The following is a 47517-nucleotide window of genomic DNA, read 5'->3' on the forward strand; positions in this document are numbered from 1 at the left end:
CACCGACCTGCTCAGCACCCGCGTACCCGAGTGCCGCGGCAGCCCGGGTGCGCACCTCTGTGAGGAGTTCACGCCGGCGGGCTTCGGGGGCGAGATCGCGCAACCGGGCCTGTAGCCCGGTCGTGACGGCCTCGACGGTGATCTCGGACCCGGCCGGGGCACGGTACACCTCGCTGAGGAGCGGGCTGGGCCGGACCGCGGTGAAGGCGGGGCCGAAGCGACTCCAGTCGACGTCGGCCACGAAGGCGACAGCGGATGCGTCCGCGACGCAGGCCGCGAGGGCGTCCAGGGCCCGGTCGGGGTCGAGCAGGCCGACGCCGCCGCGCAGCTGTCGGCCCTCCGCGTCGGCGTCGGCGGCCATGCCGCCGCCGGCCCAGGGCCCCCACGCGATCGACGTGGCGGGCAGCCCCTCGCTCCTGCGGCGCTCCGCGAGGGCGTCCAACAGGGCGTTGGCAGCAGCGTAGTTGGCCTGTCCGGCGGAGCCGACCGTGCCGGCGAAGGACGAGAAGAGGATGAAGGCGGAGAGGTCGCGGTCCCGGGTCAGCTCGTCCAGGTGGCGCGCACCGGTGACCTTGGCGGCGAAGACCTTCCTGAACGCGCCCGGCGTGAGGCCGTCGACAACGCCGTCCTCCAGCACTCCGGCGGTGTGGACGACCGCGTCCACGGGGTGGGCGTCGAGCAGCGCCCGCAGTGCCTCACGGTCCGTCAGATCGAGAGCGGCCAGGGTCACTTCGGCGCCGAGGTCGCACAGTTCGCGCCGTAGCTCCTCGGCACCCGGCGCCTGGGCTCCGCTGCGGCTGACCAGGACGAGGTGCGCGGCACCCTGCCGGGCGGCCCACCGGGCCACCCTGGCGCCCAGTGCGCCCGTGCCACCGGTCACCAGGATCGTGCCGGACGGCTGCCAGACCGATTCCGGTACGCGGGAGGTCGGGACAAGACGACGGCTCAGGACACCACCGGTACGGATCGCGGCCTGGTCCTCCTGCGGGCTCGCGGCCTTCGCGCCCTCGGCGAGCAGGGTGACGAGCCGTGCCGCCGAGCGTCCGTCCAGCGTCGGGGGAAGGTCCACGAGACCGCCCCAGCGATCGGGGTGCTCCAGGGCCACGACGCGGCCGAGACCCCAGACGGCGGCCTGGTCCGGTTCCAGGACGGGATCGCCGGCCGTCGTGGTGACGGCTCCCCGGGTCAGAGTCCACAGCGGTGCCACGACAGCGGCGTCACCGAGCGCCTGGACGAGCACCGTGGTCGCGAGTACACCGCCGGGCACGTCGCCGCTCTCGCCGCGCTCCAGAGCGAGCGCGGAGACGACACCGGTGACCGGAGATTCCTCGACGGCCACGGCGATCCGGCGGGCCAACTCGGCCCGGGTGTCGCTGTGGTGGTGCTCGACGAAGACCAGTTCCGCCCCTGCGTCGAGCAGGGCACCGGTCACCGCGCCGTCCCAGCCGTCGGAGCCGTCCGGGGAAACCGGCCTGAGGAACAGCCAGCGCCCCGACAGTCGGGAACCTTCGGGCAGACCGGCGACCGTACGCCACACGACAGTGTGGTGCGGGCCGGTGACGTCGACGGCCGATCCGTCCTCGCCGTAGGAACGCTCCAGCCAGTAGCGGTCCCGGCGGAAGGCGTACGTGGGCAACTCGACCGTGCCGGCGCCCTGGAGCAGCGCGCTCCACGCCACCGGGGCCCCGTTCACGTGCAGTCGCGCGAGGGCCGTCACAAGGTGCTGGGTCTCCTGGCCGTCCTTGCGGAGGACCGGCACGTACAGCGCATCGTCCGCTGCGCAGCTCTGCGCGAGGGCGGTGAGGGTGCCGTCAGGTCCGATCTCCAGGAAACGCGTCACACCCTCAGCCACGAGCGCAGCCACCCCATCGGCGAAGCGAACCGCCTCACGGACGTGCCGCACCCAGTACTCGGCCGACGCCAACTCCCCATCCGCAGCAAGCTGTCCCGTCACGTTCGAGACGACCGGGATCGACGGTGCACCGTAACTGATGCCCTCCGCGACCCGGCGGAACGCATCGAGCATCGGCTCCATCAACGGGGAGTGGAAGGCGTGCGAGACCCGCAGCCGCGACGCGCGCCGACCCTGCGCCTTCAGCTCCTCCGCGACGTCGACGACCGCCGACTCCACACCCGCGATCACCACCGCCCGAGGACCATTGACCGCCGCGATCGACACCTCGCCCGCACGGCCTTCGACCAGCGGGGCCACTTCCTCCTCGGTGGCCTCCACCGCCACCATCACACCACCGACCGGCAGCCCCTGCATCAACCGGCCACGGGCCACGACCAGAGCACAGGCGTCCTCCAGCGACAACACACCCGCCACATGCGCAGCAGCGACCTCACCGATCGAATGCCCGATCAGGACGTCAGGACGCACCCCGAACGACTCCACCAGACGGAACAACGCCACCTCGACCGCGAACAACGCGGGCTGCGTCCACTCCGTACGACCCAGCCGCTCCGCATCCCCGCCGAAGACCACATCACGCAACTCGCCTCCCGCGTGAGCGCACACCGCGTCGAACGCCTCCGCGAACACCGGGAAAGCCTCGTACAACTCACGGCCCATCCCCAACCGCTGCGCACCCTGACCCGAGAACAGGAAGGCGGTGCGGCCGTCCCGGGTGGTGCCTGTCAGGGTGTGGGAGTCGGGGTCGCCGGACGCCAACGCGTCGAGGGCGGTGAGGAGTTCGGCGTGGTCGTTGCCCTGGATGACGGCTCGGGTCTCGAAGGTGGTGCGGGTGGTGGCGAGGGAGGCGGCCAGGTCGTAGGGGTCGGTGTCGGGCCGCGTGGTCAGGTGGGCGGCGAGGCGGCCGGCCTGGGCGCGCAGGGTGGCCTCGTCGCGGGCGGACAGCAGCCAGGGCAGGACCGGCAGGGCGGTGCGGGGGGCCGGCTGCGCGGGGGGCTCTTCGGTGGTGGGCTCGGGGGCCTGCTCGATGACGGCGTGCGCGTTGGTGCCGGAGACGCCGAAGGCCGAGACGCCGACGCGGTGCGGGTGGTCGACGTGGGGCCAGTCGACGGGCTCGGTGAGCAGGCGGACGTGGCCGGCGTTCCAGTCGACGTGTCGCGAGGGGCGTTCCGCGTGCAGGGTGGGCGGCAGGACGCCGTGGCGCAGGGCGAGTACGGACTTGATGACGCCGACGACGCCCGCGGCGGCCTGGGTGTGGCCGATGTTCGACTTCGCCGAGCCGAGCAACAGCGGGCGGTCGGCGGGCCGGCCCTGGCCGTAGGTGGCGAGCAGCGCCTGGGCCTCGATGGGGTCGCCGAGCGAGGTGCCGGTGCCGTGGGCCTCGACGGCGTCGATCTCGGCGGCGGGCAGGCCGGCGTTGGCGAGGGCCGCGAGGATGACGCGCTGCTGGGCGGAGCCGTTGGGGGCGGTGAGGCCGTTGGAGGCGCCGTCCTGGTTGACCGCGCTGCCGCGCAGTACCGCGAGGACCTGGTGGCCGTTGCGGCGGGCGTCCGAGAGGCGTTCGACGACGATCGTTCCGGCGCCCTCGGCCCAGCCGGTGCCGTCGGCGTCGTCGGAGAAGGCCTTGCAGCGGCCGTCGCCGGCCAGGCCGCCCTGCTGGTCGAACTCGATGAAGGCGCCGGGGCCGGACATGACGGTGACGCCGCCGACGACGGCGAGGGAGCACTCGCCGGAGCGCAGCGACTGGGCGGCCAGGTGCAGGGCGACGAGGGAGGAGGAGCAGGCGGTGTCGACCGTGACGGCAGGACCCTCCAGGCCCAGGGTGTAGGCGATCCGGCCGGAGAGGACCGACATGGAGTTGCCGGTGAGCAGATGGCCCCGGACGTCGTCGGGGACCTCGCGCAGCCCGGAGGTGTAGCCCTGGTCGCTGCATCCGACGAACACGCCCGAGCGGCTGCCCCGCAGGCCGGCGGGGTCGATGCCGGCGCGCTCGAAGGCTTCCCAGACGACTTCGAGCAGCAGGCGCTGCTGCGGGTCCATGGCGAGCGCTTCGCGCGGGGAGATGCCGAAGAAGGCGGGGTCGAACCGGTCCGCGTCGTGCACGAAGCCGCCGCGGCGGCGGCCGTCGGCGCCGTCGGTCCCGGCGGCCGTGGGCCAGCCGCGGTCGGCGGGCCAGTCCGTCACCGCGTCGGTGCCGGAGACGAGCAGGTCCCAGAAGTCGTCGGGTGTGCGGACGCCGCCGGGCAGGCGGCAGCTCATGCCGACGATGGCGACGGGCTCCTGCTCGCGGGCCTCCAACTGCCGCAGTTGGCGACGGGTGTTGTGGAGATCGACGGTGACCCGCTTGAGGTAGTCCCGAAGCTGCGCTTCATTCGTCATGGACTGCCCCCATGCTGTTCGGTTCGGTGATGGAACGTGTCGTCGCGCACGCTGGTGGGGCCCTGCGGCATCCGGCCGCTGGGGGTGTTCCTCGTGCGGTGGGGACAGCATGACCCGGCGCGGGAGCCTTTCTCGGCCCCGACCGGGGTTGTCTGGGGAAACCCTTGGAAATCATGAACGGCCCGCGATTCACGCAGGCCGGAGCGACGGCCGGGACCGGGGCGGGGGGACCGGCGCGGGTGTGCCGGGGCCCCGGACGGCGCTGTGCAGGCGCGTGTCCGGGGCCCGGATCTCTCAGGTGTACGGCGGTGGGGCGCCCCTGGCGAGCACGTTGTGCAGGACGCCGAAGGCGTCCCGGAGCGCCGCGAGGGCGTCGGGGATGCGCCAGGCGGCGCGGTCGCGGGGGCCGACGGCGTTGGAGATGGTGCGCAGTTCCAGCAGCGGGACGCCGTGGACGGCGGCGGCCTCGGCGACTCCGAAGCCCTCCATCGCCTCGGCGGCGGCTCCGTGGCGTTGCCGTAGGTCCTGGGCACGGTCCGCCGTGCCGGTGACGGTGGAGACGGTCAGGACGGGGGCGTGGACGGCGCCGAGGACGCGGGCGACGGCAGCCGAGAGGTGGGGTGCGCAGGCGTGTTCGGAGGTGCCGAAGCCCAGGCTGTCCACGGAGAGGAATCCGTCGGCGGTCTGGCAGCCGAGGTCGGCGGCGATGACGCGGTCGGCGACGACGACGGATCCGACGTCGGCGATGGGCGCGAAGCCTCCGGCGATGCCCGTGGAGATGACCAGGTGATACGGGTTTCCGTGGAGGTGCGCGACGGTGAGTGCGGCGTCGGTCGCGGCGGCCGCGGCCGCGGGGCCCACTCCGCCGGCCACCAGGTCGGTGCTGAGCGGCTGGCGCGGGGCGGTGCACGGCCCGGCCGCGGTGCGCGGGGCGGGCGCGGTGGAGGTGTCCTTGGCGCAGCCGATGCGGAGCATCTCCCGGCCCGGCAGGTCGCCGCAGCCGACCGCCGCGGTGGGGCCGAGGCCCCGCGCGACGGCGTCGCGCTCGGCCTCGACCGCGGTGACCACGAGGACGCGTACGGGGTTCATGAGGACAGCTGGACGTGCCCGTGGTCGCCTATGACGAGGCGGTGGGTGGCAGGCAGTCCGGGGGCGAGGGTGACTTTGACGTTGCGGCCGACGAGGGAGGCGGCCACGCGCCGGATGTGGTCGAAGGACGACTCGCGCAGCACGATCGAGTACTCGATCTCGCTGTGGGTGATGCGGCAGTTCTCCGCGACCGAGGTGGACGGGCCGACGTACGAGTCGCTGACGACACTGCCGGCGCCGATGATGACGGGGCCGACGATGCGGGAGCGGCGGACCTCGGCGCCCGGCTCGATGCGGACGCGCCCGATGATCTCGCTCTCGTCGTCGACGTAGCCGTCGACGCTGGGCTGGAGGCGTTCGAGCAGGGTGCGGTTGACCTCCAGCATGTCGGTGACGTTGCCGGTGTCCTTCCAGTAGCCGGTGATGACGGTGGAGCGGATCGCCATGCCCTGGTCGATCATCCACTGCAGGGCGTCGGTGATCTCCAGCTCGCCGCGGGCGGAGGGCCGGATGGCCCGCACCGCTTCGTGGACGGCCGTCGTGAAGAGGTACACGCCGGCGATGGCCAGGTCGCTGCGCGGTGTGCGGGGCTTCTCCTCCAGGTCGAGGATGTTGCCCTTGTCGTCGGTGACCGCCACGCCGAAGGCCGTGGGGTTGTCCACCCGGGTGAGCAGCACCTGGGCGTCGCGCGGGTCCTTGCGGAACTCCTCGACGACGTCGGTGATGCCGTCGAGCACGAAGTTGTCGCCGAGGTACATGACGAAGTCGTCGTCGCCCAGGAAGGGTTGGGCGATGAGGACGGCGTGGGCGAGCCCCAGGGGTTCGCTCTGCGGGATGTAGGTGACGTTCAGCCCGAAGGCGGAGCCGTCGCCGACGGCGGCCTCGATCTCCGGGGCGGTGCTGCCGACGATGACGCCGACGTCGGTGATGCCCGCGGCGGCGATGGATTCGAGGCCGTAGAAGAGGATCGGTTTGTTGGCGACCGGGACCAGTTGCTTGCTGGACGTGTGGGTGATCGGTCGCAGTCGCGTACCTGATCCCCCCGCGAGCACGAGAGCCTTCACTGTTCCATCCAGGTGACGGGTGGGCGGTGGTGGGTGGGAGGGGGCGGCCGGCCGGGCCCGGACGGTGGGTCCGGGCCCGGACCGGGCCGGTCGGTTCAGGTCTCGTCGAGGTCGCCGGCCAGGAAGGCGCGCAGTTCGTCGTCGGAGACCTCGTCGGCGGCCGCTCCCGGAGCCGACGGCGTGGGCGTGAGGGCGGTGTCGGCCGTCGTGCCCGCGGCGTCCAGCCGGGCCAGCAGTCCGCTGAGCCGGCTGCGCAGCCGCTCCTGGACGGCGCTGTCCAGTGCGGTCGCGGTGAACTGGGCCTCCAGGGCGTCGAGTTGATCGAGGACCGGGGAGGCGGGCGGCTGTGCCTCGGGGGCGATGCGCGTCAGGAGATGCGCGGCGAGCCGCTGCGGTGTGGGGTAGTCGAACATGAGCGTCGCGGGGAGTCGTACCCCGGCGAGGGCACCGATGCGGTTGCGCAGTTCGACGGCGGTCAGCGAGTTGAATCCGCTGTCCAGGAACCCTCCTTCGGGGTCGAGGGAGTCGGGGCTGTCGTGCCCGATGACCAGGGCCGCCTGGGTGAGTACGGCGTCCAGGGCGGCGGCGCGGCGGGCGTCGGGGGCGAGTGCGGCGAGGCGGGCGCGCAGCTCGCCCTCGGCGGGCGCCGTCGACGCGGTGGCCGTGGCGGTCGCGGGGCGCCGGGTGCGGGCCGGGACGAGGTCGCCGAGCAGGTCGGGCACCGATCCGTCGGAGGCGCGCAGCGCCGCCGGGTCGAGGTCGGCGGGCGCGTGGTACGGCTCCGGGGAGCGCAGCGCCGCGTCGAGCAGGGCGAGCGCGTCGTCGGTGGCCATGGGCCGCAGACCGCTGCGCGCGATGCGGCGCAGGTCCGCCTCGGCGAGCTTGCCGGTCATGCCGCTGCGTTCGGCCCACAGGCCCCAGGCGAGGGACTGGACGCGGCGTCCGCCGGCGGCGCGGCGGGCGGCGAAGGCGTCGAGGAAGGCGTTCGCGGCCGAGTAGTTGGCCTGGCCGACACCGCCGAGGGTGCCGGCGATCGAGGAGAACAGGACGAGCGCGGCGTCGCTGTCGCGGGTGAGTTCCTCCAGCAGGACGGTGGCGTCGGCCTTGGCGCGCAGCACCGTGTCGACGCGCTCGGGGGTGAGGGACTGCACGATGCCGTCGTCGAGGACGCCCGCGGTGTGGACGACCGCGGACAGCGGGCGGTCGGCGGGGACGTCGGCGAGCAGGGCGCTCAGGGCGTCGCGGTCACTGACGTCGCAGGCCGCGACGGTGACGTGGGCTCCGTGACCGCTGAGCTCCGCGCAGAGTTCGGTCATGCCCTCGGCTGCCGTGCCGCGCCGGCCGGCGAGCACCAGGGAGCGCGCGCCGTGGGCGGTGACGAGGTGTCGGGCGATCTCCCGGCCCAGGACGCCGCCGGCTCCGGTGACGAGCACGGTGCCGTCCGCGGGTATGCCGTCCGTCGCGTGGGCGGGTGTGGCCGTCCGGGCGAGCCGGGGGGTGAGCGCGTTGCCCGCGCGCAGGGCGATCTCGCTCTGCTCCGACGCCAGTACGGCCGGCAGCTGTGCCAGGGAGGCGGCGCTGCCGTCGTGGTCGACCAGGGCGAACCGGCCCGGGTTCTCGGCGCGTGCCGCGCGGACCAGACCCCAGACCGCGGCCTGCGCCGGGTCGGTGCGGGGCGCGTCCTCGAGCCCGGTGGTGACGGCGTGCCGGGTCAGCACGACGAGCCGGGAGTCGGCCAGGCCGGCCACGGCCAGCCAGTCGGTGATCAGGTGCAGCGCGTGGTGGGTGGAGTGCCGGGTGGCCGCGGTGAGGTCGCCGTCCGCGTCGGTGTCGGGCACGGCGGCCAGGACCGTCGCGGGGACGGTCGTACCGGCCGTGGCCGCGTACAGCGCGGCGGGGTCCGCGTGGTGCTCGGCGGCGCCGAGCGCGGATGTGGCGGGCGGGAGCGCGCCGCCGACGAGGTGCGGCGTGCCGGCGGGCGGCGTGCCGAGGGCGAGCGGCGTCCAGCGGATCGTGTGCAGCGCGCCGCGCCCCGGTGCGGCCGGAAGGGCGCTGGTGTCCACGGGCCGCAGGGCGAGTGAGTCGATGTCGGTGACGGGGCGTCCCGTGCCGTCGAGCAGGCTCACCCGGTAGGTGTGCTCGCCGGCCGGGGTGAGGCGTGCGCGCAGCGCGGTGGCACCGGCGCGGTGCGGTGTGACGTCGGAGAAGGTGAACGGCAGGACGGTGCCGGTGTCTTCGGCCGTGGCGAGTGCCACGGTGTGCAGGGCGGCGTCCAGAAGGGCCGGGTGCACGCGGAACCGGTCGGTGCCCTGCAGGTGTTCGCCGTCCTCCGGGGCGATCTCCGCGTACACGGTGTCGCCGTCGCGCCAGGCGGCGCGCAGTCCGCGGAAGGCGGGGCCGTAGGCGAAGCCGGCGGCGGCGATGCCCTCGTACAGGCCGCTCACGTCGACCTCGGTGGCGGCCGGCGGCGGCCAGGCGCCCGGGAAGGGTGCCGGAGCGGTGGCCGCCGGTGCGCCGCCGAGGGTGCCGTCGGCGTGCCGGGTCCAGTCGCCGCCGGTGGCGGGCCGGGAGTGCACCGCGAGGGCGCGGTCACCGTTGCCGTCGGGTGCGGCGACGGTGACCTGGAGCTGGACGCCGCCGTGCTCGGGCAGCACGAGCGGTGCCTGCAGGGTCAGGTCGCCGATCCGCGCGGCTCCGACGTGGGCGCAGGCCTCCATGGCGAGGTCGAGGAACGCGGTGCCGGGGAAGAGGGTCCGTCCGTCGAGCGCGTGGTCGGCGAGCCAGGGCCGGTCCTGCACGCGGACGGTGCCGGTGAGGACGACTCCGGCGCTGTCGGCGAGCGGGACGGCCGCGGTGAGGAGCTGGTGGTGTACGGCGTCCAGGTCCGTGCGGTCGCCGGTGGAGCCGGTCGTCTCCAGCCAGTAGCTGCGCCGCTGGAAGGGGTAGGTGGGCAGGTCGGTGCGGCGGGCGCCGGTGGGGGCGAACCAGGTGGCCCAGTCCACCGCGTGGCCGTGTGTGTGCAGCCGGGCGAGGGCGGAGGTCAGGGACACCTCTTCCGCCGTGTCGCGCCGCAGGGTGGGTACGAGGGTGGCGTCGCCGTCGGCGCAGTCACCGGCGAGCGCGGTGAGGACGCCGCCCGGACCGATCTCGACGTAGGTGGTGACGCCCTGTTCCTCCAGGGTGCGGATGCCGTCGCGGAAGCGGACGGGCTCGCGGACCTGGCGCACCCAGTAGGCGCCGTCGAAGGGCTCGTCGGCGCTGACGGGGCGCCCGGTGACCGTGGACACCAGCGGCAGCGCCGGGGCGGCGTGGCCGAGGTCAGCGGTGCGCGCGGCGAACGTGTCGAGCATGCCGTCCATGTGGTGCGAGTGGAAGGCGTGGCTGACGTTGAGGCGGTGCGTCTTGCGGCCCTGTGCGGCCAGTTCGGCCGCGACCGTGGTGACGGCGTCCTCGTCGCCGGACAGGACCGTGGCGAGCGGGCCGTTGAAGGCCGCGACGGCCACCCGGCCCTCATGGGCGGCGAGCAGCGGCAGCACGTCGTCCGCGCCGGCCTGGACGGAGATCATGACGCCGCCCGCGGGCAGGTCCCCCATGAGCCCGCCGCGCACGGCGACGAGCCGGCAGGCGTCCTCCAGGGTGAGGATCCCCGCGACATGGGCCGCGGCGATCTCGCCGACGGAGTGCCCGAGCAGTGCGTCGGGCCGCACGCCCAGGCTCTGCAGCAGCCGGTACAGGGCGACCTGGCCGGCGAAGAGCCCGGCCTGGGTGTACGCCGTGCGGTCCAGGTACGCGGCCTCGGTGCTGCCCTCCTCGGCGAACAGGACGTCGCGCAGGGGCAGTTCGAGGTGGGCGTCGAGGTGGGCGCAGGCCTCGTCGAGTGCGTCGGCGTACGCGTCGTAGCGCTCGTACAGGGCCCGGCCGAGGGCGGCCTGCTGGCTGCCCTGGCCGGAGAACAGGAAGGCCACCTTGCCGCCGCGGGCCCGGTCGGTGGTCAGCAGCGGGTGCTCGCGGCCCTCGGCGAGGGCGGTGAGTGCGTCGGTGAGGGAGGCGGTGTCGTCGGTGACGACGGCCGCGCGGTCGAAGTGCCGGGCGCGGGTGGTGGCCAGGGAGAACGCCAGGTCGGCCGGAGCGGTGTCCGGGCGGGCGGCGAGCTCGTCGAGCAGCCGCCGGGCCTGGGCGCGCAGCGCGGCGTCGCCGCGGGCCGACAGCAGCCACGGCAGGGTGCGCACGGTGTCGTCGGCCGGCCGGGGCTGCGCCGGGGCGGCGCGGTCCGGCTCCTGCAGGATCACGTGCGCGTTGGTGCCGGAGACACCGAAGGCCGAGACGCCCGCCCGCCGCGGTGTGTCACCGGGTGCCCAGTCGCGCTCTTCGTGCAGCAGGCGCACGGCGCCGGACGACCAGTCGATGTGCGGGGACGGACGGTCGGCGTGCAGGGTGCGCGGCAGGACGTCGTGGCGCATCGCCATGACCATCTTGATGACGCCGGCGACACCGGAAGCGGCCTGTGTGTGACCGATGTTGGACTTCAGCGCCCCGAGCCACAGCGGCCGCTCGGCGGGCCGGTCCTGACCGTAGACGGCCAGCAGCGCCTGCGCCTCGATGGGGTCGCCGAGCGTGGTGCCGGTGCCGTGCGCCTCCACGGCGTCGACGTCCGCCGGGGCGAGCCCGGCGGAGGCCAGCGCCTGGCGGATGACGCGCTGCTGGGCGGGTCCGCTGGGCGCGGTGAGCCCGTTGGAGGCGCCGTCCTGGTTGACGGCGGTCCCCGCGACGGTGGCGAGCACCGTGTGGCCGTTGCGGCGCGCGTCGGACAGCCGCTCCAGCAGGAGGAGGCCGACGCCTTCGGCCCAGCCCGCGCCGTCGGCCTCGGCGGCGAACGGCTTGCAGCGGCCGTCCGGCGACAGGGCCCGCTGCCGGCTGAACTCGACGAAGGTGTCCGGCGTGGAGATCACGGTGACACCGCCGGCCAGGGCGAGTTCGCACTCCCCGGACCGCAGGGCCTGGACCGCGAGGTGCAGGGCGACCAGGGAGGAGGAGCAGGCGGTGTCGACGGTGACGGCCGGTCCCTCCAGGCCGAAGGTGTAGGCGATGCGGCCCGAGGCGACGCTGCTCGCGCTGCCGGTGGCGAGGTAGCCCTCCAGTTCCTCGGGCGCCGTTCGGGCCCTGCTGCGGTAGTCGTTGTAGTTGGATCCGACGAACACGCCCGCGCGGAGGCCGCGGACCGCGTCCGGATCGATCCCGGCGCGTTCGAACGCCTCCCAGGACGTCTCCAGCAGCAGCCGGTGCTGCGGGTCGATCGCCACGGCCTCGCGGGGTGCGATGCCGAAGAACGCGGGGTCGAACCGGTCGGCGTCGTGCAGGAAGCCGCCGTGCCGGGCGTACGAGTGGCCGATGCGGTCGGGGTCGGGGTCGTAGAGGTTCTCGACGTCCCAGCCGCGGTCGGCCGGGAACGGCGTGATGGCGTCGGTGCCGTCGGCGACCAGCCGCCACAGCTCCTCCGGCGAGCTGACGCCGCCGGGGAAGCGGCAGCTCATGCCGACGATGGCGACCGGGTCGTCGTCCACGGCGGCCGTGGGCAGTTCGGCCACCGGTTCGGCGGTGGCGCCCGTCCCGTACAGCTCCCCGTCCAGGTAGGCGGCGAGGGCGCCGGCGGAGGGGTGGTCGAAGGCGAGGGTGACCGGCAGGCGCAGCCCGGTGGCCTCAGCCAACCGGTTGCGCAGTTCGACGGCGGTCAGCGAGTCGAATCCGACGTCCCGGAAGGCGCGCCCGTCGGGTACGGCGTCCGGATCCGCGTGGCCGAGCACGGCGGACGCCTGGGCGCGGACCTCGGCGACCAGCGCGGCCCGGCGCTCCGCCGGGGCCAGACCCGCCAGTCGCTCGACGAGCGGCGGCCCGTCGGCGGACTCGGGCTTCTTGTGCGCCTGCTCCGTGGCCAGGGCCGCCCGGGCCTCGGGGAACTCGCGCAGCGCGGCGAACGCGCGCGCGGTGATCAGCTTCCAGTCGACATCGGCGACGATCAGGAACTCCTCGTCCTGTTCGAGCGCCTTGTGCAGCGAGGCGACGGCCAGTTCGGGATCCATCGGCGGTACACCGTCCCGGCGCAGCCGCTCGGCGACCTCCTCCCCGACCATGCCGCCGCCCGCCCAGGTGCCCCAGCCGATCGAGGTGGCGGGCAGCCCCTGCGCCCTGCGGCTGGCGGCCAGGGCGTCCAGGAAGGCGTTGGCCGCGGCGTAACTGCCCTGTCCGGGTCCGCCGAGGGTGCCTGCCATGGAGGAGAACAGGACGAACGCGTCGAGGTCGAGGTGACGGGTGGCGGCGTCGAGGGCGAGCGCGGCGTCGGCCTTGGGGCGCACGACGCCATGGGCGCGCTGCGGTGTGAGCGCGTCGATGAGCCCGTCGTCGATGACGCCGGCGGTGTGCACCACCGCGGTGAGCGTGCCGCCGCCGGGCAGGTCGTCGACGAGCCGCCGCACCGCGTCGGCGTCGGCGACATCGCAGGCGACGACGCTCGCGGTCGCACCCGACTCTGCCAGTTCGGCGACGAGTTCGCCGACGCCCGGCGCGTCGGGGCCGCGTCGGGAGGCGAGCACCAGGTGCTCGGCGCCGCTGCGGGCGAGCCAGCGGGCGACGTGCCGGGCGAGCCCGCCGGTGCCACCGGTCACCAGGACGGTGCCGGAGGGCTGCCAGCTGCCGTCGGGCCGCGGCCCGTCGCCGGCGCGCACCAGGCGGCGCGCGAAGAGTCCGGAGGCACGCACCGCCAGGTGGTCCTCTTCGAGCGTCCCGGACAGTGCGCCGGTCAGCCGGCGCGCGGCACGGTCGTCGAGCGTGCCGGGCAGGTCGACGAGTCCGCCCCAGCGCTGCGGGTACTCCAGGGCCGCGATACGGCCGAGGCCCCACGTCATCGCCTGGAGCGGGCTGTTGAGCGGGTCGTTGCGGTGTACGGAGACCGCGCCGCGCGTGGCGCACCACACCGGTCCGTCGATGCGGACGTCACCGAGTGCCTGGAGCAGAGCCGTGGTCAGGACCATTCCGGTGGGCAGCACGCCCTCGTCCGACCAGGGGGACTCGTCCAGCGCGAGCAGCGACAGCACACCGCCGATCCCGGCGCCGGCGATCCGGTCGCGGAGCAGCTCGGCCATGTGGTCGCGTTCGGCGGCGGGTTCGCCGACGACGAGGAGGCGGGCCTCGGCCGACCGCTCGCCGATCGTGGCGAACACCTCCTGGACCAGCGGGTCGTCCTCGTGTCCGGCCGGCGCGACGACCAGCCAGGTACCGGCGAGTTCGTGGGCCTGCGCGGGCTGTTCGTTGAGGGGCCGCCAGGCGACCCGGTAGCGCCAGCCGTCGAGCGTCGAGTGGTTGAGCCGGTCACGCCGCCACGACGACAGCGCGGGCACCACCTCGGCGAGTGAACGCACGTCCGCGAGTCCGAGGCTCTCGGCCAGCGAATCGAGGTCCTGGCTCTCGACACTGGCCCAGAACCCGTCCTCCAGGGGGCCGGCGCCGCCGGACGTCCCACCGTCGACGGCGGTCTGTCGGGTGACAGGCTCCAGCCAGTAGTGGCTGCGCTGGAAGGCGTACGTCGGCAGGTCCACCCGGCGCGGGGACAGCCCCTCGAACACCGGGGCCCAGTCGACGGTGACGCCGCGCGTCCACGCCTCCCCGAGGGAGAGGTAGAACCGCTCCAGACCCCCCTCACCGCGACGCAGAGACCCGACGACCACGGCATCCGAACCAGCCGCCTCCACGGTCTCCGCGACCGGCACCGTCAGCACCGGATGCGGACTCATCTCCAGGAACGCACCGTGCCCGGACTCCACCAGACGCCGAACCGCAGACTCCAAACGAACCGTCTGACGCAGATTGCGGTACCAGTACCCCGCATCCGTCTCCGCCGACCCGACCCACTCCCCCGACACCGTCGAGAAGAACGGCACCGAAGGCACCAACGCCACAACCGGCGCCAACACCTCCGCCAACTCGGCCTCGATCGCCTCCACATGGGCCGAGTGCGACGCGTAATCCACATCGATCCGCCGCACCCGAACGCCGGACTCCTCGGCATGCGCAACAAGCTCGTCCAGCGCGTCCGCGTCACCGGACACGACCGTGGACGTCGGCCCGTTCACCGCGGCCACCGACACCCGACCCGCCCAACGCCCCGCCAACTCCCCAGCACCCACGGCATCCAACGCCACCGACACCATCCCGCCACGCCCCGCCAACGCCACGATCGCCCGCGACCGCAACGCCACCACCCGAGCACCATCCGACAACGACAACGCACCCGCCACCACCGCGGCAGCGATCTCACCCTGCGAATGACCCACCACCGCAGCAGGCTTGACCCCGAACGACTCCCACAACGCGGCAAGCGACACCATCACCGCCCACAACACCGGCTGGACGACATCCACCCGGTCAAACCCCGGCGCGCCCTCCACCCCGCGCACCACATCCACCAACGACCACTCGACGAACTCGTCCAACGTCACTGCACACTGCGCGAACCGAGCCGCGAACACCGGTGAAGAGTCCAGGAGTTCGACCGCCATCCCCACCCACTGCGCACCCTGACCCGGGAACACGAAGACGGGGTCGACGGTGTCGCCGATCCGCTGGGCGGTGCCGCGCGTGAGTGCGGTGTTCGAGGTCGCGGTGGCCAGGTCGCGCAGTGCGGCGACAAGGCTGTCGCGGTCGGCGCCGACGACGACGGCGCGTTCCTCCAGCACGGCACGGCCGGTCAGGAGGGAGTGCGCGATGTCGACGGGATCGCCGGTCGAGTTCTCCAGCTGGTTCAGCAGCCGCTCGGCCTGGGCGCGCAGTGCCTTGTCGGAGCGGGCGGACACCAGCCACGGCACCACGGTGCCGGGCCGCTCCTCGGCGAGCGGTGCCGGCTCCCGCGAGGGGTGCGGCTCGGGCTCTTCGAGGATGATGTGGGCGTTCGTACCGCTGACGCCGAAGGAGGAGACGCCGGCCCGGCGGGGTCGGTCGTGGCGTTCCCACGGGCGGGTCTGCGCGAGGACCTCGACCTGTCCCGCCGACCAGTCGACGATCGGGGAGACCTCATCGGCGTGCAGGGACTTCGGCAGGGTGCCGTGCCGCATGGCCTGCACCATCTTGATGATCCCGGCCATGCCCGAAGCGGCCTGCGCGTGACCGATGTTGGACTTCACCGATCCGAGCCACAGCGGCCGGTCGCCGTCCCGCTCCTGCCCGTACGTGGCCAGGAGTGCCTGGGCCTCGATCGGGTCACCCAGCTTCGTACCCGTACCGTGCGCCTCGACCACGTCCACCTCGGCCGCCGACAGACCGGCGTCGGCCAACGCCGCACGGATCACCCGCTGCTGGGACAGGCCGTTGGGAGCGGTCAGACCGTTCGACGCACCGTCCTGGTTCAGCGCCGAACCCCGCACCACCGCCAGCACCTGATGGCCCTGGGCCTCGGCGTCCGACAGCCGCTCCAGCAGCAGCACGCCCACACCCTCGGCCATGCCCATGCCGTCGGCCCCGGCCCCGAAGGCCTTGCAGCGGCCGTCCACGGCGAGGCCGCGCTGCCGGCTGAAGCCGACCAGGCCGATGGGCTCGCCCATGACGGCGGCGCCGCCGGTCAGCGCGAGGGAGCATTCGCCCGACCGCAGGGAGCGCATGGCCTGGTGCATGGCGACGAGCGCGGAGGAGCAGCCGGTGTCCATCGTCACGGCCGGGCCTTCGAGGCCGAGCGTGTACGAGATGCGGCCGGAGGCGATGCTGGTGACGGTGCCGGTGATGAGGTGGCCTTCGAGGCCCTCCGGCATCTCCCCGCTCGCTCCGTAGCCCTGGTGGGACACACCGAGGAAGACGCCGGTGTCGCTGCCGCGCAGGCTGTCGGGGGCGATGCCGGCCCGTTCCAGGGTCTCCCAGGTGGTTTCGAGGAGCAGTCGCTGCTGCGGGTCCATCGCGGTCGCCTCACGCGGCGAGATACCGAAGAACCCGGCGTCGAACTCGGCCGCGTCGTGCAGGAATCCGCCCTCGCGGACGTAGATGGTGCCGGCGCGGTCCGGATCGGGGTCGTACAGGGTGTCCATGTCCCAGCCGCGATCGGCGGGCAGGGACGATATGGCGTCGGTCTCGTCCAGGACGAGTCGCCAGAAGTCTTCCGGAGAGTGCACTCCGCCGGGGAAGCGGCAGCCCATGGAGACGATCGCGATCGGCTCGTCCTCGTGGGCCGGGCGGGCCGGTGCGACGGCCGGGAGTGTGGCGGACGGCTCCTCGGTGGTGTCGTCGACGAGGTGTCCGCGCAGGTGGCGTACCAGGTCACGGACGTTGGGGTGGTCGAAGACGATGGTGGCGGGCAGCGCGAGGCCGGTCGCCTCGTTGAGGCGGTTGCGCAGTTCGACCGCGGTGAGGGAGTCGAAGCCGAGTTCGCGGAACGCGCGCGTGGCGGCGACGTCGTTGCCGTCGGCGTAGCCGAGTACGGCGGCGACCTGGGTTCGGACCACGTCGGTCAGGGTCCGCTCGCGTTCGGGGGCGCTCAGGGCGGCGAGTTCCGCGCGCAGTCCGCCGCGCCGTTCGACGGCCCGGTCGAGCACCGCTTCGTCAGCCTGCATCGCGGCCGCCACCTCGGGGACCTCGTGCAGCAGCGGCCGGGGGTGAGCGGCGGTGAAGACGGGGACGAAGCGCTCCCAGTCGATGTCGGCGACGGCGAGGAAGGTCTCGTCGTGGTCGAGTGCCTGCTCAAGTCCCGCGACGGCCAGTTCGGCGTCCATGAACGGGATACCGCGCCAACGCAGTTGCTCCCGGACGACGTTGACGGCCATGCCGCCGCCCTCCGGGCTCCAGATGCCCCAGGCGAGGGACATGCCGGTCAGCCCGCGGGCCCTGCGGTGGTCGGCGAGGGCGTCGACGTAGGCGTTCGAGGCGGAGTAGGCGCCGTGGTCGCCGCTGCCCCAGGTGCCGGCGACGGACGAGTACAGGACGAAGGCGTCCAGCCGGTCGTGGTCGAAGAGCGCGTCGAGGTTGGCGGCGCCGAGCAGCTTGGCGCGGGCGCCCTCGGCGAAGAAGTCGAGGGTGGTGTCGGCGAGGGGGGCGAGCATGCCGACGCCCGCGGCGTGCACGACGGTGCGGATCGCGGGGCCGTCGGACTCGACCTGCTCGACGAGGCGGCGCAGCGCCTCCCGGTCGGCGACGTCACAGGCGGCGATGGTCACCCGGCAGCCCAGCTCGGTCAGTTCCTGCCGCAGTTCCTCCGCACCGGGCGCCTCGGCGCCGTGGCGGCTGGTCAGCACCAGATGCTCGGCGCCCTTGCGGGCGAGGAGTCTGGCGGTGTGCGCGCCGAGCCCGCCGGTGCCTCCGGTGATCAGCGCGGCGCCGCTGGTGCTCCAGGGGCGTGCCGCGCTCCGGCCCGCCAGGGGCGTGCGGACCAGCCGTCGGACGTGGGCGCTGCGCCCGCGCAGGGCGACCTGGTCCTCGCCACCCCCCGCGGCGAGCACGGCGACGAGACCTCGTACGGCGTCGGGGTCGGGCTCGGAGGGCAGGTCGACGAGTCCGCCCCAGCGTCGCGGCTGCTCCAGGGCGACGACGCGGCCGAGTCCCCAAAGGGCGCCCTGCATCGGGTGGTTCACCGTGTCGTCGGCGCCCGTGGTGACGGCCCCGCCGGTCAGGAACCACATCTTCGCCTCGGCACCTGCGTCCAGCAGGCCCTGGACCAGCAGCAGCGAGGAGAGCATGCCCATCGTGGCGCCGGCGTGGTCCGGGGCGTACCGCTCGTCGAGCGCGAGCAGCGACACGATGCCCCGCACGGAGTCGGGACCGGTGTCCGCCACGGCGTCGGCGAGCCGTGCGGCGATCCGCTCACGGTCCAGTTCGTCCTCGGCCATCACGAAGGTGACGGGATTCGCGCCCGCCTCGCTCAGGCCGTTGGCCACGGCTCCGGCGAGCGGCGACAGCGTGTGCTCCTCGGGTACGACGAGCAGCCAGGTGCCGTCGAGCGCGCCGCCCTCCGGGAGTTGGTACGGCCGCCACACGACGCGGTAGCGCCAACTGTCCAGCCGGGCACGGCCCTGCCGCCCGCGATGCCAGGAGGACAGGGCGGGAAGCACGCCGTCGAGGCCGTCGATGCCGTCGAGCCCGAGGGTGCGGGCGAGTTCATCCGCATCGCCCTCCTCGACGGTCCGCCAGAACCGCTCCTCGGCGGGGTCGGCAGCGGCCCGCGCCTTGGGCAGGTCGAGCCAGTAGTGGCTGCGCTGGAAGGCGTACGTCGGCAGGTCCACCCGGCGCGGGGACAGCCCCTCGAACGCCGGGGCCCAGTCGACGGTGACGCCGCGCGTCCAGGCCTCGCCGAGGGAGAGGTAGAACCGCTCCAGCCCCCCCTCACCGCGACGCAGAGACCCGACGACCACGGCATCCGAACCAGCTGCCTCCACGGTCTCCGCGACCGGCACCGTCAGCACCGGATGCGGACTCATCTCCAGGAACGCGCCGTGCCCCTCCTCGATCAGCGCGTCCACAGCGGGCTTGAGCCGAACCGTCTGACGCAGGTTGCGGTACCAGTACCCCGCATCCGTCTCCGCCGACCCGACCCACTCCCCCGACACCGTCGAGAAGAACGGCACCGAAGGCACCAACGCCACAACCGGCGCCAACACCTCCGCCAACTCGACCTCGATCGCCTCCACATGGGCCGAGTGCGACGCGTAATCCACATCGATCCGCCGCACCCGAACGCCGGACTCCTCGGCATGCGCAACAAGCTCGTCCAGCGCGTCCGCGTCACCGGACACGACCGTGGACGTCGGCCCGTTCACCGCGGCCACCGACACCCGACCCGCCCAACGCCCCGCCAACTCCGCGGCACCCACGGCATCCAACGCGACCGACACCATCCCGCCACGCCCCGCCAGCGCCACGATCGCCCGCGACCGCAACGCCGCCACCCGCGCACCATCCGACAACGACAACGCACCCGCAACGACGGCAGCAGCGATCTCACCCTGCGAATGACCCACCACCGCAGCAGGCCGCACCCCGAACGACTCCCACAGAGCGGCCAGCGACACCATCACCGCCCACAACACCGGCTGGACCACATCCACCCGGTCAAACCCCGGCGCACCCTCCACCCCCCGCACCACATCCACCAACGACCACTCGACGAACTCGTCCAACGCCACTGCACACTGCGCGAACCGAGCCGCGAACACCGGTGAAGAGTCCAGGAGTTCGACCGCCATCCCCACCCACTGCGCACCCTGACCCGGAAACACGAAGACGGGGTCAAGGCTCGCGCCGGGGTTTTCGCAGACGCCGCGGGCGGCGTTCGCCGGCCGTTCGCCGCGGGCGAGGGCGCGCAGGCCGTTCAGCAGCTCCGTGCGGTCGGCGCCGACGACAGCGGTGCGCTCCTCAAGGGCGGCGCGGCCGGTGGCGAGTGCGTGGGCGATGTCGACCGCGCGCAGGTCGGCGGAGTCCGCGCGGTCGAGCAGCCGCTGGGCCTGTTCCTTCAGGGCGGCTTCCGAGCGGGCCGACAGCAGCCAGGGCAGGACGGTGTCGGCCGGCTCCGCCTCGACGGCGTCTTCCTCGGCCGGTTCGGCGACCGGAGCCTGCTCCAGGATGACGTGGGCGTTCGTACCGCTGCCGCCGAAGGAGGAGACGCCTGCGCGGCGCGGCCGGCCGGTCTCGGGCCAGTCGACGGCCTCGGTGAGCACACGCAGGGTGCCGTCGGACCAGTCGACGTGCGGGGTGAGCTCCTCCCCGTGGAGCGACTTGGGGGCGACTCCGTGCCGGAGCGACTCGACCATCTTGATGATGCCCGCGACACCGGAAGCGGCCTGGGTGTGGGCGATGTTCGACTTCAGGGAACCGATCCACAGCGGGGTGTCGGCGTCCCGCTCGCGGCCGTACGTGGCCTGCAGTGCCTGCGCCTCGATCGGGTCGCCCAGCTTCGTGCCCGTGCCGTGCGCCTCGACCACGTCCACATCGGCCGCCGACAGACCGGCATCGGCCAGCGCCGCACGGATCACCCGCTGCTGCGAGGGCCCGTTGGGAGCCGTGAGGCCGTTGGACGCGCCGTCCTGGTTGATCGCCGAACCACGGATCACCGCCAGCACCTGATGACCGTGGGCCTCGGCGTCCGACAGCCGCTCCAGCAGCACCACTCCGACGCCTTCGCCCCAGCCCGTGCCGTCGGCGTCGGCTGCGAAGGGCCTGCAGCGGCCGTCGGCGGACAGGCCGCGCTGCCGGCTGAACTCGACGAAGTTGCGCATGCTGCCCATGACGGTGGCACCGGCCGCGACGGCCATGGAGCACTCTCCGGACCGCAGCGCCCGCACCGCGAGGTGGAGGGCGACCAGCGAGGAGGAGCACATGGTGTCGAGGCTGACGGCAGGTCCCTCGAAGCCGAAGCTGTAGGAGATGCGCCCCGACAGCACCGCGGCGGATCCGCCGGTCAGCAGGTGTCCTTCGATGCCCTCCGGCGCGCTGGTGCCGTCGGGGACGTAGGCCTGGTTGCTGGAGCCGACGAACACGCCGGTGGCGCTGCCCCGCAGGGTCGTGGGGTCGATGCCGGCCCGTTCGAACGCCTCCCAGGTGGTCTCCAGGAGCAGCCGCTGCTGCGGGTCCATCGCGGTCGCCTCACGCGGCGAGATCTCGAAGAACCCGGCGTCGAACTCGGCCGCGTCGTGCAGGAAGGCTCCCTGGCGGACGTAGCTGGTGCCGATGCGTTCGGGGTCGGGGTCGTACAGCGCCTCGATGTCCCAGCCGCGGTCGGTCGGCAGGTCCGAGACGGTGTCGACGCCGTCGGCGACGAGCTGCCACAGGTCCTCGGGGCTGCGCACTCCACCGGGCATGTGGCAGGCGGTGGCCACGATGGCGATGGGCTCGTGCGCCCGCGTCTCCAGGTCGGTGAGCCTGTGGCGGGTCTGTCGCAGGTCCGTGGTGACGCGCTTGAGGTAGTCCCGCAGCTTGTCCTCGGTACTACCCGCGTTGCCGGCGTTGCCGGCGTTGCCTGTGTTGTCCGTGTTGGCCATGCCAGTCAGCCCTTCGAGAATCGGGAAGTCGTGTCGGGGGTCCGTCAGGAGATCCCGAGTTCCTTGTCGATCAGGTCGAACATGTCCTGGTCGGATGCGTCGACCAGTTCCTCGTCCACGGCCGCGGGGGCGGGCTCGTCGACGGGTGCCGCCCAGGAGTCGAGCAGGCCCCGCAGCGCGTCGGCGAGTTCCGTCCGGCCGGTCGCATCCGGGGTGGCGCGGTAGGCCGCCTCGATCTCCTTGAGCCGGGGATCGAGCTGGTCGAGCCGGGAGCCGCGCTCCGTGTGCCCTGGGGCGAGGGCGGTGTCCGCGTCGTCCGTAGACCAGAGTTCCGCGTCCAGGTGGTCGGCGAGCGCCTTCGGTGTCGGGTAGTCGAACACGAGCGTCGCGGAGAGTTTGGTGCCCAGTGCGGCGCCTAGCCGGTTGCGCAGTTCGACGCCGGTCAGGGAGTCGAAGCCCATGTCGCGGAAGGCCCGGCCGGGCTTGACCGCGTCACCGGCTCCGGCACCGAGTACCGCTCCGACGTGCGTGCGGACCAACTCGGTCAGCCTCCGCCTGCGCTTGGCCGACGGCAGCGCGGCCAGCTCGCCGCGCAGCCTGTCGGCAGCCCCCGCGGTGGCGTCCGCCGCGTGTCCGGCCGCGCCTTGCGCGTCCTGGGCGGCCAGCAGGGCCTGTACGTCCCGGATCTCCTCGATCAGCGGGCGGTGCCCGTGGGCGCAGTACGCGGGGACGAACCGGTCCCAGCGGATGTCCGCCACGACGACCGCGGTCTCCCGCGCCGCCACCGACTCGCGCAGGGCGCGCACGGCGAGCGCCGGCTCCATCGCGGGCACCCCGCGCCGCGACAACTGCTCGCCCACCTCGGCATCGACCATTCCGCCGCCGGCCCAGGCGCCCCAGGCGATCGAGGTGGCGGGCAGGCCGGCGGCACGGCGCCGTTCGGCGAGCGCGTCGAGGTGGGCGTTGGCCGCCGCGTACGGCCCCTGCCCGCCGTTGCCCCACACGCCGGCTCCGGACGAGAACAGCACGAAGGCGTCCAACGGGCATGTGCCCAGCAGGTCATGGAGATTCTCGGCGCCCACGACCTTGGCGTGCATGAGCTCGACGGCCTCGTCGGCGTCCATCTGCGTGAGCGGTCGCGCCTGGTCCACCGCACCGGCGGTGTGGACGACCGCCGTCAGGGGGGATTCGGCGGGAATGCCGTCGAGTACCGCGGCAAGTGCCTCGCGGTCGGCGACGTCACATGCGGCGACGGTCACGCGGCAGCCGAGCCCGGTCAGTTCGGCTTCCAGCTCCCCCGCGCCAGGTGCCTCGGGGCCGCGTCGGCTGGTCAGCACCAGATGCTCCGCGCCCGCACGGGCGAGGTCCCTGGCCACATGGGCGCCGAGTGCGCCGGTACCTCCGGTGACGAGCACGGTGCCGCGCGGCGTCCACACCGGGGCGTCGGCCGCGCTCGCGAGCGGCGAGCGCACCATGCGCCGCACCCGCACGCCCACGGCTCCGGGCCGGAGCGCGAACTCGCTCTCCCCACCGGGCGCGTCGCCCGCCGCGAGAAGCGCGGGCAGGTGCGCCAGCAGCTCGATGTCACCGTCCGCGGGAAGGTCCACCAGCCCGCCGGACCGCTCGGGGTCGTCCAGCGCGGCCACCCGGAGCAGACCCCATGCGGCTGCCTGACCGTCGCTCGGCGCCTCCTCGTCGTCGACGGCGACGGCTCCGCGCGTCAGCGACCACAGTCCGGCGTGGATCGCGTTGTCGGCGAGGGCCTGGCTCAGCGCCATGGACCCGAGGACTCCCGTGGTGACACCCGGGCTGCGCTTGTCCGGTTCCGCGTCCAGGGCCAGCAGGGACAGCACACCGGCCGGCGCGTCCCCGGTTCGCACGGCGGCATCCAGGAGCTCGGCGACGACCGCCCGGTCCGCATGCTCCGGTACGACGACGGGTACGACGCTCGCCCCCGCATCCTCCAGGACGCGGCGCGTCCGGACCGTGACGTCGTCCCCCGTCCGGCCCTCGGGCACGACGAGCAGCCAGGTACCGCCGGGCACCCCGTTCGCGGAAGCCTCGTAGGGCCGCCACACGACGCGATACCGCCAGTTGTCGAGCGTGCTCCGTTCGCGGCGTGCGGTGCGCCAGGCGGCGAGAGCCGGAACCACACTCTCCAGCCCCTCCACAGCCCCGAGCGTCCCCGCCAACTCCGCCACGTCACCCGCCTCGACACTCCGCCAGAACCACTCCTGCACCGGATCCACAACGGCCTCCGCCTTGGGCACGTCCAGCCAGTAGTGGCTGCGCTGGAAGGCATACGTCGGCAGATCCACCCGCCGCGGCGACAACCCCTCGAACACCGGCGCCCAGTCCACGGCGACACCACGCGCCCACGCCTCCCCGAGGGAGAGATAGAACCGCTCCAGACCCCCCTCACCGCGACGCAGAGACCCGACGACCACCGCCTCCGAACCAACAGCCTCGACGGTCTCCGCGACCGGCACCGTCAGCACCGGATGCGGACTCATCTCCAGGAACGCACCGTGCCCGGACTCCACCAGACGCCGAACCGCAGACTCCAAACGAACCGTCTGACGCAGATTGCGGTACCAGTACCCCGCATCCGTCCCCGCCGACCCGACCCACTCCCCCGACACCGTCGAGAAGAACGGAACCAAAGGCACCAACGCCACAACCGGCGCCAACACCTCCGCCAACTCGGCCTCGATCGCCTCCACATGGGCCGAGTGCGACGCGTAATCCACATCGATCCGCCGCACCCGAACGCCGGACTCCTCGGCATGCGCAACAAGCTCGTCCAGCGCGTCCGCGTCACCGGACACGACCGTGGACGTCGGCCCGTTCACCGCGGCCACCGACACCCGACCCGCCCAACGCCCCGCCAACTCCCCAGCACCCACGGCATCCAACGCCACCGACACCATCCCACCACGCCCCGCCAACGCCACGATCGCCCGCGACCGCAACGCCACCACCCGCGCACCATCCAACAACGACAACGCACCCGCCACCACCGCAGCAGCAATCTCACCCTGCGAATGACCCACCACCGCAGCAGGCCGCACCCCGAACGACTCCCACAACGCGGCAAGCGACACCATCACCGCCCACAACACCGGCTGCACCACATCCACCCGCTCAAACCCAGGCGCACCCTCCACCCCCCGCACCACATCCACCAACGACCACTCCACAAACTCACCCAACGCCGCCCCACACTCAGCGAACCGAGCCGCGAACACCGGTGAAGAGTCCAGGAGTTCGACCGCCATCCCCACCCACTGCGCACCCTGACCCGGAAACACGAACACCGGCGAAACAGCCCCGCCCACCACCGAACCGGACGACACCACCTCACCCGCCACCAACACCGACCGGCACTCGAACACCGACCGCGACCGCCACAACGACCACGCCACATCCACCGCGTCGGCCGTGGTGGACTCCAGGCGGGTGGTGAGTTGCCGGACCTGGGCGTCCAGTGCCGCTTCCGTGCGGGCGGAGGTGAGGAGAGGTACGACCGCCGTGTCGTGCGCGGGGTTTCGCTCAGGGGACAGGGAGTCCTCGGTGTCGTGCTGCGGTGCTTCGATGATGATGTGGGCATTCGTACCGCTGATACCGAACGACGACACCGCCGCCCGACGCGGCCGGCCCTCGCTCTCCTCCCACTCCCGATTCTCCGCCAGCAGCTCCACCGCGCCCTCGGACCAGTCGACCAGCGGCGACGGCTGGTCGCCGCGCAGGGACTTCGGCAGGGTGCCGTGCCGCATGGCCTGCACCATCTTGATGATCCCGGCCATGCCCGAAGCGGCCTGCGAATGACCGATGTTGGACTTCACCGACCCGAGCCACAGCGGCCGGTCGGCCTCGTGCTCCTGCCCGTACGTGGCCAGGAGTGCCTGCGCCTCGATCGGGTCACCCAGCTTCGTACCCGTACCGTGCGCCTCGACCACGTCCACATCGGCCGCCGACAGACCGGCATCGGCCAACGCCGCACGGATCACCCGCTGCTGGGACAGGCCGTTGGGAGCCGTCAGACCGTTCGACGCACCGTCCTGGTTCAGCGCCGAACCCCGCACCACCGCCAGCACCTCATGCCCCTGCGCCACAGCATCCGACAGCCGCTCCAGCAGCAGCACGCCCACACCCTCCGACAGGGCGAATCCGTCCGCGCCCGCGGCGAAGGGCTTGCAGCGGCCGTCGGGGGCGAGGGCGCGCTGGCGGCTGAAGGCGACGAACGCCCCCGGTCCCGACATCACGGTGGCGCCGCCGGCCACCGCCAGACTGCACTCACCGGAGCGCAGGGCGCGCACGGCCAGGTGCAGGGCGACCAGGGACGAGGAGCAGGCCGTGTCGACCGTGACCGCCGGACCCTCCAGGCCCAGGGCGTACGCGATGCGACCGGACGCCACACTGGCTGCCGCTCCGGTCGCGAGGTACCCCTCGTTCTCGCCGGACGCGGCTCGCAGTTGGGTGGCGTACTCCTGGTCGGTCAGGCCGATGTAGACGCCGGTCGAGCTGCCGCGCAGCGACTTGGGGCCGATACCCGCGCGCTCCAGGGTCTCCCAGGTGGTTTCCAGGAGCAGTCGCTGCTGCGGGTCCATCGCGGTCGCCTCACGCGGCGAGATACCGAAGAACCCGGCGTCGAACTCGGCCGCGTCGTGCAGGAATCCGCTCTCCCGTACGTAGCTGGTGCCGAGGTGGTCGGGGTCGGGGTCGTACAGGCCGTCGAGGTCCCAGCCGCGGTCGGTGGGCAGCGGGGTGATGGCGTCCACGCCGTCGGCGACCAGGCGCCACAGGTCCTCCGGGGTGCGGACGCCGCCCGGGAAGCGGCAGCTCATCGACACGATGGCGATGTCGTCGTCCGTGGGAGCACCGGCCGCGCGCACGACGGCCGGGGCAGGGTGTGCGTCGTCGCGCCGGTCGCCGAAGGCGAGCTCGTCGACGTAGTCGGCGAGGGCGGAGATGCTGGGGTGGTCGAAGACGACGGTGGTGGGCAGCTTCAGGCCGGTCGCACGGTGCAGACGGTCGCGCAGTGCCACCGCGGTGAGGGAGTCGAAGCCCAGTTCCTTGAACGCCGCCTCGACACTGACCGCTTCCGCGTCGGTGTGGCCCAGCGTCGCGGCCACGTGGGTGCCGACCAGCGTACGCAGTGCGGTGGTGCGCCGGGCGGGTTCGAGGCCGGCCAGCTCGCGGAGCGTGGCGGAGGTCGCGTCGTCCGAGGAGCTGTCGGCTGCCGTGTCCTTCGGCTCGGAGCGGGCGCCGGACAGTTCCGACAGCAGGGCGCTTCCTCGTACGGAGGTGAACACCTCGGCGAACCGGCGCCAGTCGACGTCGGCGACCGCGACGACCGTGTCGTCGTGGTCGAGGGCCTGCTGCAGCCCGGTGATCGCGGTGGCCGGCTCGATGACGGGGAGGCCCCGGCGGCGCAGGCCGTCCTGGACGGACTCGGCGATCATGCCGCCCCCGGCCCAGGGACCCCAGGCCACGGAGAGCACCGGCGCACCGGCGGCGCGGCGTTGTTCGGCGCCCGCGTCCAGGATCGCGTTGGCGGCGCCGTACGCGGCGTGGTCGGCGACGCCCCAAGTGCCCGAGATCGACGAGAAGTAGACCACGGCGTCGAGTTCGGCCGCGTCCAGCACCTCGTCCAGGCGGGCGGCGCCGAGAACCTTGCCGGACAGGGTGGCGGCGAGGTCGTCGACATCGGTCTCCGTGATCGGACCGAGGACACTCACGCCTGCCGCGTGGATCACGGACCGGACCGGAGTTCCGGCTGCGGCAAGGCCGTTGACCAGGTCGGCGAGGGCCTCGCGGTCCGCGGTGTCACAGGCGGCGACGGTGATTCGGGTGCCGTGGTGCGCGAGTTCCTGCCGCAGTTCGGCGAGGTGGGAGTCGTCACCACGGCGACTGGTGAGGACGAGGTGTTCGGCCCCGCGCATGGCCAGCCAGCGAGAGACGTGGGCGCCGAGCGCCCCGGCCCCTCCGGTGACGAGGACGGTGCCACGCGGCCGCCAGTCACGCGGCGCCGGCTTGCCGCCGGTACGAGCGTGGACGAGCCGGCGACCGTACGTCGTGCCGTCCCGGAGCGCCACCTGGTCCTCCGCCGTGCCCGCCGTGACGGCGTCCAGCAGCTGGCCGACGACGCCGGACACCCCGGACACCGGGAGGTCGACCAGTCCGCCCCAGCGCTTGGGGTGCTCCAGTGCCGCGGTCCGGCCCATGCCCCAGACGCCGGCCTGCGCGGGCGCCGTCGGCCCGTCGTCCTTCCCAGCGGCCACGGCACCCTGGGTCACGCACCAGAGGGGCGCGTCGATTCCCGTGTCACCGAGGGCCTGTACGAGCGTGAGGGTCCCGGCGAGACCGAGCGGTACGGCCGGCTGTCGCGGATGCGGTCGCTCATCGAGCGCCAGGAGCGACAGCACGCCGGCGAACCCGTCGGCGAGTGTCTCAGTGGGTGTGTCGGCGGAGGTGAGGAGAGCGCCGAAAGCCGCACGGTCCAGGCCGGCTGCGTCGACGGCAACGACGACGGACCGAGCACCGCGGGCCTCGAATTCAGCCTGGAGCTCGGCAACCAGCCCGCCGCCGTCCATCGGCTCAGGGACGACGATCAGCCAGGTTCCCTCGACAGCGGCGGAGACGGTGCCGGGCAACGGCCGCCATTCCACACGGTGCCGCCATCCGTCGACCACTCCCCGTTCGCGGCGTGCGGTGCGCCAGGCGGCGAGAGCCGGAACCACACTCTCCAGCCCCTCCACAGCCCCGAGCGTCCCCGCCAACTCCGCCACGTCACCCGCCTCGACACTCCGCCAGAACCACTCCTGCACCGGATCCACAACGGCCTCGGCCTTGGGCACGTCCAGCCAGTAGTGGCTGCGCTGGAAGGCATACGTCGGCAGATCCACCCGACGCGGCGACAACCCCTCGAACACCGGCGCCCAGTCGACAGCGACACCACGCGTCCAGGCCTCACCCATAGACACGTAGAACCGCTCCAGACCCCCCTCACCGCGGCGCAGAGACCCGACGACCACCGCATCCGAACCAACAGCCTCGACCGTCTCGGCGACCGGCACGGTGAGTACGGGGTGCGGACTCATCTCCAGGAACGCACCGTGCCCGGACTCCACCAGACGCCGAACCGCCGGCTCCAAACGAACCGTCTGACGCAGATTGCGGTACCAGTACCCCGCATCCGTCCCCGCCGACCCGACCCACTCCCCCGACACCGTCGAGAAGAACGGAACCAAAGGCACCGACGCCACAACCGGCGCCAACACCTCCGCCAACTCGGCCTCGATCGCCTCCACATGAGCCGAATGCGACGCATAATCCACATCAATACGCCGCACACGAACACCAGACCCCTCGGCGAAGGCGACGAGCTCGTCCAGCGCATCCGCATCACCGGACACCACGGTCGACGTCGGCCCGTTCACCGCAGCGACGGACACGCGATCCGCCCAACGCCCCGCCAGCTCCCCAGCACCCACGGCATCCAACGCCACCGACACCATCCCGCCACGCCCCGCCAACGCCACGATCGCCCGCGACCGCAACGCCGCCACCCGCGCACCATCCGACAACGACAACGCACCCGCCACCACCGCAGCAGCAATCTCACCCTGCGAATGACCCACCACCGCAGCAGGCCGCACCCCATACGACTCCCACAGAGCAGCAAGCGACACCATCACCGCCCACAACACCGGCTGCACCACATCCACCCGCTCAAACCCCGGCGCACCCTCCACCCCCCGCACCACATCCACCAACGACCACTCCACAAACTCACCCAACGCCGCCCCACACTCAGCGAACCGAGCCGCGAACACCGGCGAGGAATCCAGCAGCTCCACCGCCATCCCCACCCACTGCGCACCCTGCCCCGGAAACACGAACACCGGCGAAACAGCCCCGCCCACCACCGAACCGGACGACACCACCTCACCCGCCACCAACACCGACCGGCACTCGAACACCGACCGCGACCGCCACAACGACCACGCCACATCCACCCCGGCGAGGGAGGTGGGCTCGGCGGCGAACTGCGCGAGCCGGGACTCCTGTTCCGCGAGTGCGGCGGGAGTGCGGGCGGAGACGAGCCAAGGGAGTGCGAGTTCGCGGCCGGGCGCGTCCGCGACCGCGTCGGCGAGCTCGGGTACGGCCGGTTCGGCCGCGGCTTCCAGGATGACGTGGGCGTTCGTACCGCTGATGCCGAACGAGGACACCGCCGCCCGACGCGGCCGGCTCCCGATCTCCTCCCACGGCCGTGTCTGCGCCAGCAGTTCCACGGCGCCCTCGGACCAGTCGACCAGCGGCGACGGGGTTTCGGCGTGCAGGGACTTCGGCAGGGTGGCGTGTCGCATGGCCTGCACCATCTTGATCACACCGGCCACACCGGCGGCGGCCTGGGTGTGCCCGATGTTGGACTTCAGCGATCCCAGCCACAGCGGCCGGTCGGCCTCGTGCTCCTGCCCGTACGTGGCCAGGAGTGCCTGCGCCTCGATCGGGTCACCCAGCTTCGTACCCGTACCGTGCGCCTCGACCACGTCCACATCGGCCGCCGACAGACCGGCATCGGCCAACGCCGCACGGATCACCCGCTGCTGGGACAGGCCGTTGGGAGCCGTCAGACCGTTCGACGCACCGTCCTGGTTCAGCGCCGAACCCCGCACCACCGCCAGCACCTGATGGCCCTGGGCCTCGGCGTCCGACAGCCGCTCCAGCAGCAGCACGCCGACGCCTTCGCCCCAGCCCGTGCCGTCGGCGTCGGCCGCGAAGGGCTTGCAGCGGCCGTCGGCGGCCAGGCCGCGCTGGCGGCTGAACTCGACGAACATGCCGGGGCTGGACATCACGGTGGCGCCGGCGGCCACCGCGAGGCCGCACTCACCGGAGCGCAGGGCACGCACGGCCAGGTGCAGGGCGACCAGGGACGAGGAGCAGGCCGTGTCGACCGTGACCGCCGGACCCTCCAGCCCCAGGGCGTACGCGATGCGCCCGGACGCCACGCTCGACGTCGTGCCGGTGAGGACGTGGCCCTCGACGGCTTCGTCCGCTTCGTGGAGGCGGGGGCCGTATTCGGGCGCGGTGGCTCCGACGAAGACGCCGGTGGCGGTGGCGTGCAGGGCGCGGGGGTCCAGTCCCGCCCGTTCGATCGTCTCCCAGGTGGTTTCCAGGAGCAGCCGCTGCTGCGGGTCCATCGCGGTCGCCTCACGCGGCGAGATACCGAAGAACCCGGCGTCGAACTCGGCCGCGTCGTGCAGGAATCCGCCCTCGCGGACGTACGTGGTGCCGGTGTGGTCGGGGTCGGCGTCGTAGAGGGCGTCGAGGTCCCAGCCGCGGTCGGTCGGGAACGCGGTGACGGCGTCGGTCTCGTCGTGGACCAGGCGCCACAGGTCTTCGGGGGCGCGGACGCCGCCCGGGAAGCGGCAGCCCATGGAGACGATCGCGATCGGTTCGTCGGCGGCGGGCCGGTGGTCGCGGACGGCGAGGTCGGTCGACGGGGAGGTGTGCAGGCTCTCGGCGAGCCGTGCGGGTGTGGGGTGTTCGTAGACGGCGGTCGCCGGGAGGGCGAGGCCGGCCACGGAGTTCAGCCGGTCGCGCAGTTCGACGGCGGTGACGGAGTCGATGCCGAGTTCTTTGAAGGTCCGTTGCGCGTCGACGAGGGCCCGGTCCGGGTAGCCGAGGACGACGGCGGTGGATTCGAGGACGAGCCGCAGTGCGTCGGCGTCGCCGAGTCCGCTGGTCGGCTCGTCGGAGGGGGTGGCCGGGGCGCTCTCGACGGGGGCCGTTGTGATGGCCGGGGTGTGGTCCGGTGTGGTGGTGATCCAGTGGCGTCGGCGCTGGAAGGCGTAGGTGGGCAGTTCAGTGCGCCGGGGTGCGAGGCCGGTGAAGACGGGGGTCCAGTCGACGTCGGCGCCGTGGGCCCACAGGGTGCCGAGGGAGGTCTGGAAGCGGGTGGCTCCGCCCTGGCCGCGGCGCAGGGTCCCGGTGACGACGGCCTGCCGGGGGCCGGTCGCGGTCTCGACGGTCTCCTGTACGGGTGCGGTGAGTACGGGGTGCGGGCTGACCTCGATGAAGGCGCCGTGGCCCGCCTGTGCCAGGGCGCGCAGGGCGGGTTCCAGGAGGACGGGGTTGCGGAGGTTGTCGTACCAGTAGTGGGCGTCGGTGGCCGCGCTGTCGATCCAGTCCCCGGTGACGGTGGACAGGAAGGGCACCTCGGGGCGGCGCGGGGTGATCGTGGCGAGGAGGTCGAGCATCTCCTGGCGGACGGGTTCCACGTGCGGGGAGTGGGAGGCGTAGTCGATTCCGACGCGGCCGGCGCGGACGTTCTCGCGCTGTGCGGTGGCGAGGATGTCGGTGACGGTCTCGATGTCGGCGGAAACGACGGTGGAGGAGGGGCCGTTGAGGGCGGCGACGGTGACCCGGTCGCCCCACTGGGCGGTGAAGCGGCGGGCGGTGTCCACGGGAAGGGCGAGCGAGACCATGCCGCTGCGGCCTTCGAGGGGTACGAGGATCTTGCTGCGCAGGGCGACCACCATGGCCGCGTCCTCCAGACCGAGGGCTCCGGCGACGCAGGCGGCGGCGATCTCGCCCTGGGAGTGTCCGACGACGGCGGCGGGGCTGATGCCGTGCGACTGCCACAGGGCGGCCAGTGACACCATGACGGCCCACAGCACGGGCTGTACGACGTCGGAGCGGTCCAGCGGGGGGGCGTCCGCGTCGCCGCGCAGGACGGCGGCGAGGTCCCAGTCGACGTGCGGGGCCAGCGCGGTGCCGCACTCGGTGAGGCGCGCGGCGAACACCGGGGAGGAGGCGAGGAGTTCGGCGGCCATGCCGGCCCACTGGCTGCCCTGGCCGGGGAAGACGAACACGGGCCGGTGGACGTCGCCGTCGAGCGGGCCGGACGGGGCCGCGGTGGTGATGCCGCTGAGCAGCGCGGCGGTGCCGGAGCCCACGGCGAAGGACCGGTGGGCGAGGGGCGTGCGGGTCGTCAGCAGGGACCAGGCGGTGTCGACGGGGTCGGCGTCGGTGGCACGGACGTGCGCGGCGAGGCCGTCGGCCTGGGCGCGCAGGGCGCCGGGGGCGGCGGCGGAGAGCAGCCAGGGCACGGTGGCCGGGGCGGTCCGCGGCTGCCGTGGGGCCTGTTCGGTGGCGGGGGCTTCTTCGAGGACGAGGTGGGCGTTGGTGCCGCCCATGCCGAAGGAGGAGACCCCGGCCCGCAGGGGGGTGCCGGGCACGGCGGGTGTCCAGTCGGTGGTCTCGCGCTGGACGCGCAGGCCGAGGCCGTCGAGGTCGATGGCGGGGTTGGGCTCGTCGTGGTGGAGGCTGGGCACCAGCCGGCGATGGGACAGGCACAGGACGGTCTTGAGGAGTCCGGCGATGCCGGCGGCGCCTTCGAGGTGGCCGATGTTGGTCTTCACGGAGCCGACGGCCAGCGGGGTGTGCCGGCCTTCGGCGGTGCCGAGCACCGCGCCGAGGGCGGCGGCCTCGACGGGGTCGCCGACGCGGGTTCCGGTGCCGTGGAGTTCGACGTAGCCGATGCCGGCCGGGTCGGTTCCGGCGCGCAGGTACGCGGCGCGCAGGACGGCGGCCTGGGAGTCGGCGTCCGGAGTGGTGATGCTGGTGCCGGTGCCGTCGTTGTTGAGGGCGCCGCCGCGGATCACGGCGTGGACGCGGTCGCCGTCGGCGAGGGCGTGTGCGAGCAGTTTCAGTACGACGATGCCGCCGCCCTCGCCGCGGACGTAGCCGTTGGCGCGGGCGTCGAAGGTGTGGCAGGCGCCGTCCGGGGAGAGGGCTCCGAACTGGGCTGCGGCCAGGGAGCTCTGCGGGCTGAGGTTGAGGTGCACTCCGCCGGCGAGGGCGAGGTCGCAGTCCCCGTGCCGCAGGCTGTCGCAGGCGAGCTGGACGGCGACCAGGGAGGACGACTGGGCGCTGTCGACGGTCATGCTGGGGCCGCTGACGCCGAGCGCGTAGGAGAGCCGGTTGGCGATGAGGGAGCGGTTGAGGCCGGTGAGGGTGTGGTGTCCGGTGCCCTGTCCGGCGTCGTGGACGACGTCGGCGTAGTCGCACACGTCGACGCCGAGGTAGACCGCGGTGGTGCGCGGGGCGGCGGCGACGGGGATCGACGCGTGTTCCAGGGCCTCCCAGCCCAGTTCGAGGGCGAGGCGGGCCTGCGGGTCGGTGGCGTCGGCCTCGCGGGGCGAGATGCCGAAGAACGCGGCGTCGAAGTCGGCGGGGGCGCTGACGTAGCCGCCGCGCAGGGGGGCGGTGCCGCCGTGCGGGGCGGGCCAGCCGTCGGCGGGTGCGCCCGCGCGCCGGTCCTCGGGAGTGTCGGTGACGGCGCTGCGGCCCGCGGTCAGCAACTCCCAGTAGGCGGCCGGATCGTCGGCGCCCGGGAGCCGGCACGCGAGGCCGACCACGGCCACAGGCTCGTGGCCCGGGACGGTGTTCCGGACGGCGGTGGGCACCGGCTCGTTCATCGATGGCACTCCAAATACCGGGGGCGGGAGGCTGGGGGTTGCTCACACATTCGCACGCGTCCCGGGGCCCTCCGGTGATCCGGGCAGGCGCTCTAGGGGAATCTCTAGCCTCGGTCTTCCGTGCCGGGCCGCCGGCGGAGCCTGGGCCCAACACCTGGCCGGTGGGCCGGGTTTGGGCAGGCCGACGGCCCGCGTGTCCGCTCGGGTGGACACCGGGTGAGGGCGTGCGGCGCGGGCGGGAACGCCGGGGCGGCCGGGAACGCCGATGCCCCCCACGACGCAGCGGGGGGGCATCCTGCCGGAGCGGACGCGGGGCTCAGCCGGCCGCGGCCACCGTGGCGTCGTGGAGCGCGTCGACGATCCGGTCCACCTGGGGCGCGGTCACGATGAGCGGCGGGGCGACGGAGAGCACCGGGCCCTCGCTGCGTACGACGACCCCGGCGCCGAGGCAGGCCTGGGACACCTGGGCGGCGCGGGCGAAGGAGTCGAACTCGACACCGGCGAGCAGGCCGACGCCTCGTACGTCGCTGACTCCGTCCAGTCCCTTGAGGCGGTCCGCCAGCTGCCCGCCGAGGCGTTCGCCCATGGCGGCGGCGTGGTCGATCAGCCCCTCCTCCTCGATGGTTTGCAGCACGGTCAGCGCGACGGCGGCGCCGAGGGCGTGCCCGCTGGTCGTGTGCCCGTGGCGCAGACCGCCGAGCATCGGGTCGCCGGCGAACACGTCGGCGACGGCCGTCGTCATGGTGACGGCGGCGAACGGCACGTATCCGGCGGCCAGTCCCTTGCCCGTGGTGATCACGTCGGGGCGGATGTCCTCGCGCTGGTGCGCGAACCACGCCCCGGTGCGGCCGAGTCCGGTGGTCACCTCGTCGACGACCAGCAGGACCCCGTGGCGGTCGCAGATCTCCCGCACGGCGCGCAGATAGCCGGCCGGCAGCGGGCGGATGCCGCCCACCCCGAGGACCGGTTCCACGAAGAACGCGGCGACGTTCTCCGCGCCCTGCGCGACGATGGCCTCCTCCAGTGCCTCCGGGCCGGGCCGCGCGTCTCCTGCGGACCCGGGTGTGGCGATCTGGACGAACCCCTCGGGCAGCGGCCCGCAGCCCGTCCAGGCGATCGGCGAGGCGGACATCGCGGCGGCCGCGACGGTGGTGCCGTGGTAGCCGTCGGCGAGCGAGATCACGGTGGTCCGCCGCGGCTCGCCGCGCAGTGCGTGATACATCCGCACGATCCGGATCGCCGCCTCGGTGGCCTCCGAGCCGGAGTTGCAGAACAGGGTGCGTTCGAGGGGTTCGCCGAGCAGCTGCGCCAGCCGGGCCGCGAGCAGGACGGCGGGCTCGTTCGACGAGCCCAGCAGGGCGTACGTCATCAGCTTGCCGGCCTGCTCCTCGATGGTGGCGAGCACGCGGGGGTGGCGGTAGCCGAGCGTCGCGTTGAACTGCCCGCTGCGGCCGTCGAGGTAGGTGCGCCCGTACGCGTCGGTGACCTCGCAGCCCCGGCCCTCGACCAGCACCAGCCGGTCGCCGATGCCGTGCGGGGTCCAGGGGTGCAGCAGGTGACGGCGGTCGAGCTCGGCCAGCTCCTCGCCGGTGCGGGTCTGCGGTGCGGTGTCGGTCATCGGCACAACTCCAGGTATGGCGGGTAGGAATCGGGGCGGACGGCGAAGGGCCCGGGTCACCAGCGCACGGCGGCCGCGGCGGCGAAGTCACCGGCGTGCGCGAAGCCGGACAGCACGACGAGATCGCCCTTGTCGATCTTTCCGTCGTCGCGGGCCTGGGAGAGCGTCACGGGGATGCCCGCGCCGAAGAGGTTGCCGTACCGGTCGAAGGTGTCCGGGTGGCGTTCGGGCTTGAGGCCCAGGTCCGCCCGCCAGTTGTGCAGGAACATCCGGTTCGGCTGGTTGGTGACCAGCAGGTCGATGTCGGTGGTGGGGGTGCCGAGGCGTGCGCACAGCTCCCGGGTCACCTGGGGGACGAGCTGGTTGCCGCGCGCGACGATCTGCTTGACCTTGCTGTCGGTGAAGCCGATGTCGATCTCTCCCTCGCCGGGTTCCCAGTACTTGCGGGTGTCCACGGAGAGGGTCATGTCGTTGGCGTACTCGACGCCGTGATGGGTCACCACGTCGAGGATCGGCGACTCGTCGCCCGCCGTCAGGAATCCGACGCCGCAGCCGTCGCCGGGCACCGGGGCGTGCTTGCGGCCCCGGAGCTCCGGCCGGGCGAAGAGCTGTCCGGCCGTGTTCTGCACACAGCAGATCAGGGCGGTGCGGGCCTGGCCCGAGGCGATGAGGCCGCGGCCGAGCTTCATCAGGTACACGAAGGCGGCGCAGCCGCTGTTGTGCACATCGATGATCCACTCGGGTACGGGGTCCAGCCCCAGCCGGGCCACGATGTCGGCGCCCGCCCCGGTGAACGCCCGGTCCGGGAGGGAGACGTTGGTGAGGACGACGTCCACCGGGCCGTCGCCCCGCTCGCGCCGGCGTTCCAGCATCGGCAGGGCCGCCGCGACCGCCATGTCGGTGGCGCTCTCGTCCGGCGCGGCGTGCCGCCGGGCGGCGGGCGGGCTGAACATCGCGCCCTCGGTGTCCTGGGCTTCCTGACCGTTGTAGAACTCGGTGCCGACGCTGTGCCCGGGCAGGTAGCTGCCGACGTCGACCAGGCTGACCGGGATCATGCGCCCGCCTCCGGCGTTGCGACGACCGAGACCGGAAGGCCGCGGCTGCTGCGGTACTCCAGGATCCGCTTGAGGTTGTCCAGTTCGATGCGGTGGCCGGCGTAGAACAGCGGCCACAGGTCGCCCACCCAGATCCGCTCCGGGTCCGGGGAGAGTTCGGGGTACGGGTTCTTGTCGTAGTTCGGGTGGTGGCAGTTGGTCCAGATGACCACGGAACCCGGCTTGCCGAGCACCTGCTCGGCGGGCACGATCCGGAACAGGTAGATCATCCAGAGTTCGTCGCCCTGGTCCCAGGCGCAGTGGTAGTCGAGCGTCAGCGCCTCGCGGTTGGTCTTCAGCCGCATGAAGATCCTGGTGTCCTCGGCGAGGGTGTCCCAGCCGACGTGGAGGCCCTCGGTGCCGGTGGGCCGGAACGACCGTGTGCTGACCGAGTACTCGTCCAGGCTGTTGATGTCGCTGAGGTAGGCGAAGACGTCCTCGGGCGGACAGTCGATGTACTCCTGGATGGTGCAGAACTGCCCGTACACCTCGTCGTGCGGGTACTCGGCCCGGGTGCGGGCGGTGGCCTGCGCGATGAGCTCGGGCACGCTGCTCGTCTCGCACCGGACGAGGCCGGGGATGTCAGCCAACTGGTGTGACGCGGTCGTCATGGTGTGCTCCTGCGGAGGTGGGGCGGTCGTCGATCAGACGGAGGAACGGCACGAACGGGGGCATCTCGTCCGGGTCGGACTCCACGCAGACCAGTGCCGGGCCGGTGTGGTCGTTCGTCGTGAGCAGGGCGCGGCGCAGTTCGTCGGCCGTGGTCGCCGTGACGGCCGGGAGCGAGGGGAACATGGCCCGCGCACCGGCCGCGATGTCGGCGGGCTTGAACGTGTTGTACGAGTAGTCGGCCTCGAAGAGCAGCCGCTCCCGGGTCACGCACATCCCGTGGGCGTTGTTGTTGAAGACGACGAAGGTGACCGGCACGTCGTGTTCGACGGCGGTGTGCACCTCCATGCCGTGTGCGTAGAAACCCCCGTCGCCGGAGACGACGTAGGTGCGCCGTCCGGTGGCGAACGCCGCGCCGATGCCGGCGCCGAAGCTGTGTCCCATGCCGCCCATGCCGAGGGCGAGGACGAAGTTGCCGTGCCGGGGCACGGTCAGGTGGTGGATGACCGCGGAGCTGGCGTTCCCGGCGTCGGACACCACGGTGGCGTCGTCGGGGAGCGCGGACTCGATGGCCCGGACCGCGTCGGTGAGCCGCACGCCGGGGGTGTCGGGGCGCGGTGCCGCCAGGTACTGCGGGCCGCCGCCCGGCCGTTCGCGGCCCGGCGGGGTCCGCGGCAGTGCGCCGAGCAGGCCGTGGACGGCCCTCAGTTCGGTCCGCAGATCACCGTCCACGTGGACGACCGGTACGCCGTCCCGGTGCGGGCCGGTGAAGGGCGGCTCGGGGTCGTAGCAGATCAACGGCGTGTCCTGGAGGGCCGGTTCGAGGCCGGTGCGGGCCATGACCGGCAGTCGGGTACCCACGAGCACGCACACGGCCGCCTTCTCCAGGTGGCGTTGCACCGACGGGTGCCCGATCGCGCCGGCCACGCCCACGAAGCGCGGATCACGGTTGTCGAAGGCGTCCTTGGCCTCCGGTGTCACGGCCACCGACGCGCCCAGCCGGCGGGCGAGTTCGGCGACCTCCGCGCGGACGTCCGCGCGTCCGACGCCGTCCCCGGCGATCAGCAGGACGTCGGCCCCGCCGGTGACCGCCTCGGCCAGCAGTGCCGCCGCGGCCGCCCGGTGCGCGGCCGCAGGGGCCTGCGGCTGAGGGGGCAGCAGGTCGGCGAGGGACGGGAGTGCGTCGGCGGGCGCCTGCTGGACGTCCTTGGGCAGCAGCAGGACGGCCGGTCCGCGGTGCGGTCCGCGGGTGGCGGCGATCGCCTCGGCGAGCAGCGCGGCGGTGTCGCCCGGAGCGTCGACCCGGGCGCAGAAGCGGGTGATCGGGGCGAACAAGTGGACCGCGTCGAAGGCGCCCGCCCGGCCGCTGGAGTCCTGGAAGGCCCCGCGGCCCTCCAGCGGACGGGGCGGCTGGCCGATCAGGGCCAGCAGCGGGACGCGCGCGGCGTACGCCTCCGCGAGGCCCGGGACCAGGTTCATCGCGCCGGCCCCCGAGGTCGCCATGGCGACGCCGAGCCTGCCGGACGTGCGGTGGTAGCCCTCGGCCATGGTGGCGGCGGAGAACTCGTGTTTGGCGACGACCGCCCGGACGGCTCCGTCCGAGAGGTGGGCGGCGTCGTAGAGGTCCTCGATGTTCGCGCCGCCGACCCCGAACACATGGTCGGTTCCCCGTGCCGCCAGGGAAGAGATGATGTAGTCGGCGACGCGTGGCGGACCAGTTCGCATCTTCGTCTCCTCGGGGTCGACGAGCGTCCCCGCATTCGTGTTCCGGCGGATGTTCCTGCGGAGCCGGCCGGGTCGGAAGGCCACAACGTAGCCCGGCTTCCGGCCACCGAACGCGCCGCTCCGGGGCGGTCTGGAACTTCCACTAGTGTTCCCCGCCCGCGGTGAACGCGGCGCGGCGGCCGAGGCGTGACAGCCGCTCATAGCCAGTGCACGGGCCCGCCGCAAGGGGCGGCGGTCTAGGCGAATGCTCGAATTCGAGCAGGCACGCTGGGCGAGCCGGCTGTTCACGCGCACGGCCGCACTCCCGAATCGAGAGAAGGGCGAACCGATGACTCCGACAACCGCGCCGGCGCGCGGCGAGGAGGCCGACACCCTGGCGGCGCTGGCGGTCTCCGCGGCGACCGTGGACGGTGGTGCGCTGAGCGACGTGGAACTCGCGGCATGGCTGGAGGAGCGGCGGCACACACAGCCGCAGCGGGTGCGGCGGGTGCCGTTCGCGGAGCTGGACGGCTGGCGGTTCGAGCGGGACTCCGGCGACCTGCGGCACGCGAGCGGCCGCTTCTTCGCGGTGCACGGGCTGCGGGTCCGCTCGGACTTCGGGCCGGTGACGGCGTGGGACCAGCCGATCATCGACCAGCCCGAGATCGGCATCCTGGGGATCGCCGTGCGGGACTTCGGCGGCATACCCCACCTGCTGATGCAGGCGAAGTCGGAGCCGGGCAACGTGAACGGGATGCAGCTGTCGCCGACCGTCCAGGCCACGAAGAGCAACTACCTGCGGGTGCACGGGGGTTCGGCGGTCGCGTACCTGGACTGTTTCCGCAGTCCCGAGCCGGGCGCGGTGGTGGCCGACGTCCTGCAGTCGGAGCAGGGGTCGTGGTTCCTGGGCAAGAGGAACCGGAACATGATCGTGCGGGTGGGTCCGCAGGTGGAGGCGGGTGAGGACTTCGCGTGGCTGACGCTCCGCCAGGTCAACATGCTGCTGCGGCAGGACAACGTCGTGAACATGGACGCCCGTACGGTGCTGTCGTGCCTGCCGGACTGGCGGGCGGACGCGGCCGCGGTGACCGGATCGCTGCACTCGGACACCGAGGTGCGCAGCTGGATCACGCGACGCCGGGCCGAGCACGAGGTGAGCGTGACGCCGATCGGACTCGCACAGACCGAGGGCTGGCGCCGCGACCCGGACACCGTGTCCCGCGCGGACGGACGCCACTTCAGCGTGGTGGCGGTGGACGTCGTATCGGGCCGCCGGGAAGTGGCCGCGTGGTCGCAGCCGCTCGTCGAACCGCACGGGACGGGGATCGCGGCCCTGTTCGTGCGCCGGATCGAGGGTGTGCCGCATGTGCTGCTGCGGGCACGTGCCGAGGCCGGGTTCCTGTCGGTGGTCGAACTGGGCCCGACGGTCCAGTGCACCGTGGAGAACTACACCCATCTGCCCCGTGAGTCGTGGCCGCCGTACCTGGACGAACTGCTGGACCGGCGCGACAAGGCCGTGTACGACGTGCTGCTGTCGGAGGAGGGCGGGCGGTTCCTCGCCGCCCAGAGCCACTACGTGATCGTCGAGGCCGAGGACGAGACACCGCTGGAATCGGAGGAGTTCCGCTGGGTGTCACTGCGCCAGGTCGATGAACTGCTGCGCTACAGCCACCACATGAACGTCCAGGCGCGCACGCTGATCGCCGCGCTGAGGTCGCTGTGAGCGCCCCGGCGGCACGGCCGCTGCGTCTCGGCGCGATCGGTACGTCGTCGATCGCCTGGCGGCGGGTCCTGCCGACGGTGGCCCGGATGCCGGAGTGGGAGCTGGTGGCCGTCGCCGGACGCACGCCGAAGAAGGCGGCCCGCTTCGCGGAGCACTTCGGCTGTGCGGCCGAGGAGGACCCCGGGGCGCTGCTGGAGCGGTCCGACGTGGACGCGGTGTATGTGTCGGCCCCGACGTCCCTGCACCGCCACTGGGCCGAGCGGGCGCTGCGCGCGGGCAAGCACGTGCTGGTGGAGAAGCCGGTCGGCGTCGACGCCGCCGAGGCGCGTGCCCTGTGCGCGCTGGCCGTGGAACGCGGACTGGCGCTGCGGGAGAACTTCATGTTCCTGCACCACCCGCAACACGCCGGAGTGCGCGAGCTGGTGGCCGGCGGCCGCCTGGGACGGCTCGCCTCCTTCAGTGCCGCCTTCTGTATTCCGCCGCTGCCGGAGGACGACATCCGCTATGCCGCCGAGCTGGGTGGCGGCGCGCTGCTCGACGTCGGCGTGTACCCGCTGCGGGCGGCCGTGCTGCAGCTCGGCCCGGACCTCGACGTGGCCGGCGCGACGCTGCGCACCCGGGCCTCGGACGGCCTCGACCTGTCGGGGCAGGTGCTGCTCGCCTCGCCGTCCGGGGTGCTCGCCGAGCTGGCGTTCGGCATCGAGCACACCTACGCGTCGACGTACACGATGTGGGGCGATCGGGCACGGCTGACCGTGACCCGGGCGTTCACCCCGCCGGCCACCCACCAGCCGCTGCTCGTCATCGAGGAGCAGGACCGCGAGGAACGGCGGACGCTGCCTGCGGCCGACCAACTGGCGCTGCTGCTCCAGGAGTTCGCGAGCGCCGTGCGCGCGGGCGGCGGTGCCGCCGGACAGCACGCGGACTCGATCGCCATGATGGAGCTCGTGGACGCCGTCCGTACGACGGCCCGGCGGATTCCGGTGCGCTGAGCGGACGCCGTGACGTCTGTCCGAAAGGCAACGGACTTCCGCACTTTAGGAAAAACACGATCACGATCCGGCTAACCTGAAACCATGATGGCCAGGACAGTCAACGAGCAGGCCCGAACATTCACACAGAATGCACGGCGGGCGCAGATAGTTCAGGCGGCGATCGAAACACTCGCCGCATCCGGATACCCGAAGGCATCCTTCAGTAAGATCTCGCAACAGGCCGAACTCAGCAGCACGGGGATGATCTCGTACCATTTCTCCGGAAAGCCCGAGCTTTTCGCGGAAGTCGCCCGCGCCATCATCGAAAAGGCCGAAAACATAGCGGACTCACGCATGGGCGACGAGCGGACGTACCGCGGCAAGCTGAACGCGTACATCACGTCGAGTTTCGACTTCGTCGAGCGCTATCCGATCCACACCCAGGCGCTCACCGAGGTCGTCAGGATGGTCAGGGACCGGCAGATCACCGGTCTGGAGGGGATCGAACGCGCCATCATGTCCGTGGACCGGCTCATCGTTCTCCTCGAACAGGGCCGGGACGCCGGGGAGTTCGGCAACTTCGACTGTCTCACCATGGCCTTGGCCATCCGCGGCGCCATCGACACCGTCCTGTGCCGCCACCTGTCCCACACGGCGATGGACCTGGAGCGGTGCGCCCGCGAACTGACGGTCGTGTTCGACCGCTGCACCACGCCCGTGTAGTACCAAGTTCGGCCGAAAAGCTGCACGGCCACCACTCTGGAGCACACCTCATGACCTCCCCCACACCACGCTCTGAGTCCTCGGCGCCCGCGGCGTCACCCTCCGCGGCTTCACCCCCCACCGCATCCGGAAACTCTTCCTCACCCTGGGCTTTCGTGATCACCGTCGGCTGCGACGTCGTGCTGCCCGTCGGCCTCTATTACATAATGCGCGGCGCGGGAGCGGGTGAGATCACCGCTCTGCTGCTCAGCGGATCCGCGCCCGCCCTGCACACCCTGTACTCCGCGATTCGCCATCGAAAGCTGGACGCGATCGGGATATTCACACTCGCGCTCCTGGTGGTGAGCGCGGTGGCTTCCCTGTTGGCCGCGGACCCACGCCTCGCGCTCGCCCGCAACGGCCTGTTCACCGGACTGGCCGGAGTCTGGCTGCTGGTCACCCTGTGCACCACGCGCCCCTTCACGTACCAGGCGCTGCGCTCCCTGCTGCCCGGGAGAAGCGAACAACTGGAACGGACGTGGGAGTCCGACGCCTCGTTCCGTCGCGTGTGGCGCGGCCTGACCGTGCTGTGGGGCGTCGGCCTGCTGTGCGACGCGCTGCTCCGGCTCATCATGGCCTACACCCTGCCCGTCGACACGGTGCCCGCGCTCGACGGCGCGCTGTACGCGGTGTCGTGGATCCTCCTCCAGGTGATCACGCAGGTCGTGCTCCACCGCACCCGCACGCTGTCCAAGGTCATGGGTGCCCGCAGCCCGGCCGGCCCCGCCTCCGCGCCGGTGTCCCCGCAAGGCGCCACGAGCGACTGACACCCCCCACACGCTGACGAGACGACCGTGACCGGGCCGACGACGGCCCGGTCACTTCCGTATGCCGTGACCGCCGGCCACTGCGCGGTCCGGCCGCGGTGTGGCACAGGATGCCTCCGGCAAAGCCGTTGCGGATGTGGGGTTTTCCCCACACTGCCCTCCGCAAGGATGGGAGGGCCCCACCGGACGCGGCGTCGGTACCCGCCGCCCGGCCGGGACCCGTGGTGTCCGGATCGTTGGCCGGTGCCACGGGCCGTCCCGGCCGGCCGGTTCGCCGCGATGTCCGTGTGGTGCGGATCCGCTCCGTTCCGCCCGACCGTCTCCGGGCGGAACGGCCGGTTCCGCGGGATGTCGCGAAAGCGGCGTCCAGGGGCCCGTCGACGCGTCGGATCACGCCACATGCGCACAGTCACTACGTGTGCCGCCAGGCACTGAACGAGGAGGTTCCCGGCCATGGACGCTGGGCTCAAGCGCGAGCTGGAGGAGAAGGTCCTCTCCGGTGAGCGGCTGTCCCGTGAGGACGGCATCGCCCTGTACGAGTCGGACGACCTGGCCTGGCTGGGCGGTCTGGCACACGAGGTGCGTACCCGCAAGAACGGTGACGTGGTCCATTTCAACGTCAACCGGCACCTCAACATGACGAACGTCTGCACCGCGTCGTGCGCGTACTGCTCGTTCCAGCGCAAGCCGGGTGAGCAGGACGCGTACACGATGCGCATCGAGGAGGCCGTCCGGCTGGCCAAGGCGATGGAGAACGAGCACCTGTCGGAGCTGCACATCGTCAACGGTCTGCACCCGAACCTGCCGTGGCGCTACTACCCGCGCTCACTGCGGGAGTTGAAGAAGGCGCTGCCCAACGTCGGTCTGAAGGCGTTCACCGCGACGGAGATCCACCACTTCGAGACGATCTCCGGTCTCACCGCCTCCGAGATCCTCGACGAGCTGATCGACGCCGGTCTGGAGTCCCTGACCGGCGGCGGCGCGGAGATCTTCGACTGGGAGGTCCGTCAGCACATCGTGGACCACCGCACCCACTGGGAGGACTGGTCCCGCATCCACCGGCTGGCGCACGGGAAGGGGCTGAAGACCCCGTCCACCATGCTCTACGGCCACATCGAGGAGCGCCGGCACCGGGTCGACCACGTGCTGCGGCTGCGCGAACTCCAGGACGAGACCGGCGGGTTCCAGGTCTTCATCCCGCTGCGCTACCAGCACGACTTCGTGGACATGAAGGACGGCAAGGTGCGCAACCGCCTCCAGGCGCGCACCACCATGGCGACCGGCGCGGAGGCCCTCAAGACCTTCGCGGTCTCCCGGCTGCTCTTCGACAACGTCCCGCACGTCAAGGTCTTCTGGGTGATGCACGGCGTGCAGACCGCCCAGCTCGCCCTCCAGCACGGCGCCGACGACATGGACGGCTCGGTCGTCGAGTACAAGATCACGCACGACGCCGACAACTACGGCACCCCGAACAAGCTGACCCGCGAGGACCTGCTCGACCTCATCCGCGACGCGGGCTTCCGCCCGGTCGAGCGCAACACGCGCTACGAGATCATCCGCGAGTACGACGGTCCCGACCCGGCCCGGCGCGAGTCGCCGCAGCCGATGCGCGTCTGACCCCCGGGGCCGGCCACCGCGGCCGGACTCCCCCCTCGTGTACGGCGTGCACGACTCTCCCCTTGTGTGCGCGGTGCGCGCTCCGCCCGGTCCCGGGCGGCTGTGCGCGCACCGCGCGCACACCATGACGACACTGCCAGGCAGGTGTTTATGTCCCCGCAGACGACCCAAGACGAGGACCTGGAAGTCTGGATCGACCAGGGCCTGTGCACCGGCGACGGAATCTGCGCCGAGTACGCGCCCGAGGTGTTCGAGCTCGACATCGACGGGCTCGCCTACGTCAAGAGCGAGCAGGACGAGCTGCTCCAGGAGCCGGGTGCGACGACCCGGGTCCCGCTGGAGCTGCTCACCGACGTCGTCGACTCGGTCAAGAAGTGCCCCGGCGACTGCATCCACGTACGCCGCGTCTCCGATCAGGTCGAGGTGTACGGCCCCGAGGCGGACGACTGAGTCCGCCGTCTCTCCGGCGGCCGCCGGGCCCGATCACCTCGACACCTGGGAAGGACCCACACGCCCGATGAGTTCCACCACCGACAACCTGTGGATCCGCAGGTTCCGGCCCTCGCCCGAGGCGGCCGAGCGGCTGGTCTGCTTCCCGCACGCGGGCGGCTCGGCCAGCTTCTACCTGCCGGTCGCCGCCGCGCTCAGCCCGGGCGTCGAGGTCGCCGCGATCCAGTACCCCGGCCGCCAGGACCGCCGGCACGAACCCGGGCCCGCCTCGGTGGCCGAGCTCGCCGACCAGGTGAGCGCGGCCCTCGCGGACTGGGACGACGACCGGCCGGTGACCTTCTTCGGGCACAGCATGGGCGCGGTGGTGGCCTTCGAGGTGACGCGCCGCATGGAGCGCACCGGGTCGGGCCCCGTCCGGCTGTTCGCCTCCGGGCGCCGCGCCCCGTCCCGGGTCCGGGACGAGCATGTGCACACGCTCGACGACGACGGGGTGATCGCCGAACTGCGCGCCCTGGCCGGCACCGACGCCCAGGTCCTCCAGGACGAGGAGCTGCTGCGCATGGTGCTGCCCGCGATCCGCAGCGACTACCGGGCCGTCGAGACATACCGCAGCACGCCCGGGGCGACGGTGCGCTGCCCCGTGACCGTCCTCACCGGCGACGCCGACCCGCGGACGTCGCTGGAGGAAGCCCGCGCCTGGAGCGAGCACACCGAGTCCGAGTACGACCTGCGGGTCTTCTCCGGCGGGCACTTCTTCCTCTCGGAGCGGCCGGCCGAGGTGCTGGCCGTACTCCGTGACCACTTCACCGCACCGGTCCGCACCGTCTGACCGCGCACCCCAAGTCCTTCCTCCCCTCGACCCGTTCCGGGAGTCGTGCACCGTGACCGAGCAACTCGCCCCCGACACAGCACAGCCGGCGCCCGTGCGCCGGCGCCGACCCCGCGTGGGTCACATCCAGTTCCTGAACTGCCTTCCGCTGTTCTGGGGGCTGGCGCGCACCGGCTCCCTCCTCGACATGGACCTGCGCACCGACACGCCGGACGGCCTGAACGACGCACTCGCCGCCGGCGAGCTCGACATGGGGCCGATCAGCCTGCTGGAGTTCCTGCGGCACGCGGACGACCTGGTCGCCCTGCCGGACATCGCGGTCGGCAGCGACGGAGACGTCATGTCCTGCCTGATCGTCAGCCAGGTGCCGCTGGAGGAACTGGACGGGCAGCCGGTGGCGCTGGGTTCGACCAGCCGTACCTCGGTACGGCTGGCGCAGCTGCTGCTCGCCGAGCGCGTCGGGGTGAACCCCCGGTACTTCGGGTGCCCGCCCGACCTGCGCACCATGATGTCCGAGGCCAAGGCGGCCGTGATCATCGGCGACGCCGCACTGCGCGCGGCCCTGTACGAGGCTCCCCGGATGGGGCTGCACGTACACGACCTGGGCCGCATGTGGAAGGACTGGACGGGGCTGCCCTTCGTGTTCGCCGTGTTCGCCGCGCGCCGTGACTTCCTGGCCCGCGAACCGGAGTTGGTGCGCCAGGTCCACGCCGATCTGCTGGCCTCGCGCGACCTGTCCCTGGCGGAGGTGGCGAAGGTCTGCGAACAGGCCTCGCAGTGGGAGGAGTTCGACGCCGCGACGCTCCAGCGCTACTACACCACGGCCCTCGACTTCAGCCTCGGCGCGGCGCAGCTCGCCGGCATCACCGAGTTCGCGCGCCGGGTCGGCGGCGGCCCCGAGGGCTTCCCGCCCGACGTCGCCGTACGGCTGTTGGAACCCTCCGCCCCCTGATTCGTCCCACGCCACCGGAAAGGCCCGGCCATCATGTCCCGACCCTCGCAGTCCCCACTCCAGTCCGTCCTCGACCGAGCCGCCGACGGCGGACGCATCACCCCGGAGGAGGCTCTCGTCCTCTACCGGGACGCCCCGCTGCACGCGCTGGGCGCCGCCGCCGACGCCGTACGCCGCCGCAAGTACGCCGGAAACGAGCACATCGCGACGTACATCATCGAGCGGAACATCAACTACACGAACGTGTGCGTCACGGCGTGCAGGTTCTGCGCCTTCTACGCGGCTCCCAAGGACACCGACAAGGGCTGGACCCGCGACCTGGACGACATCCTGCGCCGCTGCGCGGAGACCGTCGAGCTGGGCGGCACCCAGATCATGTTCCAGGGCGGCCACCACCCGGACTACGGCGTCGAGTACTACGAGAAGCACTTCAAGGCCATCAAGGACGCCTACCCGCAGCTCGTCATCCACTCCCTCGGCGCGTCCG

Annotated in this window: 18 protein-coding genes; 9 read left to right on the plus strand and 9 right to left on the minus strand. The window is 72.7% G+C overall.

The window, feature by feature from the left end; all coding sequences use genetic code 11:
* From BIV25_RS44010 to BIV25_RS44050, 9 genes are all read right to left on the minus strand, one after another.
* On the minus strand, nt 1-4294 hold a 4294-nt coding region (locus tag BIV25_RS44010), incomplete at its 3' end, for a type I polyketide synthase (protein ID WP_143076814.1).
* Nucleotides 4295-4588: 294 nt separating this feature from the next.
* Nucleotides 4589-5383, minus strand: a complete 795-nt coding sequence (locus BIV25_RS44015) for a futalosine hydrolase (RefSeq protein ID WP_071378220.1) — start codon at nt 5381-5383, stop codon at nt 4589-4591.
* Nucleotides 5380-6447: a glucose-1-phosphate thymidylyltransferase gene (locus BIV25_RS44020; protein ID WP_071378221.1), complete on the minus strand. Its 1068-nt coding sequence runs from the start codon at nt 6445-6447 to the stop codon at nt 5380-5382. The genes BIV25_RS44015 and BIV25_RS44020 overlap by 4 nt, the downstream gene beginning before the upstream one ends.
* A gap of 95 nt (nt 6448-6542) precedes the next feature.
* Entirely contained in the window at nt 6543-21443 is a 14901-nt protein-coding gene (locus BIV25_RS53890; protein ID WP_079177282.1) for a type I polyketide synthase, read from the minus strand.
* 44 nt (nt 21444-21487) lie between these two features.
* The gene (locus BIV25_RS44030; protein ID WP_071378222.1) at nt 21488-33931 is read right to left on the minus strand and encodes a type I polyketide synthase; all 12444 of its coding nucleotides are present in this window, start codon (nt 33929-33931) and stop codon (nt 21488-21490) included.
* A 316-nt stretch (nt 33932-34247) separates the two neighbouring features.
* Nucleotides 34248-35549 carry an aspartate aminotransferase family protein gene (locus tag BIV25_RS44035; protein WP_071378223.1) on the minus strand — a complete coding sequence of 434 codons (1302 nt, stop codon included), beginning with the start codon at nt 35547-35549 and terminating at the stop codon, nt 34248-34250.
* A 56-nt stretch (nt 35550-35605) separates the two neighbouring features.
* A complete protein-coding gene (locus BIV25_RS44040) occupies nt 35606-36604 on the minus strand; it encodes a 3-oxoacyl-ACP synthase III family protein (RefSeq protein WP_071378224.1) in 999 nt (332 codons plus the stop codon).
* Nucleotides 36601-37254, minus strand: coding sequence for a hypothetical protein (locus tag BIV25_RS44045; protein ID WP_071378225.1), 654 nt, complete (start codon nt 37252-37254; stop codon nt 36601-36603). The genes BIV25_RS44040 and BIV25_RS44045 overlap by 4 nt, the downstream gene beginning before the upstream one ends.
* Nucleotides 37226-38977 carry a thiamine pyrophosphate-binding protein gene (locus tag BIV25_RS44050; RefSeq protein ID WP_071378234.1) on the minus strand — a complete coding sequence of 584 codons (1752 nt, stop codon included), beginning with the start codon at nt 38975-38977 and terminating at the stop codon, nt 37226-37228. The genes BIV25_RS44045 and BIV25_RS44050 overlap by 29 nt, the downstream gene beginning before the upstream one ends.
* 328 nt (nt 38978-39305) lie before the next feature.
* On the opposite strand from BIV25_RS44050, the gene BIV25_RS44055 reads away from it, so the two are divergent.
* From BIV25_RS44055 to BIV25_RS44095, 9 genes are all read left to right on the plus strand, one after another.
* Nucleotides 39306-40679, plus strand: a complete 1374-nt coding sequence (locus BIV25_RS44055; RefSeq protein ID WP_071378235.1) for an NDP-hexose 2,3-dehydratase family protein — start codon at nt 39306-39308, stop codon at nt 40677-40679.
* On the plus strand, nt 40676-41671 hold the full coding sequence (locus tag BIV25_RS44060; RefSeq protein ID WP_071378226.1) for a Gfo/Idh/MocA family protein: 996 nt from the start codon (nt 40676-40678) through the stop codon (nt 41669-41671). Before BIV25_RS44055 ends, BIV25_RS44060 begins: the two co-directional genes overlap by 4 nt.
* An 84-nt stretch (nt 41672-41755) precedes the next feature.
* Entirely contained in the window at nt 41756-42376 is a 621-nt protein-coding gene (locus tag BIV25_RS48735) for a TetR/AcrR family transcriptional regulator (RefSeq protein ID WP_079177283.1), read from the plus strand.
* A gap of 155 nt (nt 42377-42531) precedes the next feature.
* Nucleotides 42532-43182 (plus strand): VC0807 family protein, encoded by a 651-nt coding sequence (locus tag BIV25_RS44070; RefSeq protein ID WP_177235641.1) that lies wholly within the window; start codon nt 42532-42534, stop codon nt 43180-43182.
* 453 nt (nt 43183-43635) lie between these two features.
* Nucleotides 43636-44799 (plus strand): aminofutalosine synthase MqnE, encoded by a 1164-nt coding sequence (mqnE, locus tag BIV25_RS44075; RefSeq protein WP_071378229.1) that lies wholly within the window; start codon nt 43636-43638, stop codon nt 44797-44799.
* A gap of 150 nt (nt 44800-44949) precedes the next feature.
* The gene (locus BIV25_RS44080) at nt 44950-45249 is read left to right on the plus strand and encodes a ferredoxin (protein ID WP_071378230.1); all 300 of its coding nucleotides are present in this window, start codon (nt 44950-44952) and stop codon (nt 45247-45249) included.
* Nucleotides 45250-45316: 67 nt separating this feature from the next.
* Nucleotides 45317-46078 (plus strand): thioesterase II family protein, encoded by a 762-nt coding sequence (locus BIV25_RS44085; protein WP_071378231.1) that lies wholly within the window; start codon nt 45317-45319, stop codon nt 46076-46078.
* Between the two features lie 52 nt (nt 46079-46130).
* Nucleotides 46131-47030 (plus strand): menaquinone biosynthetic enzyme MqnA/MqnD family protein, encoded by a 900-nt coding sequence (locus BIV25_RS44090; RefSeq protein WP_071378232.1) that lies wholly within the window; start codon nt 46131-46133, stop codon nt 47028-47030.
* A gap of 33 nt (nt 47031-47063) precedes the next feature.
* The coding region (locus tag BIV25_RS44095) for a radical SAM protein (RefSeq protein ID WP_143076815.1) at nt 47064-47517 on the plus strand (454 nt) is incomplete at its 3' end.

The sequence above is a fragment of the Streptomyces sp. MUSC 14 genome, from assembly GCF_001866675.1.
Lineage (GTDB): Bacteria > Actinomycetota > Actinomycetes > Streptomycetales > Streptomycetaceae > Streptomyces.

Coding starts and splice junctions, on each gene's coding strand:
- BIV25_RS44015 (WP_071378220.1), bottom strand. CDS start 5,383: ATGAACCCCGTACGCGTCCTCGTGGTCACCGCGGTCGAGGCCGAGCGC.
- BIV25_RS53890 (WP_079177282.1), bottom strand. CDS start 21,443: ATGGCCAACACGGACAACACAGGCAACGCCGGCAACGCCGGCAACGCG.
- BIV25_RS44030 (WP_071378222.1), bottom strand. CDS start 33,931: ATGAACGAGCCGGTGCCCACCGCCGTCCGGAACACCGTCCCGGGCCAC.
- BIV25_RS44035 (WP_071378223.1), bottom strand. CDS start 35,549: ATGACCGACACCGCACCGCAGACCCGCACCGGCGAGGAGCTGGCCGAG.
- BIV25_RS44040 (WP_071378224.1), bottom strand. CDS start 36,604: ATGATCCCGGTCAGCCTGGTCGACGTCGGCAGCTACCTGCCCGGGCAC.
- BIV25_RS44045 (WP_071378225.1), bottom strand. CDS start 37,254: ATGACGACCGCGTCACACCAGTTGGCTGACATCCCCGGCCTCGTCCGG.
- BIV25_RS44050 (WP_071378234.1), bottom strand. CDS start 38,977: ATGCGAACTGGTCCGCCACGCGTCGCCGACTACATCATCTCTTCCCTG.
- BIV25_RS44055 (WP_071378235.1), top strand. CDS start 39,306: ATGACTCCGACAACCGCGCCGGCGCGCGGCGAGGAGGCCGACACCCTG.
- BIV25_RS48735 (WP_079177283.1), top strand. CDS start 41,756: ATGATGGCCAGGACAGTCAACGAGCAGGCCCGAACATTCACACAGAAT.
- mqnE (WP_071378229.1), top strand. CDS start 43,636: ATGGACGCTGGGCTCAAGCGCGAGCTGGAGGAGAAGGTCCTCTCCGGT.
- BIV25_RS44080 (WP_071378230.1), top strand. CDS start 44,950: ATGTCCCCGCAGACGACCCAAGACGAGGACCTGGAAGTCTGGATCGAC.
- BIV25_RS44085 (WP_071378231.1), top strand. CDS start 45,317: ATGAGTTCCACCACCGACAACCTGTGGATCCGCAGGTTCCGGCCCTCG.